Source organism: Botrimarina sp., from assembly GCF_040219535.1.
Taxonomy (GTDB): Bacteria; Planctomycetota; Planctomycetia; order Pirellulales; family Lacipirellulaceae; genus Botrimarina.
Window position 1 is genome coordinate 1 of sequence record NZ_JAVJSH010000017.1, and the last position, 51,109, is coordinate 51,109.

General features: G+C 68.5%; 43 protein-coding genes and 2 tRNA genes. 30 read left to right on the forward strand and 15 right to left on the reverse strand.

The features are described from left to right. The 5 genes from RIC11_RS09750 to RIC11_RS09770 all read left to right on the forward strand — a co-directional run. Positions 1 to 694 (forward strand): site-specific integrase (locus RIC11_RS09750; protein ID WP_350210721.1); only part of this gene is annotated, 694 nt, incomplete at its 5' end. Continuing rightward, entirely contained in the window at positions 691 to 1,170 is a 480-nt protein-coding gene (locus RIC11_RS09755) for a hypothetical protein (protein WP_350210723.1), read from the forward strand. The genes RIC11_RS09750 and RIC11_RS09755, both read left to right, overlap by 4 nt. A gap of 64 nt (positions 1,171 to 1,234) precedes the next feature. Beyond that, positions 1,235 to 1,639, forward strand: a complete 405-nt coding sequence (locus RIC11_RS09760) for a hypothetical protein (RefSeq protein WP_350210725.1) — start codon at positions 1,235 to 1,237, stop codon at positions 1,637 to 1,639. A 55-nt stretch (positions 1,640 to 1,694) separates the two neighbouring features. Continuing rightward, a complete protein-coding gene (locus RIC11_RS09765) occupies positions 1,695 to 2,768 on the forward strand; it encodes a tyrosine-type recombinase/integrase (protein WP_350210727.1) in 1,074 nt (357 codons plus the stop codon). A gap of 80 nt (positions 2,769 to 2,848) precedes the next feature. Continuing rightward, positions 2,849 to 2,934, forward strand: a tRNA-Leu gene (locus RIC11_RS09770). 107 nt (positions 2,935 to 3,041) lie between these two features. On the opposite strand, the gene RIC11_RS09775 is transcribed toward RIC11_RS09770, so the two are convergent. Continuing rightward, complete coding sequence (locus RIC11_RS09775) at positions 3,042 to 4,238, reverse strand: carbohydrate porin (protein ID WP_350210729.1); 1,197 nt, start codon at positions 4,236 to 4,238, stop codon at positions 3,042 to 3,044. Positions 4,239 to 4,651: 413 nt separating this feature from the next. Here RIC11_RS09775 and RIC11_RS09780 point away from each other — a divergent pair, with 413 nt between their 5' ends. The 5 genes from RIC11_RS09780 (at position 4,652) to RIC11_RS09800 (ending at position 10,910) form a co-directional block, all read left to right on the forward strand. After that, a complete protein-coding gene (locus RIC11_RS09780) occupies positions 4,652 to 5,566 on the forward strand; it encodes an SgcJ/EcaC family oxidoreductase (protein WP_350210730.1) in 915 nt (304 codons plus the stop codon). A gap of 1,079 nt (positions 5,567 to 6,645) precedes the next feature. Next, entirely contained in the window at positions 6,646 to 7,545 is a 900-nt protein-coding gene (locus RIC11_RS09785; protein WP_350210732.1) for a hypothetical protein, read from the forward strand. A 24-nt stretch (positions 7,546 to 7,569) separates the two neighbouring features. Further along, positions 7,570 to 8,181: an HdeD family acid-resistance protein gene (locus RIC11_RS09790; RefSeq protein WP_350210734.1), complete on the forward strand. Its 612-nt coding sequence runs from the start codon at positions 7,570 to 7,572 to the stop codon at positions 8,179 to 8,181. A gap of 54 nt (positions 8,182 to 8,235) precedes the next feature. Further along, on the forward strand, positions 8,236 to 9,834 hold the full coding sequence (locus RIC11_RS09795; protein ID WP_350210736.1) for an arylsulfatase: 1,599 nt from the start codon (positions 8,236 to 8,238) through the stop codon (positions 9,832 to 9,834). Between the two features lie 86 nt (positions 9,835 to 9,920). Further along, positions 9,921 to 10,910, forward strand: coding sequence for an HAD family hydrolase (locus RIC11_RS09800; protein ID WP_350210738.1), 990 nt, complete (start codon positions 9,921 to 9,923; stop codon positions 10,908 to 10,910). 102 nt (positions 10,911 to 11,012) lie between these two features. Here the strand turns inward: RIC11_RS09800 and RIC11_RS09805 are convergent, their stop codons facing one another. Together RIC11_RS09805 and RIC11_RS09810 are read right to left on the reverse strand one after the other, a co-directional pair. Continuing rightward, positions 11,013 to 11,999 carry a hypothetical protein gene (locus RIC11_RS09805; RefSeq protein WP_350210740.1) on the reverse strand — a complete coding sequence of 329 codons (987 nt, stop codon included), beginning with the start codon at positions 11,997 to 11,999 and terminating at the stop codon, positions 11,013 to 11,015. A 654-nt stretch (positions 12,000 to 12,653) separates the two neighbouring features. Further along, on the reverse strand, positions 12,654 to 13,769 hold the full coding sequence (locus RIC11_RS09810) for an alcohol dehydrogenase catalytic domain-containing protein (protein WP_350210741.1): 1,116 nt from the start codon (positions 13,767 to 13,769) through the stop codon (positions 12,654 to 12,656). Positions 13,770 to 13,938: 169 nt separating this feature from the next. Between RIC11_RS09810 and RIC11_RS09815 the strand changes: the two genes are divergently transcribed. After that, on the forward strand, positions 13,939 to 15,270 hold the full coding sequence (locus tag RIC11_RS09815; RefSeq protein WP_350210743.1) for a DUF5690 family protein: 1,332 nt from the start codon (positions 13,939 to 13,941) through the stop codon (positions 15,268 to 15,270). Between the two features lie 3 nt (positions 15,271 to 15,273). Here RIC11_RS09815 and RIC11_RS09820 read toward each other — a convergent pair whose 3' ends face one another. After that, on the reverse strand, positions 15,274 to 17,166 hold the full coding sequence (locus RIC11_RS09820) for a LamG-like jellyroll fold domain-containing protein (RefSeq protein ID WP_350210744.1): 1,893 nt from the start codon (positions 17,164 to 17,166) through the stop codon (positions 15,274 to 15,276). Between the two features lie 637 nt (positions 17,167 to 17,803). Between RIC11_RS09820 and RIC11_RS09825 the strand changes: the two genes are divergently transcribed. From RIC11_RS09825 to phnX, 10 genes are all read left to right on the forward strand, one after another. Further along, complete coding sequence (locus RIC11_RS09825; protein ID WP_350210746.1) at positions 17,804 to 18,751, forward strand: hypothetical protein; 948 nt, start codon at positions 17,804 to 17,806, stop codon at positions 18,749 to 18,751. A gap of 240 nt (positions 18,752 to 18,991) precedes the next feature. Beyond that, on the forward strand, positions 18,992 to 20,368 hold the full coding sequence (locus RIC11_RS09830) for a hypothetical protein (protein ID WP_350210748.1): 1,377 nt from the start codon (positions 18,992 to 18,994) through the stop codon (positions 20,366 to 20,368). 97 nt (positions 20,369 to 20,465) lie between these two features. Beyond that, positions 20,466 to 21,899, forward strand: coding sequence for a hypothetical protein (locus tag RIC11_RS09835; protein WP_350210750.1), 1,434 nt, complete (start codon positions 20,466 to 20,468; stop codon positions 21,897 to 21,899). Positions 21,900 to 22,016: 117 nt separating this feature from the next. Next, a complete protein-coding gene (locus RIC11_RS09840; RefSeq protein WP_350210752.1) occupies positions 22,017 to 23,372 on the forward strand; it encodes a LamG-like jellyroll fold domain-containing protein in 1,356 nt (451 codons plus the stop codon). Between the two features lie 113 nt (positions 23,373 to 23,485). Further along, entirely contained in the window at positions 23,486 to 24,505 is a 1,020-nt protein-coding gene (locus tag RIC11_RS09845; RefSeq protein ID WP_350210754.1) for a DUF1559 family PulG-like putative transporter, read from the forward strand. Between the two features lie 21 nt (positions 24,506 to 24,526). Further along, positions 24,527 to 25,921 carry a hypothetical protein gene (locus RIC11_RS09850; protein ID WP_350210756.1) on the forward strand — a complete coding sequence of 465 codons (1,395 nt, stop codon included), beginning with the start codon at positions 24,527 to 24,529 and terminating at the stop codon, positions 25,919 to 25,921. A 62-nt stretch (positions 25,922 to 25,983) separates the two neighbouring features. Further along, entirely contained in the window at positions 25,984 to 28,662 is a 2,679-nt protein-coding gene (locus RIC11_RS09855; protein WP_350210757.1) for a hypothetical protein, read from the forward strand. Between the two features lie 194 nt (positions 28,663 to 28,856). Further along, the gene (locus RIC11_RS09860) at positions 28,857 to 29,423 is read left to right on the forward strand and encodes a phosphonate degradation HD-domain oxygenase (RefSeq protein ID WP_350210759.1); all 567 of its coding nucleotides are present in this window, start codon (positions 28,857 to 28,859) and stop codon (positions 29,421 to 29,423) included. Next, positions 29,420 to 30,598 (forward strand): TIGR03364 family FAD-dependent oxidoreductase, encoded by a 1,179-nt coding sequence (locus RIC11_RS09865; RefSeq protein ID WP_350210761.1) that lies wholly within the window; start codon positions 29,420 to 29,422, stop codon positions 30,596 to 30,598. The genes RIC11_RS09860 and RIC11_RS09865 overlap by 4 nt, the downstream gene beginning before the upstream one ends. Further along, entirely contained in the window at positions 30,595 to 31,434 is an 840-nt protein-coding gene (phnX, locus tag RIC11_RS09870) for a phosphonoacetaldehyde hydrolase (RefSeq protein WP_350210762.1), read from the forward strand. The genes RIC11_RS09865 and phnX overlap by 4 nt, the downstream gene beginning before the upstream one ends. Positions 31,435 to 31,504: 70 nt before the next feature. Here phnX and RIC11_RS09875 read toward each other — a convergent pair whose 3' ends face one another. Further along, positions 31,505 to 32,806 carry an aspartate aminotransferase family protein gene (locus RIC11_RS09875; protein WP_350210764.1) on the reverse strand — a complete coding sequence of 434 codons (1,302 nt, stop codon included), beginning with the start codon at positions 32,804 to 32,806 and terminating at the stop codon, positions 31,505 to 31,507. Positions 32,807 to 33,030: 224 nt separating this feature from the next. On the opposite strand from RIC11_RS09875, the gene RIC11_RS09880 reads away from it, so the two are divergent. The 5 genes from RIC11_RS09880 (at position 33,031) to RIC11_RS09900 (ending at position 37,666) form a co-directional block, all read left to right on the forward strand. Further along, on the forward strand, positions 33,031 to 34,209 hold the full coding sequence (locus tag RIC11_RS09880; RefSeq protein WP_350210766.1) for an AraC family transcriptional regulator: 1,179 nt from the start codon (positions 33,031 to 33,033) through the stop codon (positions 34,207 to 34,209). A gap of 410 nt (positions 34,210 to 34,619) precedes the next feature. Continuing rightward, complete coding sequence (locus RIC11_RS09885) at positions 34,620 to 35,312, forward strand: hypothetical protein (protein WP_350210768.1); 693 nt, start codon at positions 34,620 to 34,622, stop codon at positions 35,310 to 35,312. 100 nt (positions 35,313 to 35,412) lie between these two features. Further along, positions 35,413 to 36,411, forward strand: coding sequence for a DUF1559 family PulG-like putative transporter (locus RIC11_RS09890; RefSeq protein WP_350210770.1), 999 nt, complete (start codon positions 35,413 to 35,415; stop codon positions 36,409 to 36,411). Then, positions 36,408 to 36,875, forward strand: coding sequence for a hypothetical protein (locus RIC11_RS09895; RefSeq protein WP_350210772.1), 468 nt, complete (start codon positions 36,408 to 36,410; stop codon positions 36,873 to 36,875). The genes RIC11_RS09890 and RIC11_RS09895 overlap by 4 nt, the downstream gene beginning before the upstream one ends. Positions 36,876 to 36,964: 89 nt before the next feature. After that, positions 36,965 to 37,666: a lamin tail domain-containing protein gene (locus tag RIC11_RS09900; protein ID WP_350210774.1), complete on the forward strand. Its 702-nt coding sequence runs from the start codon at positions 36,965 to 36,967 to the stop codon at positions 37,664 to 37,666. Between the two features lie 153 nt (positions 37,667 to 37,819). Here RIC11_RS09900 and RIC11_RS09905 read toward each other — a convergent pair. From RIC11_RS09905 to RIC11_RS09940, 8 genes are all read right to left on the reverse strand, one after another. Beyond that, positions 37,820 to 37,893, reverse strand: a tRNA-Val gene (locus tag RIC11_RS09905). A 145-nt stretch (positions 37,894 to 38,038) separates the two neighbouring features. Continuing rightward, positions 38,039 to 38,470 carry a twin-arginine translocase TatA/TatE family subunit gene (locus tag RIC11_RS09910; RefSeq protein WP_350210776.1) on the reverse strand — a complete coding sequence of 144 codons (432 nt, stop codon included), beginning with the start codon at positions 38,468 to 38,470 and terminating at the stop codon, positions 38,039 to 38,041. 84 nt (positions 38,471 to 38,554) lie between these two features. Continuing rightward, positions 38,555 to 38,719, reverse strand: a complete 165-nt coding sequence (locus RIC11_RS09915; RefSeq protein ID WP_350210778.1) for a Sec-independent protein translocase subunit TatA/TatB — start codon at positions 38,717 to 38,719, stop codon at positions 38,555 to 38,557. A gap of 110 nt (positions 38,720 to 38,829) precedes the next feature. After that, positions 38,830 to 40,653, reverse strand: coding sequence for a prenyltransferase/squalene oxidase repeat-containing protein (locus tag RIC11_RS09920; protein WP_350210780.1), 1,824 nt, complete (start codon positions 40,651 to 40,653; stop codon positions 38,830 to 38,832). 22 nt (positions 40,654 to 40,675) lie between these two features. Further along, complete coding sequence (locus RIC11_RS09925; protein ID WP_350210782.1) at positions 40,676 to 41,110, reverse strand: ExbD/TolR family protein; 435 nt, start codon at positions 41,108 to 41,110, stop codon at positions 40,676 to 40,678. Between the two features lie 75 nt (positions 41,111 to 41,185). Beyond that, entirely contained in the window at positions 41,186 to 41,863 is a 678-nt protein-coding gene (locus RIC11_RS09930) for a MotA/TolQ/ExbB proton channel family protein (RefSeq protein WP_350210784.1), read from the reverse strand. A gap of 270 nt (positions 41,864 to 42,133) precedes the next feature. Continuing rightward, on the reverse strand, positions 42,134 to 42,730 hold the full coding sequence (locus RIC11_RS09935) for a hypothetical protein (protein ID WP_350210785.1): 597 nt from the start codon (positions 42,728 to 42,730) through the stop codon (positions 42,134 to 42,136). Between the two features lie 375 nt (positions 42,731 to 43,105). After that, positions 43,106 to 43,906, reverse strand: coding sequence for a BON domain-containing protein (locus tag RIC11_RS09940; protein WP_350210786.1), 801 nt, complete (start codon positions 43,904 to 43,906; stop codon positions 43,106 to 43,108). An 857-nt stretch (positions 43,907 to 44,763) separates the two neighbouring features. Here RIC11_RS09940 and RIC11_RS09945 point away from each other — a divergent pair. Further along, positions 44,764 to 44,940 carry a hypothetical protein gene (locus RIC11_RS09945; RefSeq protein WP_350210788.1) on the forward strand — a complete coding sequence of 59 codons (177 nt, stop codon included), beginning with the start codon at positions 44,764 to 44,766 and terminating at the stop codon, positions 44,938 to 44,940. A gap of 171 nt (positions 44,941 to 45,111) precedes the next feature. Here RIC11_RS09945 and RIC11_RS09950 read toward each other — a convergent pair whose 3' ends face one another. Beyond that, a complete protein-coding gene (locus RIC11_RS09950) occupies positions 45,112 to 47,016 on the reverse strand; it encodes a thioredoxin-like domain-containing protein (protein WP_350210790.1) in 1,905 nt (634 codons plus the stop codon). Between the two features lie 168 nt (positions 47,017 to 47,184). On the opposite strand from RIC11_RS09950, the gene RIC11_RS09955 reads away from it, so the two are divergent. Together RIC11_RS09955 and RIC11_RS09960 are read left to right on the forward strand one after the other, a co-directional pair. Then, positions 47,185 to 47,466: a hypothetical protein gene (locus RIC11_RS09955; protein WP_350210792.1), complete on the forward strand. Its 282-nt coding sequence runs from the start codon at positions 47,185 to 47,187 to the stop codon at positions 47,464 to 47,466. After that, positions 47,463 to 47,783 carry a type II toxin-antitoxin system RelE/ParE family toxin gene (locus RIC11_RS09960; RefSeq protein ID WP_350210794.1) on the forward strand — a complete coding sequence of 107 codons (321 nt, stop codon included), beginning with the start codon at positions 47,463 to 47,465 and terminating at the stop codon, positions 47,781 to 47,783. Before RIC11_RS09955 ends, RIC11_RS09960 begins: the two co-directional genes overlap by 4 nt. A gap of 59 nt (positions 47,784 to 47,842) precedes the next feature. On the opposite strand, the gene RIC11_RS09965 is transcribed toward RIC11_RS09960, so the two are convergent. After that, complete coding sequence (locus RIC11_RS09965; RefSeq protein WP_350210795.1) at positions 47,843 to 48,673, reverse strand: enoyl-ACP reductase FabI; 831 nt, start codon at positions 48,671 to 48,673, stop codon at positions 47,843 to 47,845. A 321-nt stretch (positions 48,674 to 48,994) separates the two neighbouring features. Here RIC11_RS09965 and RIC11_RS09970 point away from each other — a divergent pair, with 321 nt between their 5' ends. Continuing rightward, complete coding sequence (locus RIC11_RS09970) at positions 48,995 to 50,257, forward strand: outer membrane protein assembly factor BamB family protein (RefSeq protein ID WP_350210797.1); 1,263 nt, start codon at positions 48,995 to 48,997, stop codon at positions 50,255 to 50,257. Positions 50,258 to 51,109: the final 852 nt, after the last annotated feature.

The window sequence follows — 51,109 nt, forward strand, 5'->3', positions numbered from 1 at the left end:
GCTCGCCCTCTGGCGGTGGTTCGCCCGGCGCGACGGCCGCACGATGCCCGACGTCGCTTTGCCGCCGAAAGCCCGGAAGACTCCCGAGGCGTGGGTTCCCGAGGAGGTCGAGCGGCTCGACAAGGCGGCCCGCGCGGCCGATTGGTGGATCGGTGGCGTCCCCGCGAACCTCTACTTCCCCGCGCTGATCGGCGTGGCGATCAACACCGGCGAGCGGCACGGCGCGATACACCACCTGGCGCGGGGCGAAATCCACCTCGAGAAGCGGCTCGTCTACTTCCGGGCCGAGCACCGCAAGGGGGGCGCGTGCGACGCCCGTAAGCCGATCTCCGCCGAGACGGCGCACGACCTGCGGCTGCTGCTCGAGGCGAGCCCCGCCGAGGTGTTCAACGTGGTGCAGCTGACGAGCACCTACCACCCGATGCGGCGCCTGCTACTCGAGGCGGGACTGAAGCCGACGCGGAACAACATGTTCCACGCGTTCCGCCGGTACCACGCCACGCAGGTGGCCATCGTCGGGGGCGACCCGACGTCGGCGCTGGGCCACAGCGACCCGAGCCTCGCCCGGAAGAGCTACGTCGATCCGACGCAGCTGCCGGCCATCACGCCGGGGGTGCGGCCCGTGGCGACGCCGACGCCGCAGCACCGCCGTCCTGGCTGGCTCTCTCGCATCACCGGGAGGGCCGCATCATGAAGCCGATCGACCTGACCGAAGCGGCCGAGCGCTACGTGGCCGAGCACGAGCTCTCCCCGCGGAGCCGCCGCTGCCTGTTGGCGATCCCGAAGCGGCTCAGCGAGCACCTGGGGATGCCGGCGACGACGGCCGACCTGGACCCCGTCACGGTGCGGATCTGGCTGCAGGAGCGAGCGGAGATCGTTGGGGAGCTCGCGGTGAGGACCGACGCCAAGCGGTGCGTCACGCTGTGGCGGTGGTGCGCCAGCCAGGGGTGGGCGGACCCGCCGTGGCTGAACTCAACGGAGCTCTGCCCAAAGGAGCTGCGGCGGTACCGACGCGAGGACGCGGAGAACCCCACTGCGCCGCCGAAGGGCATCCGACCGCCCCAGTTCGAAGGGCCGGCGGGCAATGGGGGAGGCGGCCGCTACCGTTTCCTCGGCAAGGCCCCACCGCGACCCGACCGCGGGCTGCTGGGGCGGATCATGAGAGGCTGATCGATTCTCGCCCGGTCGCTCCGCGTGGGGCGGCCGGGCTTTCCTTCCACACGAGGCCAGAGCGATGAAGCTGCAGCGGCTGTTGCTGTCGTTCGTGCCGCTGGCGATCGCCCTGTCGCTTTCGACGAAAGCCACAGCCAGCCTGTCGTCGTCACCGGGGTTGGTTTTTCTCGCCATTCCGTTTTGGCTCCTCTGGCTGATATCGCTAACTCGCGGATCGGGGCGGCAAGTCGTCGCTTCGACGGCAGCTGTTACCGCCGTTCAAATTTCCGGGTGGCTGATTCTCTCCGCGACGTCGCGGACGCCCGGCTCTGTGTCGCAGCTGGTAAGCGTTTTCGGCCTGTCATTGCTGGTCATCGGGCCGTACGTCGCAATGCAGGCTGCATGGGGCTTGTCACGGCCAAGGCCTGCTGATGGCAGATTGCCGAAAGGCAGCGAACCCGAGCCGCCGACACGGCACGACGACTGACACTCTGCCTGGCCGCGCGGCCGGGCTCTTCACTTCAACTGATAGGGGGTGAGCTATGCGAGCGTGGGTTTTTCAGGACGCCAAGCAGCTAGCCAAGCGCGGGGCGAAACACTGCCCGTGGTCGGTCGGCTGGTACGACGCCCGCGGGAAGAAGAAGCAAAAGACCATCGGCGCGAAGACCACGGCCAAGGCCTACGCGCGGAAGCTCGAGGGCGAGGCGGCCGCTGGGCTGCTGAAGAGTCACGACCGGATGCGGTGGGCGGACTTTGTCGAGCGGTTCACGCGGGACCACTTGGCGACGTTGGCGCCGCGCTCGCGGGAGGAATACAGCGCTTCGTTTGAGTCGTTTAACGAGCTGGTCAAGCCTCGGTACATCGACGAGGTCGATGAGGCTGCCGTCGCCGAGTACCGGTCAAAGCGGTTCGCCGAGGTCTCGAGCCCCGCGACGGTTAACAAGGACTTGCGACACCTTCGCTGCGCTCTAAACCGCGCCCGCAAGTGGAAACTGATTGCAGATCGTATCGATGTCGATATGCTCCGCGAGCCAGAGCGGGACCCGGCGTTTGTCGACGACGCCACGTTCAAGCTGCTGTACGACGCGTGCAGCCACATGACGCAGCCCGCTGGGCGCCACTACCCACCGGAAGATTGGTGGAAGGCGTTGCTGACGTTCGCCTACCTGACCGGCTGGCGGATCAGCGAGATCCTCGCGCTGCGTAGGGACGGCATCGACTGGGCCAACGGTGTCGCACACATCCCGGCAGAGGAAACCAAGGGGAAGCGTGACGCCCGGATCGACCTGCACCCGGCGGTCATCGACCACCTGAAGGGGATCGTCGGCTTCGACCCGCTCGTGTTCGATTGGCCGATGCACAAGCGGGCGCTGTGGGATCATTTCAGCGACCTGAAGAAGGCCGCCGGCGTGACGCTCCCTGGCGCCTTCCACCGGTTCCGGTTCGGCTTTGCCAATGCCAACGTGGACACGCTCCCCGCGGACGTGCTACAGCGGCTCATGCGGCACCGTGCGGCCGCGACGACGCGGCACTACGTCAACATGGCCGAGCGGATGCGGCGGCAGAAGGCGGCCGACCTGATCCACGTTCCGGCGTTCCTGAAGAAGGAAGCATGACCCGTGTGGCGGGTTTTTGGCGGGTTAGCCCCGCTGGCGGTCGCCACGATTCGACGTAAGCTGTTGCGGCAGAACGCCTTGGCCGAGTGGCGGAATTGGCAGACGCATCGGACTTAAAATCCGAAGGGAGGCAACTCCCGTGTGGGTTCGAGTCCCACCTCGGCTACTGGCTGGTCCCGATAGGCGCTGGACGAGCGGCAGCTTTGTTGGCGCCCTCGGCGATCGCGGAGCGTCGAGCTGCGGCTGGCGCGGGTCGGGCGGCCGCGGCATGGGCTACAGGCGCATGACGGCGCGAACGCCCAGCACGAGCGCCGTGTCGACGTTCTCCCGCCCGGGGACGAGCACCTGCAGGTCGGGCGTGACGTTGAGCCACGGGTTGGCCTGCCAGTTGTAATAGACCTCGACGCCGTGGCCGTCGGCGATCGGGCCGAGCGCGGCTTGGAGGATCGGGCCGATCTGGTCGCTCGAGCCGGCGACGAACCACCCGGCGCCGAACGTGTCCGCTCCGCGGCCACGCATCGGGTTGTTGCCCCCCAGGCCGAAGCTCAGGAACCATGCGAGCGGGTTCGCGTCGTCGTCGGCGACGCCCGCGCGCCCGAACACGCCCCAGCCCCGTGCAGGGGCTGACTCATCGATCGCAAGGTACTGGTCGAAGTTCCAATAAAGCGACCACGAGCCGTTTGTCTCGTTAATGGGAATGTCCGGAAACACGACGCGCGGGTCTTGCCCCAGCGAAACGTAGTCGCGGCTGTTCCAGGTCCCGGCGAAGAGTTGGTGGCCGGGCAGGCCGTAGAACTCGGTCGGGAGCCGTAACTCGGCCGACATCGCGACTCCCTCGGCGAACAGCTCGTCGAAGCCATCCGAGTCGGCCGTGTCGGTCGCGTTGAGCAGCGTGTAGGTAAACAACGGCTCTCCGTCGTCAGCCAACACGACAAATCCGGCGCCAAGCGTGGCATAGGGGATCGTTCGAAGCGCGATCGGGTTGGCGACGAACCCCACGTTCAGGAACTGCCTCTTGCCGCGTCCGTGCGCGAAGGCGTTCAGGTCTCCGTCGAGGGTGTCGAGCTTGCCGAAGAACACCCCGTGCCGCTCGGACAACATCTGCGTGAAAAGCACGTTCGTCAGATAGAGGTCCTCGCCTTCGGCGATCGGCAAGTCGGCGAGCACCGCGGCGGGCAGGAACGCGCCGGTGTCGCGGTTGATGTTCTCGCCGAAGCGGTGCTCGGCGCGGAGCTTGAGGAAGAGCCCCTCCTGCACTCCGAGCTTGCCGAGGTCCATGTTCGTGAGGTAGTCGCCGTGGCCGCCGTACTTGAAGGTCCGATTAAGACCGCCGCTGGCGACGCCCTGGTAAAAGTGGGCCACGTCGAGGTCGAAAGTGACGCCGTGGCGCGCGAGCCAGTCGCGGTTGCCGCACCAATCGCCGGAGAGCGTCTCGGCGGCGGGGCACGTGGCGGCTGTGGAAGCTGCCAAACACGCCAGAGCGATCGTCGCGGCACGCATTGTCCGGGGTCTCTCCCTGCAGAAACGGCGTCACCGTCTGTGATCGGCCGGTAAAGGCTGGGCCATCGGATTCGCACTGCTGGCTGGAGCCAGCGTGATAATCGGCAGAGTCGCCCACTGAGGCGCCAGCCGGCTGCGAAGCCGCTTCTTCCCAGACAGCCGGCAAAACACGTGTATTTTCCGAGATTTCGTTGACACCACCGCAGCGGAGTCCTAGGACTTTCTGTGGCCGCTCGGCGGAGCGGGGACGGGGTCTTGCCGGCCGAGCGATTGCGACTACGGTTTGCCCAGCAGAGGCCTCGCGACTTATCTCAGCCTCGCTTCTAGTCTGCCGGAAGAATCTTACGAACCGTCGCTCGCGGCGTCGCCGGAGGGGAATGGGGATGCGTGTCATCACAATCGCGCTTCTCAGCTGCATGCTGAACCAAACGGCCGCCGCCGAGCCGCCGAACGAGTTGAAAACAGCCGTCAGCGAGCGCTTCACGGGCTACCTGTCGGCCTTCAACACGGGCGACGCCCAGAGCGTCGTTTCGTTCTGGACGGACGACGCCGTGTCGATTGACGCCGAGTCCGGCCGCCGCACGTCCGGCAGGCAGGCGCTCGAGCAAGACTTCGAGGCGTTCTTCTCCGAAGCACCCGACGCGCGCCTCGTTGGTCAAATCGACGGGGTCCGCCCGCTGCGGCCCGACGTGGTGGTCGCCGACGGGACGGTCACGCTTTTCACGCCCGGCAGCGAACCGGTTCCTTCCGCGTTCACCGCGGTGCTGGTCAACGAGGGGGGCGAGTGGCTGATTGCTAGTTCGCAGGAGAGCGACCTTCCGAGCCCCCCCACGCCGCGCGACGCGCTGGAGGAGCTCGCCTGGCTCGTAGGCGAGTGGCGCGACGACACCGACGCGGCCGACGTGCAGACGACCGTGCGTTGGTCTCCCAACGAGTCGTTCCTCATCCGATCGTTCCGCGCCGACGACGGCGACGGCGCCCCGCTCGAGGGCACTCAGGTCATCGGCTGGGACGCCCTCGCGAAGCAGTTCCGCGCGTGGACCTTCAACTCGGACGGCTCGTTCGGCGAGGGGACGGCCTCACCCAACGGCGACGACTTGCTGTTGAGAACGTCGTACGTGAGCGCGGATGGTGTGACCTCGTCGGCAACGCAGGTGATCACGCGGCTGGATGACGACACGCTGCAAGTCGAGAAGATCGGCCAGACCGTCGATGGCGTGCCGCTCCCCAACAGCGGCCCGGTGCGGGTCGTGCGGATCGCCCCCGAGGCGACGGCCGACGCCGGAGGCCAGCCATGAGCCCGTTGGCCCGCTGGGCGATGAGCCTCGCGTTGGTGGCGGCGATGTCGACGGACGCCGACGCGATCGGTCAGCGCGGCGGCGGCGGTGGCGGTGGTCGCCACGGTGGCGCCGGCGCCCGGCCACAAATCAGCGCGCCGCGTCCTGCCCCGCGACCGAACATCAACCGCCCTGCCCCACGCCCCAACGTCGGACGACCCGCGCCGCGGCCGAACCCGGGCGCCGGGGCGGGCCGACCCAACGGCGGCCTGCACCCCAGCCGGCCCAGCACGGGGCGATTCCCGAGCAACCCGAATCTGGGCGCCCGCCCGGGCGTTGCTTCGCGGCCCAACCCCTCGAATCGGCCAAACGCTGGGGCTCGTCCCGGCAGGCCTGGGGGCGGCGGTGGCTTCGGCGGCCAGACGCCCAACTTCAGCCTGCCCACGGCCCCACAACGCCCGCCGAGCGACCGGCCCTCCGCCAATCGCCCCGGTTTGAGCGGCAACCGGCCCGGCGCAGGGGCCCGTCCCGGTCCGGGCGACATGTCGCGGCCCGACCTCACGAGCCGGCCCGGCGCTAGTCGGCCGGGCGTCGCCCGTCCGGGGGCTGACCGGCCAAATCTAAGCGGGCCGAGCGCGAACCGCCCCGGCGGCACGGCTCCGGACGCCGGGAGGCCGGGGGCCGGTCGGCCCGCGCAACGGCCTGGCCCAGCCAACCGGCCGGACGCGGGGCGGCCTTCGCCGGGGAACGTCGAGGACTTCCTTGGGCTCGACCGTCCGCTGCGTCCTGAGGGGGGTGGCCGCCCGTCGGTGCGTCCCGCCCCCCGCCCCGATCGCCCCGGCGGCGGCAGCCGACCGGGCCGACCCGGGGCGGGCAACCAACCAGACCGCCCCGTTACGTTGCCGGGAGAAGTCGATCGCCCTGGCCGCCCCGAGCGCCCCGGCCGCCCGGAACGCCCGAATCGACCGCAGCGTCCTGGCGATCTTCCCGGCGACAGGCCAGGCAGGCCGACTACGCGACCGGGAGGGAGCGGCCGCCCCGGCGACGGTGGGCGCCCGGACTTCGGCGACCGCTGGTCGAACAACAACGCGATCAACCGTTTGCCCGGTTGGGCGAGCGTCGGCCCGAACACGAACATCAACATCAACAACCGGTGGAACCAAGCGTTCACACGCCCCGGTTGGCAGAGGCCGACGCGCGACCGACGCGACTACTGGAACGGCTGGGCCGACGGCGTGCGCCACGGCTGGAACCACTACCACTACCACCACAACTGGTTCGACGACCGCTGGTGGTCCAACCACCGCCCCGGGCTAGGCGGCTGGCACTACTGCTATTGGAACCGCAACTACAGCTGGTCGTATTGGTGGACCGTGCCCGCTTGGGGGGCCGTCACCAACTGGTTCGATTGGTCGGTCCCTCAGTCGACCTGGTCGCAACCGGTCTACTACGACTACGGGACGGGCGGCAACGTGGTCTACGAGGACAACCGCGTTTACGTCGGCGGTCAGGAGATCGCAAGCGCCGAGGAGTTCGCAGCCAGCGCGATGGAGCTGGCGACCGTTGAGCCCCCCGACACGCAGCAGCAGGCGGCCGAGGCCGAGTGGATGCCGCTAGGCACGTTCGCCGTGTCGACCGACGAGAAAGACACGGAGCCAGCGATGACGGTCCAGCTGGCCGTCAACCGCGAAGGAGTGGTCTCTGGCACGCTGTACAACGCTCGGACCGACGAGTCCCAATCGATCCAGGGCGCCGTCGACCGCGAGACCCAGCGCGTGGCGATCCGCTTCGGCGGCAGCGACGAAATCGTCGCCGAGACGGGCCTCTACAACCTCACGCAGGACGAAGCGCCGGTGCTCGTCCACTTCGGCGCCGACACGACCGAGAACTACCTGCTCGTGCGGCTCGACGCGCCCCAAGAAGAAGGGACCGAGCAAGACGCCGGCGACGACGGCCCCAGGGCCGACGGCCCCGGGGCCGAAGGCCCCGACGACCAGTAAGCATCCTCTTCACGCGAGCCGAAAATGATCGAGCAAGCACCGCCGTCCGACGCGGCCGGGCTGACGGATTCCGACCGAGAAGCCCTGCGGAGCGTCGCCGGCCTGTGGTGGGTGCTCTTGCTCCGCGGCGTGCTGATGATCGCCCTCGGAGCCTACGCGTTGCTCATGCCGGGCGTCACGCTCAAGGCGTACGTCTGGGTGCTCGGCTTGTTCGTACTGCTCGACGGGCTGCTCGCGATCGTGGCCGGCGTCGCCGGCTGGGACCGGTCGCGCTGGTGGGCCGTTGCCCGGGGCGTGCTGGGCGTGGTTGTCGGTCTCTTCGTGATGGCCCACCCGGCTCTGGTCGGCGTGGTCGCGATCACGGTCATCGTCGTGCTGCTCGCGCTGCAGCTGATCATCAATGGCGTGCTCGAGATCGCCGCGGCGGTCCGGGAACGCAGCCGGATCCGGGGAGAGTGGTGGCTCGTCCTCGGCGGCGTGCTCTCGATCCTGCTCGGGGTTATCCTGTTGGCGTCGCCGCTGCTGGCCGGCGCGATGCTCGTCCGCGTGCTGGGCGTCTTCGCGATCATCGCCGGCGTGGCGTTGCTCGTCGCGGCGTTCCGCCTGCGGTCGTTCGGCAAGAGGGCGCGCCCCTGAGCCCTCTCCGAATCACTTTGGACCAATGCGTTCTGAATTCTACGAGGTTCACCCATGAAGCTGAACACGACAACGGTTCGCGGCGCCCTCTTGCTCGCCGTGACGAGCGTGGCCGCCGCCGCGGCGGCGGCCGACAAGCCGAACATCCTCGTCATCTGGGGCGACGATATCGGCACGTGGAACATCAGCCACAACAGCCGCGGCATGATGGGCTACCGCACGCCCAACATCGACCGCATCGCCAAGGAAGGGATCGCGTTCACCGACTACTACGGCCAGCAGAGCTGCACCGCCGGCCGCGCGGCCTTCATCGGCGGGACCGTGCCTGTCCGCACGGGGATGACCAAGGTCGGCCTGCCCGGCGCGAAAGAGGGTTGGCAGGAACAAGACATCACGATCGCCGCGGTGATGAAGGAGCTAGGTTACGCGACAGGGCAGTTCGGGAAGAACCACTTTGGCGACCGCGACGAGCACCTGCCGACGAACCATGGCTTCGACGAGTTCTTCGGCAACCTGTATCACCTCAACGCCGAGGAGGAGCCGGAGAACGAGGACTACCCGGGCGACTTGAAGCTCCCCAACGGCAAGACCTTCCTGGAACAATACGGGCCGCGGGGCGTGCTCAAGGCGAAGGCTACTAAAGATGGCGGGCAGGAGATCGAGAACACAGGCCCGCTCAACAAGAAGCGGATGGAGACCATCGACGACGAGACCGTCGCGGCAGCCAAAAAGTTCATCAAGGAGCAAAACGAGGCGGGCAAGCCGTTCTTCTGCTGGTGGAACGGCACGCGGATGCACTTCCGCACGCACGTGAAAGAGGAGCACCGGGGGATCTCTGGCCAGGATGAATACAGCGACGGCATGGTCGAGCACGACATGCACGTCGGCGAGCTGCTCGACCTCCTCGATGAGTTGGGGATCGCCGAGAACACGATCGTCTACTACTCGACCGACAACGGCCCCCATTACAACACGTGGCCCGACGCCGGCACCACGCCGTTCCGCAAAGAGAAGAACAGCAACTGGGAGGGCGCCTACCGCGTGCCCGCCTTCGCCCGGTGGCCGAAGAAGTGGCCTGCGGGCGCAACGGTAAATGGCATCGTCGCCCACGAGGACTGGATGCCGACCTTCGCGGCCGCGGCCGGCAAGGACGATCTCAAGGAAGACCTCCGCGACGGCTACAACGCGATCGGCCGAGAGTACCGACAGCACATCGACGGGTACGACATCACGGACTACCTAGCGAAAGCCGATGAGTACGAGGATGTCGACTCGAACATCAAGGCGTCGCCGCGTCGGGAATTCATCTACGTCAACGACGACGGACAGGTCGTGGCCATCCGGCTGGGCGACTGGAAGGCGGTGTTCCTAGAGAACCGCGCCGAGACGCTCCAGATTTGGCGCGAGCCCTTTGTCGAGCTGCGCCTGCCGCTGCTGTTCAACCTCCGCCGCGACCCGTTCGAGAAGGCTCAGCACAATTCGAACACCTACCAAGACTGGACCATCGACCGCGCCTTCGTCGTGGTGCCGATGCAACAGGTCGCCGCAAAATTCTTCCAGTCGCTGAAGGAGTACCCGCCGAGCCAATCGCCCGGCTCCTTCAACCTCGAAAAGGTGCAGGAGCAGATTGAGAACGCCGCCCGTGGGCGGTGAACCCCGGCTCGCCGGCACAACGCAGCGATCGTCATATTGCCTCGGCGGCGGCGCACCGAGGCGGTCTGCCCATTCTTGGCTCGCTCATGCTTAGCAAAGTTCTGTTGACAACCTTCTTGCTCGTGTGGGGCTGGCAGGCGCCGGCCGCCGCGGCCGAGGACCCCCTCCCCTCTTGGAACGACACGCCGGCCAAGCAGGCGATCGTAGACTTCGTTCAGCGCGTCACCGATCGATCGGGCGACCACTTCGTGCCGCCCGCCGAGCGGATCGCCACGTTCGACAACGACGGCACGCTGTGGGCCGAGCAGCCCGCGTACTTCCAGTTGCTCTTCGCGTTCGACCGGGTCCGGGCGATGGCCGGCGATCACCCCGAGTGGCGCCACGAGGAGCCTTTCAAGAGCGTCCTCGCCGGCGACTACCGGTCCGCGGCCGCGTCCGGCAAGGAGGGCCTGGTGAAGGTCCTGGCGGCGTCGCACACGGGCATGACGGCCGACGATTTCCGCTCCGCCGCGAAAGAGTGGCTGGCGACCTCGGAGCACCCGACGCTCGGCCGGCGATACGCGGATTGCCTGTACCAGCCGCAGCTCGAGCTGCTCGAATACCTGCGTGCGAACGGGTTCAAGACGTTCATCGTCTCCGGAGGCGGGATCGACTTTCTGCGCGCGTTTGCCGAGGAGGCTTACGGCATCCCTCCCGAACAGGTCGTCGGCACGAGCATCGACGCGACGTACGAGTTCCGCGACGGGGTCCCCGTGATCGTGAAGCAGCCGAGCGGGCTGTTCGTCGACGACAAAGCAGGCAAGCCGGTCGGCATCTACCAGCACATCGGCCGCCGGCCGATCCTTGCCGTGGGCAACTCCGACGGCGACTTCCAGATGCTCGAGTACACGACCACGCGCGAAGGTCCTAGCCTCGGCGTGTTGGTCCACCACACCGACGCCGAGCGTGAGTTCGCCTACGACCGGGACTCGCACGTGGGCAAGCTCGATCGCGGCCTCGACGAGGCGCCCCAGCGCGGCTGGGTGGTCGTCGACATGGCCAAGGACTGGTCGACCGTCTTCGGCGAGGCGCCCTAAGCCCCCCCCAGCCACCGCGAGACCTCGGTCGCCGCGTACGCAAAAAGGCGGCGCCGTTGAGGCCAACGGCGCCGCCCGACCGAGGAGAGCGTCGCCGCTAGATCAGCGGCGCTGCTTGTCGTTCTTGAAGCTCCGCAGCGCCTGGGCGAAGCGCTCGACTTCGCCGTTCCAGCTCGCGGTGACGGTGTCGCCGTCCTGCTGGACCTCGACGTTCTTGAGCATCTTCGTGATCGGCTCGGAGTTGATGAAGCTCACCCGCAGGGCGGCCGTGTAACCCTCGACCACCTGCTTCATCTGCTCGGCGACCTGCTCGTTGCGGGCGACGAGCTTCAGCTCGTCGAACAACTCGCCGTCGCGCTCGCCGAGCGCGTAGGTCGCTCGTTCGTGCTGCCTGAGCAACGGGAACATCCATCCCTCGTGCGGGATCTCGTCGAGCTGCACCGCGGCCGCGTAAGCCACGGCGGCCTCGGGCGGATCGGCGGTGAGCCGCGAGTCGGCGCCGTCGCTCGCGAGCGAGGGCGCGTGACCCTCGATCGTCTCGACGGCGTCCTTGACCCCGCGCTTCGACTTCGCGTAGACGATCGTGTTGTCGTCGAGCAGGACCCACGCGACGCGGTCCGAGCCGCTTTTCGACTCGCTGCTGCCGTACGACGACTGGTTGTCAGAGCCCTTCGAACTGTGCTTCATCTTGCCGGCCTTACACGTGTAGATCGTGTGGCCGCGCCACTCGGTTTCCTTGACGTCCTCTTGCGAATCGATCCGCGAGCGAACCTTGTCCGCGCTGTAGTCGGACGTGAGGACCATTGCGCAATCGCCCTCCGTGTAGCCGGTCCCGTAGATCGTGACGCTCTGGAGGTCCTCGCGCGGGTCGACGCCGTAGGTGTCTCGCATCCAGTTCCGGAACTTCTCGGCCCGCTCCGGCCACACGCCGCGTGCTTCTTTGAGGGCCTGGGTCTTGTCCAGGGCGGCGAGGTCGACGTGGGCGAGCCACTTCGCGTCGGCGGAGACCCGTTCGGGGTTGAGTGGTTTGGCCGATGCGACCGCCGACAAGGCGAGCGCCGCGGCGAGAGCCACTGTGGAACGTAACATCATTGGGGGATTCTCCTTCTGGGGTGAGGTGTCTGCACACGCGTCGACTCGTTGGTGGGCACGCCGCGTGGCGAGCGGTCCGCGACCGCGGCCACCACGACGAGCCGGCGCCGGCCTCCGCACCGAGCGGCGACCCGCTCGTTCGCCGTCTTGCGACACGCGTCGCGCGACGACGCGGCAGCCTGTTCTTCCAGAATCGCGGCAGCCGAGCGAACACGAGCCACCGCGCCCGGTTGTGGCGCGGTCAAGCTAGCGTCGCGCCGCCGTGGTGGGCATGGAGTCGGTGGAACCAACACCTACGACCGGCGACCACAACGACGACGGTGCAGCGAAACGTCCGGCAAAGGCCGTTCCGAAATCTCTTCACGCCGCAACAAACGCGGAGCCGACACGCGGAGCCCCCCGTAGCAGAGCTGCTTCGGGCGTTGGCGAAACGCGCCGGGCTCGCGATCCGGCCGCACGCGGTGGCTCGGCCGGGTCGCCGCGTCGGCGCCGATCGGACGCCGACGGGGAGCACGCCGCCGGCGCGTCGAACAAGCAACGCGCGGACGCCGATGCCCCAGGGTGTGTGTTGTCCTATCACCCTGCCTACCCAGCGTCCGGGGAACAGCGCCAGCAGTCGGGCGCCTGACAACGGTCAGGCGTCGCAAGTGATCAAGTGATCGCGACACGCAGCGACTGCCTCGTCAGGGCGGCTCCGAGGGCTTCGTTGACCCGGCCGAGGGCGAATCGCTCGCCCACGAGCGATCGCCAGGGGCGCCGGTCGATGGTGGCCTCCAGCAGCTCGAGCGCTTCGCCGAGATGCTCGGCGTGGTAGTTGTGCAGCCCCGTGATCGTGAGGCGGTTCTTTGTTATGAGCGATAAGTCGACCCGCGCTTCGGCGCCGGGAAAGACGCAACCGCATGTGACGAGCCTGCCCCCCACGCGCAACAACGCGAGCGAAGCGGCCGCCGCCTGCGGCGCGCCGGCGACCTCGATGACGGCGTCGACCCCCTCGCCCTCGGTCGCCGCAGAAACGGCCTCTCGCAGTGAATCGGCGACGGCGTCGGGCGGTCCGTTGGCGGTGACCGCTGCGGTCGCTCCGAAGCGCCGGATCGCTCCGAGCCGGCCTGCGCAACGGTCGGTTGCCAACACGGCCGAACAGCCCACCTGCGCGGCGTACGCGGCCGCATAAGCCCCGAGGGCGCCCGCGCCGATGATCAGCACACGGTCAGCCGCCCCCAGCCGCGCGGCTTGGCAGGCGGCGACCGCCGTCGCTCCGGCGCAGGCGGCGGGAGCGGCGACCTCGTCGGGCAAGGAGTCGGGGACGCGGTAAACCGTCATGCCGGCCTCGACGACCGCGTGGTCGGCCATTCCGCCGACCAGGTAGGGCGGGCGGTCGCAGCGCTCGTGGCCGAACTTGCGGAGCGAGCGGCACTTCATCGGCATCCCGCGGTCGCGGCAGTAGTCGCATTGGCCGCACGAGCCGTGGATCGTCCACACAACGCGATCGCCGATTGAGAGCGGCGCGCCGGCCCCGTCATGCGGACGGTCCGCGCCGGCGTCCACCACCACGCCGACCGCCTCGTGGCCGAGGATTGTCGGCAGCGCCGCGTCACGGCGGCCGGTCCAGGTGTGCAGGTCGGAACCACAGACGGTGCAGCAAGCGACCCTCACGAGGAGTTCCCCCGCGCGAAGCGGCGGGACCGGGAGCTCTTCCAGCTTTAACGGCTCGCCGGCGGCCCTCATCACGGCGGCGCGTGCGAATCGTGGCGCAAGGGGCGTGGGCATACGGCGCTACGAGAGTTGATTCGGGGCGGCTTGTCGCGGAGCGCACCAGCCTTGCCAGCGGCCTTCACAGAATCTTGACCCGCCTTCCGTACGCTTCGCGGGCCGATGCTCTCCACTCCCGCCGCGCCGACGCTAGGCCGGCGAAGGCTTTACCCGATGGATCCTTCCGATGCTGCTCGATCCCCGCGATTCTCTCGGCGACCGGGTCCGCGGGCGCCTGGCCGTAGCTGGGCCGACCGCTTTCTCGGCGTATTGCATCGGCGCGGCGTTCGCAACCTACTTCTGCATGTACGCGTTCCGCAAGCCGTTCACGGCCGCGGAGTACGACGACGGTGTGCTGTGGGGCGTGGGTTACAAATCGGTGTTTGTCGCCGCGCAGGTGGCGGGCTACACGCTGTCGAAGTTCATCGGCATCAAGGTCATCGCCGAGATGCCCCGCGGCCGGCGCGCCGTGTCGATCCTCGCATTGATCGGCGTGGCGGAGGCCTCGCTGGTCGGCTTCGCGCTCGTTCCACCGCCCTACAACTTCCCGTTCTTGTTCGTCAACGGGCTGCCGCTGGGCATGGTGTTCGGGCTGGTGTTGTCGTTCCTCGAGGGGCGAAGGCTCACCGAGGCCCTCGCCGCCGGGCTGTGCGCGAGCTTCATCGTGTCGTCGGGCGTGGTGAAGTCGGTCGGGCGGTGGCTCGTCGTCGATTGGGGGGTGGACGAGTACTGGATGCCCAGCCTGGCCGGTTTGCTGTTCGTGCCGCCGCTGGCTGCGGCGGTGGGGATGCTGAGCCTGATCCCGCCGCCCGGCGCGGACGACATCGCCCAGCGGCAAGAACGGGCCCCGATGACCCGGGCGCAGCGGTGGGCGTTCTTCCGCCGCCACGCGGTTGGCCTTACGGCGCTGATCGGCATCTTCGTGGCGCTCACCGTGCTACGCAGCCTGCGCGACGACTTCGCCGTTGAGATCTGGCAGGGCCTCGGCTACGGAGCGGCTCCTAGCGTGTTCGCGCGGTCGGAAACGCTGGTGATGGTGGGCGTGATCGTCATCAGCGGCGCGGCCGTGCTGGTCGGCGACAACCGCCGCGCGCTGGTGATCTCGCTCGGGCTCGTGGCGGCCGGCTTCGCGCTGGTGCTCGTGTCGCTCGCGGCACAGACACAGGGAGCGCTCGGGCCGTTCTGGTTCATGGTGCTCATCGGGATGGGCGCGTACGTGCCGTACGTGGCGTTCCACACCACGGTGTTCGAACGGCTGATCGCCCTGTCGGACCAGAGGGCGAACCTCGGCTACGTGATGTACCTGGCCGACTCGTCGGGCTATCTCGCGTACGTTGCGGTGATGTTCGCCAAGGGCCGGATCGCCGGCGAGGCCGGCTTCCTCACGCTCTTCACGACGCTCGCTTGGTGGATCGCGGTGGCGTGCCTCGCGCTGTCGGTGGTGCTGATCGCCTTCTACGCCCGCAAGTACCGCGACGCGCCCGCCCCGCTCGCTGGGTTGGCGGCGGAGCGGGCTTAGCGGTCACCGCGCCGTGTCGGCTGGGTCGTTGGCCGCCGCCGGCTTCCCCGCCCGCGCCGGCTTCTCGATCCGCACCGTGTCGAACAAGCGGTCGTCGAGGTCGTAGCTTCGCAGCTCGAGGGTGGGGCCGTTTACGTGCGCCATCACGTAGTGGTGGGCGCGGCGCACCTGGTTCTGGAAGAACGGCCGCGAGGGGGCGGGGGTCTCGAGGCCGCCCCCGCCACCGCCGACGATCATGTAGATCGGCCCGCCGGCCCCGACCGCCTTGCCGTCGCGCACCGGCCAAGTGCGCTCGTAAGAGTGGATGTGGCCATTCCAAACGATGTCGACTCGGTGCTTGTCGTAGAGCCTAGAGAGCTCACGCGCCCGCAGATCGCCCCGGGTACTTTTGTTTTGTTTCCAAAGATCGCCGTAGTCGTTTTCGTCCGACGAGTAGGGGGGGTGGTGGTGGCAGGCGAACTTCCACACCGCGTCGGACGCGCCGAGCGCATCGTCGAGCCACTCGTGCTGTTCCGAGCCGGGGCCCACGTTGCGGTTGGTGTCGATCATAAAGAAGTGGGCGTCGCCGTAGCGGAACTCGTAGTAGTACTCCGGATCGGGCAGCGACACGTACTCGTAGTAGTTGCTCGCGTTCTGTTCGTGGTTGCCGAGCACCGAGTAGAACGGCACGCGCGAGATCAAGGGCCGCATGCCCGGGAAGAAGTGCTGCGTCCAGTGGGCGTCGTTCACGCCGGTGTCGACGAGGTCCCCCGGGTGGAGCAAGAAGCTGGGCCGCTGCGCCCAAGCGAACTCCGAGAGCTTGCCCGACACCACCGGGTTGAACTGAGTGTCGCTGATCACCGCAAAGGCGAAGGGCGTGCCGGGGAGGGCGGCGGTCGAGAAGGTCGACACGCCGGACGCGACCGACTGGCCCGCGCCGTCGGTCGTTTCGACGCGATAAAAGTACTGCGCCTCCGGCTCGAGGCCCTCGATTCGGACCTCGTGGATCGCGGCCGGGTCGCCCTCGGCCTTGCGGTCGCACGCGTCGGTCTCGCCGTAGCGGACGACCGACGACCCCTCGACGCTCGTCTGCCACATGACGGTCATCCCCTCCCGCGTTCCGAACTGGAGGTAGGGCTCGACGATCATCGCTAGCGAGTCGGCCCGGGCGTCGCGTTGCAGGCTCACCAACTGCTTCTGGTGATCGAACTCGTGAGCGACCCAGGCCGGCTTCGCCGCAAGGCCGTACACGCTCACCTCGCGCAGGCGGCCGCGTAGAGGGTGGGCGGCCGGGTGGTCCGGGCGGTGACCAACCGCGACCCGCGGCTGCTCGACGAGCATGAGCGGGCCCGACGCCGCGTCGGTTTGACCATCGGGCTGGCCGTTTACGTAGAGCTGCATCACTTCACCGTCGTAGACGCCCGCCACGTGTGTCCACTTGCCCTTGGCGTAGGGCGTTCGGCCGGTGAGCGTGACGGGCGTTTTCGACCCTTCGGGACGCACGGTGAAGGTGAAGCGGTCGCTGTCGTAGCCGAGGACCCAGCGCGGATCGCCCGCCCCGCCGAACTCGCCGGCCACGCCGCCGTGCTGCTCGGCTTCGTCGATCAGCACCCAAGCGGCGACCGTCAGCGCCGCGCCCTGGGTGAGCGGCTCGCCCAACAGCGCCGACTCGATGTGGCTCGGACCCAGCAATTCCAGCGCGCCCCCGCGGCTGTCGCTGACCGGCTTCGCCTCACCTTCGATCGCTAGGTCGGGCCCGAGCCGCGCGACACACGCGCCGGCTTGGCAGGCGCGGCTGTTGAACACCCAGTGGGCGACCGGGTCGGGGCCTTGGTGGCAGTTACCTGCGGCGGCGAATAGCAGGCAGCACGTGGACGGGAGGGCGCGGGAGATCGAGCGCTTCATGGCTGAGGGCATGCGGTGCTCCTTTGGGGTGGGGCTACTCGAACGAAACGGAATCGCTACGGAGAAAGAAGCGACGCCCCCCTCTTCCACTTGCCGGATCTTGGCGGCCGGGAGCGAACGATGAGAGTTGTCGCGTCGCGTCGTGAAGGCTGTGTGAAGAACCGGCACACCAAATCGCGAAGGTGAAGAAACCCGCGTGGGTCGCCGGCATTGTGACCGGGTGCGCACGGATAACGACCAAGAGCGGCGACCGCGTCGATCCGGTTGAAGCAACGGGCGCCGCCATCCGAAATTCATGCGACGTGCCGCGGAAGTTGCCGACCCGCCGGCGGGCGGTCGTGCGATCGCCGAGCGGACGATCGGCTCTCCGTGCGATTGGGCTTTGCAGCGCGTTTTGATCGGTAGCGCACAACTCAAGCTATAGATCGCAAATCGCGGCGCCTCTTCGCGGCGCCTTCACAGAGCTGCTCTACGATCCCGCTCACATCCGACACGCGGCGGTTCGGTGTGCGTTGAGAGAGGCTTTCACAGCGCGGTAGCGCAAACCCGCTCAGCGTTGCAGCGAAGAACGAACGGCCGTCGCGTCGGGTGACCGTGGAGCATCCGCTTCTTCCTACGGCCCCGTTTTTCACCTTAGAGAGCCAAGAAAATGACGAAGCATCTGCTGGCCGGCTTCGCCGCGTGTCTCGCTGCCGCGGGCACGGCGAACGCCTTCACCCCGCGTGTGTCGGATGGCGTCGGCGTGACCGAGTTCGAGGAATGGACGTTCGTTACGCCCGAGTTCTGGGTCAAAGCCGACGACCAGGGCCGGAGCCAATTCACCCTCGGCAGCGGCGTGATCGCGGTGGCTGACCCCGACGAGTGGGACGACCTCGGCGGCCCAGGCGGCGCCGGCCCCAAGGCGCCGCGTCCGGGCAACCCCGACCAGACCTTCGACATCGGATTCAACTCGCAGCTGATGAGCCCTGCGGTGACCGTGCCGACCAGCGGCCCGGTCGCGATCCAGTTCGACTACAGCTGGCGCCCCGAGGACTCGCAGCAGGCCTACGTCCGCGCCGTGTACGGTGACGGATCGGACGCCGTGCTCCTCGACCTGAACACGGGCAACACCGCCGACACGGACATGCCCGACACGAACCCTGACATCAACGCGACCTTCCAGACGGTCCTGGCGGGGCTGCCCAGCGACTCGCTGGCGTTGGCGTTCGAGATGGTCGACGCTGGCAACGACTGGTGGTTCGCCATCGACAACATCCGGGTCTTCAACCCGCTGCCCGGCGGGGAGGTCTACCTGGAAGAGAACTTCGACGGGCTGCTCCCCGAGCTGACCGGCGTGCTCGACGACCCGGAAGGCGCACCCCTCCGCAACGTCGGCGAGCCCGACGAGCGACCGGGCCGCCTGTCCGACGGAACGCTGGGCTGGACCCAGGAGCCGCCGGCCGGGTGGGAGATCAACACCGATGACTTCGTCAGCACCGGCCCACTGGGCGGACCCCTGCAGGTCACCGGCGTGTTCGGCGTCACGCGTGTGCCCGAGCCGACCACGGTTGTTCTTGGCGCGATCGCGATGGGCTTGTTCGCCGCCCGCCGCCGCTGATCTCTGCCGACGGACGGGCCGAAGCCCTGCCGCCACGAACGGCGCCCGAGCCGGACCCGCCGCGAGGGGGACACCCCTCGCGGCGGACGCCGGGCGAGCGAGAGACAGAGCCTTCTCGAGACCCAGCCATCGTTCCTAGGGCCCCCCATGTTTAGCACCAAGAAAAGTGAGCGAGGCGCCGCAAAGCGTTGCGGGCTTCGGATCGGTGCGGCCGGCGTCGCACTCGCCGCGGCCGTCGCCGTGGGCGACTCGATCGGCGTCAATTTCGTCGGCGGCCGCCACACCACCGGGCCCGACGGCGCAACCGTCACCGGCGTCGCCGGCGTGGTCCCACAAGGGAACTGGAACAACGTCGCCCCCTACTCCGAGACGCTGAACACCTCGGGCGGAGGGGCCGACACCGACGGCAGCAAGACAGGATTAATGACGGCCGATGGCATCTTCTTGCCCGACGCGACGGTCTCGTGGGAATCGGACAACTCCTACGCGTCGCTCAATCCGGCGATCGACACAGAAGACGAGCGACTCATGGACGGCTACCTAGACATCTCCGGCGCCGACCGCGACCTCACCGTGTCGTTCACCGGCATCCCCTACAGCAGCTTCGACCTGCTCGTCTACGTGGGATCCGACGGCACGGACGGCCGCCTCGCCTACCTCGACATCAACACCCCCGACACCGCGCCCGGCCAGGAAGGCCCCTACGGCGACGGCGTGTATTTCATCGCCAACACCGGGCGTGGGCTGTTCACCGGCCAGGGTGACTACGTGCAGGCGACCGCTACAAACGAAGCGGGCGCCATCCCGTCGAACTACGCGCTGTTCCAATCCGTTCCAGCGAGTCCTGGCGGGGCTCTGTCGATCCGTGTTGAGGGCATCAATAGCAACGCCGGCATCCACGCGATCCAACTGGTCGAAGCGAGCGACCTGACGCTGCTCGTCGATCGGGTCACCGGCGAGGTGGCGATCCAAAACGTTGAGCCCGCTTCGCAGACGCCTTTCGACATTGATTTTTACGAGATCACCAGCCCGGCCGGCTCGTTGAACACAACCGGGTTCCGGGGCCTGGAGGCACGCGACTTCGAGGGCGGAGGACCGGCTGGCGCCGGCGACGGCTGGGAGGTCCTCGGCGATCTGTCGACCGGCGCGATCCGCGAAGGATTCCTGACCGGCAGCTCGGTGCTCGAGCCAACCGACGAGGTCCGACTCGGAGCGGCGTTCACGCCCGGCGCCGAGAACGACCTCGTGTTCCGCGTCCACAGCGCCGACACCGGCATCACCCGGGCCGGTCGCGTGGTGTATGTCGACAACGAGCTTCGGCCGGAGGAGCTCCTAGGCGACTACAACGGCGACGGCCGCGTCGACGCGGCCGACTACACCGTGTGGCGCGACACGCTCGGGTCCACGACCGACCTCCGCGCCAACGGCGACGACTCCGGCGCCAGTCAGGGCAGGATCGACGCGCAGGACTACCAGACCTGGCGGAGCAACTACGGCAGCGCGGGCGCTCCGGCCGCGGCGTCGGCGCCCGAGCCGACGGCGGTGTCCACAGCGCTTGCTTGTGCCGCGTTGACGTTCCTAGCGGCGCGTCGCTCGGGCCGGTCAATCGCCCGTTAGGTTCGCTGATTCGGTTCTCACTCACTCGTACTCGATCGGTCGCCGGCGGCGCCCGACTGCATGGCTCTCGCCGAACCCCTTCCCGACGGACTTTGCGATGCCCACCCGATTGTTGCACACCTTGGCCGTGGCCGTTTGGTTCAGCGCCCTTGCGACGGCCACCAACGGCCAAGTCGTGTTGTTTTCTGAGAACTTCGACGGCGTGCCGCTCGGCCCGGCTGTCGACGAGAACGTCGTTGTCACGGAGTTCTGGTCGAACTCGACAGCGTCGCTCCCCGGTTGGTCGATCGACAACTCGCAGCTCCCCGGCGGCGGCACGACCGAGTGGCGCGGCTGGTCGTTCACCGACCCGGACCTGTGGGCGACCACGGACCTGCAGAATCGCGGCCAGTTCCAGAAGGGCGAGAACGTGATCGCCGTGGCCGACCCCGACGAGTGGGACGACATCACGAACGACCCCGGTCTCTACAACACCTTCTTGAGGACCGCGGCGTTCGACGTTTCGGGAGCGACCGAGTCGACCCTCGCGCTGCAGTTCGATTCGAGTTGGCGGCCCGAGGGCCGCGACGAGGACCCGGACGGCCCCGGCCCGCTCCCACAGGGCGCCAACAACCAGACGGCCGTGATCCGGGTCGCGTATGACGGCGGCCCGTTCCAGACCGAGGTTCTCCGCTGGGACTCCGACTCTAGCAGCCCGTTCTTCAAGCCGGACGCGACCAACGAAACCCCCACCGTCGATATCCCGCTGCCGGCCGGCACGTCGTCGCTCGCCCTGGAGTTCGGCCTGATCGACGCGGGCAACGACTGGTGGTGGGCCATCGACAACCTCGGCGTGTTCGACGGCGACCCGACGCTCGCGATGGTCATCAACCGAGACACGGGCGTCGCCACGCTGGAGAACAACACGAACGCCGACGTCGCCATCCGCGGCTACACGATCGAGTCCGGCGCCGGCACGCTCGATCGCGCCGCGTTCACCCCGATCGCCGATTCGGATCCCAACTGGGTCGAGTTCCGCGGCGACGCGCCCGGCTCGGTTGTCGGTGAGGGCCACTTGACCGCTGGGCAGATCGACGACGGCGCTTCGATCGACCTCGGCCCCGTGTGGCGGAAGTACTTGCTGGAGAGCGACGACCTGGCCTTCAGCTACTTGGACGCCAACGGCGAGATCGTCGAGGGAGTGGTCCGCTTCACCGGCAACTCCGGCGAGCCCTTCCGCCGCGGCGACCTCAACTTCGATGGCGAGGTCGACGCGCTCGACTGGCCCGCCGTGCGCGACAACTTCGGCGGCGACCTCTCGGGCTTGAGCGTCTACGAGGCGTACCGGCTCGGCGACCTGACCGGCGACCGCGTCAACAACCTCGATGACTTCTTGATCTTCAAAGACATCTTCATCGCGGAACAAGGCGCCCCGGCGTACGCCAACTTGATCGCCGGCGTGCCGGAGCCCGGTTCACTTGCCGTGATGCTGACAGCCGCCGCCGTCGCCGGCTCGGCCAAGTGGCGCCCGCGCCGGTCGCCGGCCGCGTGAGAGCCACCCACCCGAGACGCCTACACAGCTCGCCAGTTGGCGATTAACCGCTCTCTCCCGCTAAGCGTCTGACCCTGTCAGGGCGCTGCGGCGGATCAAGTACCAAGAGGACACCCCATGCGACTCCTACTCGTTGTCGGCCTCACCGGCTACTTGCTCACGGCCGCGTCGGCTTTTGCGTCGACGGTCGATCGCTTGTACCAATTCGGCGACCTGCCGCTTGAGAACCCGACCGCGGGCGCGGACCTCGGTTCGGGCCTCGCCACAGCGGCCACGATCGACAGCGCCGGCATCTTCGTCGGCGGCAACCCGGACCTGAGCGAGCCGAACGTTCGTTCGTTCGCGAACCTGCAGAAATGGTCGAACGTGCCGAGCTACGTGCTCGTCAATGACCGCCCCGACTTGGCCCCCGGCGAGACCAGCTGGGCGGCTAGCTTCTCGCGGTCGTCGCGGGAGGCAATCTACGGGCCGAATCTGAACTTCCCGCAGCAGTCGTTCTCGTCGCAGCTGAGCCGCGACCCCAACGGCGCCGGGCCTTTCGACTATTCCGGCGTAACGGATCGCTACCTCCAGTTCTGGGTCAAGCCGAACAACTCCGCCAACACGCAGGTGCTCGTGATGGACACGTTCCAGCACGGCGTGCGGATCAACGATGGCAAATTCTCGCTCCGCTACGCGGGCGCGGACTTCGACTCGCCGGTCGCTGTCGAGGTCGGCCGGCCCGGCAAGCCGGAGTCCAACGGCTGGTACCACGTCATGCTCCTCACGCAGGACAACCTGTTCGAACGGGGCAACGCGGTGCTGTACGTCGACGGCGTGGCCGTGGCCGCGATCACCGGCGATTACCAGACCTCCGGATTGGTCGCCGACCCGGGCGTCGCGCCGGCCAACCGGCTGACGATCGACGAGTCGTTCCTCGGCATCGGCGCCGGGTTCGGCGGTTCGAAGTTCGGGCAGTTCATCCTGCCCGCCGTACGCGAGCCGAACTACTTCGACGGCGTGATCGATGAGCTCGAGATGGGCGTCATCGGGTTCAACCGCAACGACGAGTGGGGGGCGTTCGACTTCCTCACCGAGAACCAGTACGCCGCGGCGATCGCGCTGCCGGGCGTCGACCCGGCCGACGTCAACCTCGACGGCCTCGTCCAGGGCGACGGCACGGGCCCCGCAAGCGTCGACGATGTCACGGCGTTCGTCGAGAACTTCTTCTCGAGCAAGACGATCCCGGGCGTGATCGCCGGCGGCGACGCCGACTCCACCGTGCCGATCGTCGTCGGCGACATCGACACCCGCTCCCGCGGCGACCTCAACATCGACGGCGTGATCGACCTGGCGGACTGGTCGATCCTGAACGCCGCCAACCCGACGATGGCGGGCCTGGTGCTCCAGGCTATGGCGGTTCCCGAGCCGACCGCCGCCGTAGTGGTAGCCGTGCTCTGCGTCGGCGCCGTCGGATCGCGCCGCCGCAACTGATCCCGCTCTGCGGCCGTCGGCCGAGGACGAGCGAGTGAATCCGTTTAGCCAGGACAAGGTTGAGTCACATGGAGTGGATATCGCAGGGGAACCGGCGTCACCGAGGGGGCCGCGTGGGCTTCACGCTCGTCGAGTTGTTGGTCGTGATCGCGATCATCGGGATCCTGGTCGCGTTGTTGCTGCCCGCCGTCCAGGCCGCGCGCGAGGCGGCCCGTCGGTCGGAGTGCAAGAACAACCTCAAGCAGCTCGGCCTGTCGATGGCGAACTACGAGGGGGTCAAGCGGCAGTACCCGCCGGGCGGCGTCTACGAAGAGGGGAGCTTCTGGTCCTACCACCTGCTCCCTTACATCGAAGAGGCCACCATCCAGGACCTCATCACGATCGACGAGGGCAACGGGCAATGGGCCTACAACGGGGCCAGCTACGGCCCGGAGGACCTGCAGGGCCCGCCGTACCAAAACGTGAAGCTCGTCGAAACGAAGATCGACGTCTTCCGATGCCCGTCGGCCGCCTTGCTAGATCACCAGTTCGACAGCACGGCGGACCCCGGTTGGATCGTGCAGCGGCGTGTGCCGGCCTCGTACCTCGGCTGCGCCACCGGGCTGATCAAGTTCCAAGACTCGCCCTCGATCGGACGGAAGCTGTGGCTCGCCGACGGGGTCCTGTACCCGGTCGTGCACAACTCGAACGACCCGCTCGTAAAGGTCGCGAAGGTCACCGACGGGCTCTCTAAGACGCTGCTCATCGGAGAGGCCGTCCACGACACCGACGAGCAAGAGCGGGTCGGGCGGAAGCCGGAAAGCCCCGAGGGCGACCACAAGGACCACTGGTACATCGGCAGCGACGACCTCGACACCAACCGTGGCAGCGACACGTCCGAGGGACTCGGTTCGACCGGCGTCGCCATCAACCTGCACAAGAGCGACCCAGAAGCTTGCAAAGCGTCCGACGCGCCGCCCGGCTCCCCGCGATGCCACGCGTTGCAGCTGAGCTTCTCCAGCGAGCACCCCGGCGGCACGCAGGGCGTGTACTGCGACGGCTCGGTCCACTTCATCGACGAGAACATCGAGGCCGACGTCTGGCGTGACCTCGGCACCCGCGCCGGGCAGCTCCCGCAACAAGTCGGCTTCTGATCCAGGACCAAACAGACCACCGTGATCCACCACCACCGCTACACGCCGACCCTCACGCTGCTGTTGTCGCTCCTCGCGGCGCCGGCCGGGGCCGACTCGCTCGGCGTGAACTTCATCGGCGGCCAGCACACGACCGGGCCCGACGGCCCGACGGTGACGGGCGTCGCCGGCGTGGTCCCGCAGGCCAATTGGAAAAACGTCGCCGCCTACACCGACACGCTCAACGTGTCGAACGGCGCGCCACGCGCCGACGGCGCCTTCACCGGCATCACCAGCGCCGACGGCGTCGGCTTCCCCGACTTCGGGGTGGCCTGGGAGGCGGACAACACCTGGTTCTCCCGCAACCCCGCCGTCGACAACCAAGACGAGGCCCTCATGCAGGGCTACATCGACGTCTCGTCGAGCGACCCGGACGTCGCCGTGAGCGTGACGAACGTGCCGTTCGACGAGTACGACGTGATCGTCTACATCGGTTCGTCCGGCCGCTCGAGCGAGCGTCGCCTGGCGCGCGTCACGATCAACGGCGATCCCGAATCCGCCACCTACTTCATCCCCAACACCGGCAGCGGCGAGTTCTCGGGGCCAGACGACTACGCGCAAGCGACCGGCACGTCGCCGGCGAGCGCGATCCCTTCGAACTACGTGCTCTACGAGGGGCAGAGCGAGCGTGACTTCGAACTGCTGCTCGACCTCGACTTCAACGGGTCGCTGGGCAACATGGGGATCGCCGGGCTCCAAGTCATCGAGGCGATCAACCTCACGCTGGTCGTCGACCGAGCGACCGGCCTGGCCGAGATCCAGAACCAAACCGCCTTCGACCTGCCGTTCGACTTCTACCAGGTGCTCAGCGAATCGGGTCGCCTGTCGCCCGGCGGCGCGATCTCGCTGGAGTCGCAAGACCTCGAGGGCGGCGGCCCCCCCGGTGCGGGCGACGGCTGGGAGGTGCTGGGCCAACCCAGCGCCGCGGCCGTGAGCGAGGGCTTCCTCCAAGGGGACAGCGTCGTGATGAGCGGCGAGTCCGTCTCGCTGGGGCGGCTGTTCGAGCCCGGCGGCGCCGAGGACCTCCGCTTCCGTTACCACCAGAGCGACACCGGTCTGACCAAGAGCCGTCCGGCCGTGTTCTGCGACGGATGTATCTCGACCAAGAGCGTCGGCGACTACAACGGCGACGGCCGCGTCGACGCGGCCGACTACACCGTGTGGCGCGATACGCTCGGGTCCACGACCGACCTCCGCGCCGACGGCGACGACTCCGGCGCCAGCGCCGGCCGCATCGACCCGCGGGACTACGCGGTCTGGAGCACCGGGTTCGGTATCGATGTCGGCGGCTCGCCGATCGCGCTGCCCGAGCCCTCGGCAGCCACCGTGCTGGGCCTCTGTCTCGCGGTTTTCTGCCGCACGCCCAGGCCACGCTGAACGCGTCGCAGCCGCCGCCGCCGACCGACACCCGCGTCAGCCCACCGAAGGATGCCCACCGCATGACCCGTCTGCAGCTTGCCCTTGCCACTGCGCTCGCGTGCCTGCCCAGCGCCGCGCGCTCCCAGAACAAGATCGGCGTCAACTTCATCGGCGGGGTCGATTCGCCGGCGTCGAGCGTGACCGGCGTGGCGGGCGTGCCGGCCGTGGCCCAAGGCAACTGGAACAACGTGGCGCCGGACGACCCGACCGAGGTCGAGGACCTCCAGGACTTCATCGGCTCGGCGACAGGGCTGATCGACTCCACCGGCGCGCCCACGCCGCTCGGCGTATCGTGGATCGCTGAGGAGACCTACGCTGCCGGCAACGGCGCCATCGACAACGAGGACGAGCGCCTGATGGACGGCTTCATCGATGTCGACGACTCGGCGCCCACGTCGTTCATCACGCTGTCGGACATCCCCTACGCCGGCTACGACATCTACGTGTACGTGGGCACCGACGGGCTGAACCGCACGGCGAACGTCCAGCTCGGCGACGACGGCTCGTCGAGGATCTGGTTCAAGACTTCCACCGGCGGCGGCCAGTTCACCGGCCCCGACGACTACGTGCAGGCGACCGCCACGACCGAGGACGCCGCCTTCTCGTCGAACTACATCGTCTACGAGGGGCTGATCGCGTCCGAGCTCGAAGTGCGGATCACCCGGGGCAGTGGGAACTCTGGCATCCACGGGATCCAGATCATCGAACAGCCAGACGTGGCGTTCCTCACGCTGCGGATCGACACGGTCACCGGCATGGTCGAGCTGCGCAACGACTCCGCCGGCGCGGTCGACCTCGATGCGTACCAGATCTCCAGCCCGTCCGGATCGCTGGATGAGGCCGCGCTGGTGTCGCTCGAGCAACGAGACTTCGAGGGCGCGGGCCCGCCCGGCGCCGGCGACGGTTGGGAAGAACTCGGCGCGCCGGGCGCCTCGCTGATCGCCGAGGCCTACCTCGCCGGGAGCAGCGAGGCTTGGGTCGGCGAGTCGATCCTCTTGGGCAAGGCATTCCGCCCCGGCGCGAGCGAGGACGTCGTGTTCCGCTACCACGAGACCGACGGGTTCACCAAGGTCGGGCGCGTCGAATACTGCGAGGGGTGCGTCGCCTTCCTCGACGGCGACTACACTCTGGACGGCCGCGTCGACGCCGCGGACTACACCGTGTGGCGCGACACGCTCGGATCCACGACCGACCTCCGCGCCAACGGCGACAACTCCGGCCCCAGCGCCGGCGCCGTCGACTCGGCGGACTACGGAGTCTGGCGATCGAACTACGGGTCGGCGGCCGGCGAGCCGACCGCGGCCGTCCCCGAGCCGTCGGCCCTCGGCCTGCTCGCTTGCGCTGCGACCCTCGGGCTGGCGGCGAATCGTCGCCGCGCGATCGGGGCGACCCTCTTGCTGCTCGCGGTCGGCGCCCCGCACCAAGCAGCCGCGCAATCGATCGGCGTCAATTTCATCGGCGGCATCGGGAGCTCCGCGTCGTCGGTGACGGGCGTCGCCGGCGCGCCGGGCGTGGAGCAGGCGAACTGGAACAACGTCGCGCAGTTCGTGCCCGGCCAGGTCGATGGCGAGTACGACACGCTGGGCACGGCCGGCGGCTTGGTCACCAGCCTCGGCGAACCGACGTCGATGTCCGTGTCGTGGCTGGCCGACAACACCTGGGCGGCCGACAACCCGTCCATCGACAACGAGGACGAGCGCCTGCTCGACGGGTACGTCGACAACTCGACCGATCTGGTCCGCTCGTTCTTCACGCTGGAGGACATCCCCTTCGCGGGTTACGACCTCTACATCTATGTCGGCTCCGACGGCAACGGGCGGCGTTCCTATACGCAGCTCGGCGACGACGGCTCGTCGGCTGTGTGGTTCGAGACCAACACAGGCCAAGGCGCGTTCACCGGGCCCGGCGACTACGTTCGCGCGACGGCCGACTCCGTCGACTCGGCCATCCCGTCGAACTACGTCGTCTACGAGGGGCTGCTCTCACCCGACCTCCAGTTCTCTATCAACCGCGGGACAGGCAACGCCGGCGTGCACGGCTTTCAACTCGTCGAACGCGACGACATCCCCTTCCTTTCGCTGCTGGTCGATCGGGTAACCGGCTTCGTCCAGCTGAGGAACGACTCGTCGGCCGCTGTGGACTTCGACCTCTACCAGATCCGCAGCGAGGCCGGCGCACTGGTCGCCGCCAACTTCCAATCGCTGCAGGCGCAGGATTTCGATCTCGGGGGTCCATCGAACGACGGCTCGGGTTGGGAAACGCTCGGCACAGGCGCCGCCACCTACCTCGCCGAGGGATACCTGCAAGGGGACTCGACCATGGATGTGGGTGAGTCGATCAACCTCGGGCGCATCTTCGGCCTCGGCGGCCATGCCGACTTGGAGCTACGATTCCACGAAACCGATTCGGTCGTTAAACCGGGTCGCGTCGAGTACTGCGACGGGTGCATCGATTCCTTCGAACTCCGCGGCGACTTCAACGCCGACGGCAGAGTGGACGCCGCCGATTACACCGTGTGGCGCGACGACCCGTCCGCCCTCCCCGCCGACTCGTACGCCGTCTGGAGCAGCTCCTACGGCCAAGTCGCGCCGACTTTCGCTGCAGGCGCGAGCGTCCCCGAGCCTTCGGCCCTGCTGATGCGGGCCTCGGCTGTCGCCGTTTGTGCGGCTTCGCCGCTGCGGCGGACCCTCAGGGCGTGACCAACCGCGGTGAGCGGACGGCCGCCTGGGAATCGGCTGGTCGGTCGGACCCAACAACCAGGCCGTCAACACTTCTGCGCTCCACGACGCGTGCAAGACATCGGGCGGATGCCATATGCTGCGGTCGCCGCGTCGATGAGCCGCACGCGCAGAGTTGCGCCGGCCGAGCAACCGACCCCCAGCAACCTTCCACCATGGCCTCTGTCGCCAACGACCCGACGACAACCGACGATGTCCTCGAGCTCTTCCGCCGCGGGGGCGACTCGCTCTACGGCGGCGAGGGCGTCACGCAGCTCGAGCACGGCCTGCAAGCGGCCACGCTCGCCGAGCAGCAAGGCGCCCCCAGCGAGTTGATCGTCGCCGCGCTGCTGCACGACATCGGCCACCTGCTGCACGACCTGCCCGACGACGCACCGGACAACGGCATCGACGACGTCCACGAGCGCCTGGGCGCCGATTGGCTCCGCTCTCGCTTCCCCGACGGGGTCCTCGAGCCGGTGCGGCTGCACGTGCAGTCGAAGCGGTACCTGTGCGCGACCGAGCCGGGCTATTGGGACGCGCTGAGCGAACCCTCCAAGACGAGCCTCAACCTGCAAGGCGGGCCGATGGACGAGTCCGAGTGCGCGGCGTTCCGAACCGGCCCCCACTACGACGCCGCCGTGCGGCTCCGGCGTTGGGACGACGAGGCAAAGGTGGTCGGTTTGGCGACCCCGCCGTTAGAGCACTTCGTGCCCCACCTGCAAGCCGCGGCGCGTCGATGAAAACCTGCAACAGGGGCGCGCTCGCGGAACGTGTCGCCGTGGTCGGCGGCGGGATCGTCGGGGTCGCGCACGCGTGGCGCGAAGCCGCCGCCGGCGCCGAGGTCACGCTCTTCGAACGCAGCCGTCGTGCCGAGGGCGCGTCGGTCCGCAACTTCGGCATGGTTTGGCCGATCGGCCAGCCGGCCGAGCGTCGCGAAGCCGCGTTGCGCAGCCGCGCGTTGTGGGACGAGTTCGTCTGCGAGACGCGCGTGTGGAGTCGCCCCAGCGGCTCGCTCCACCTGGCCACCCGCGGCGACGAGCTCGCGGTGCTCGAAGAGTTCGCCGCCGCGGGGCCCGAGCTCGGCTACGACTGCCAGATGCTGTCGGCCGCCGCGTGTCGCCAGCGTTGCCCGGCGGCCAGCGAGCGGGTGCTGGGCGGGCTCTCAAGCCCGACTGAAATGGGCGTCGACCCGCGCGAGGCTATCGCCACCGCGCCGGCGTGGCTCGCCGAGCGGCACGGCGTGCGTATCGAGATGGGCGTGGCGGTCGTCGAGGTGGAGCCGCCGTCGCTCGTCACCGGCGATGGGCGCCGCTGGCAGTTCGACCGCGTCACGATCTGCAGCGGCGCCGACTACGCCACGCTCTACCCGGACCTCTTCGCCGAGCACGGCCTGTCGCGTTGCAAGCTGCAGATGATGCGCACCGCGCCGCAGGCGGGGGGCTGGCGTATCGGCCCGATGGTCGCCAGCGGGCTCACGCTGCGGCACTACGAGAACTTTGCGATCTGCCCCTCACTGGAGGCTCTGCGCCAACGAATCGGCGACGAGTCCCCGGAGCTCGACCGCCACGGCATCCACGTCATGGCCGCGCAGAACGGGCTGGGCGAGGTGGTGCTCGGCGACTCGCACGAGTACGGCGAGAGCGTCACGCCGTTCGACTCCGAAGAAATCACACGCCTGATGCTCAGGGAACTGAAGCGGCTGATCGACTTGCCGGATTGGGAGCTGGCCGCTCGTTGGCACGGCGTCTACGCGGTTCAGCCGCGGCCCGGCGTGCAGTTCACGTTCTCGCCGGTCGACGGCGTGACGGTCGCGGTGGCCACCGGCGGCTGCGGCATGACCATGTCGTTCGGCCTCGCCGACAAGATGGTCCACAGCCGCCGCGGAGCGCTCGCCGGCGCGGGAGGCCTGTCGTGATCGAGCTGCCGACCGATCGCAAACGATTCGCCCCCGAGAGGCTCCGCCTCGCCGTGCTCGACTGGGCCGGCACGACCGTCGACTTCGGCAGCCGCGCGCCGATCGCGGCGATCCTCTCCGCGTTCGAGTCGGCAGGCGTGCCGGTCACCGAGGAGGAGGCCCGCCGGCCCATGGGCCGCGCGAAGCGCGACCACTTGCAGGCGCTGCTCGAGCAGCCTCCGGTCGCCGCGCGTTGGGCGGGCGCCCGTGGCGCCCCGCCGACCGAAGCGGACCTCGACGCGATCTACTCCGACTTCCTCAGCCGGCAGGCGGAGTGCGTCGTGAGCCACTCGGGCGTGATCGATGGCTGCGTCGATTCGATCGCCGCGTGCCGCGAGCTGGGCCTGGCGATCGGCTCCAGCACCGGCTACACGCGGCCGCTGCTCGAGGCGGTCGCCCGCCGCGCCGCCGAGGAGGGTTACCGGCCCGACGCGATGCTCTCGGCCGACGACGTCGCCCCCGGCCGCCCCGCGCCGTGGCTGTGCACAGAGAACGCGCGGCGCCTGGACGTGTGGCCGATGGCCGCGGTCGTCAAAGCCGACGACACGCCCGCCGGTGTCGAGGCGGGCCGCCACGCCGGCGCGTGGTCGGTCGGCGTGGTGGCGAGCGGCAACGAGGTCGGCCTCAGCGCCCACGCCTTCGCCCGGCTCACCCCGGCGGAGCGCGAAGCGAAGCTCCACCCCGCGCGAGCCACTCTGACCGAGGCCGGGGCGCACTATCTGATCGACACGATCGGCGAGCTGCCGGAGGTCGTTCGGCGGATCAACGAACGCATGGCGAAGGGCGACTCGCCCTAGACGCACAGGCGCCTGCCCGAGGGAGGCGTCACCCGACGCCGATCACGCCACGGCCATCGACCCGCCGGGCTCACGCCAGCGCGGGCGCCATCACCTCGTCGAGCGCTCCGCCGAGCCGCTCCAGCAACTCATCGCACACGGACTCGTCGTGCGCAAGCGACAGGTAGAGCTTTGTGCCCATCGGGTTGAGGAACACGCCGCGGCGGAACAGCTCGAGCATCAGGCGGCGGGCGGCCGCCTTGTCGCTGTGCTGGCTGCTGCGGTAGTCGCGCGCGGGCGCGTCGGTGAAGGCGATCTGGGCGAGCGGCCCCTCGCCGAGCACGCACGCGTCGATCGACCGCTCGGCGAGCAGCTCGCGCATGCCGTCGCGCAGGTGGCTGCCCATCGCGTACAGTCGGTCGTACACGCCGTCCTCGCCGAGCACGTCGAGCGTGGCGAGCGCGGCGGTCGAAGAGAGCGGGTTGCCGCCAAGCGTCGACGCGGTCCAGACGTAAGTCGCTTTCCCGTGGCGGTGCTCGCTCGACAGCCGCATGACATCCTCGCGGCCGCCGAACACGCCGATCGGCAAGCCGCCGCCCAGTGCCTTGCCGTAGGCGACCAGGTCGGGCGTGACGCCGTACCGCTCTTGCGCGCCGCCGTACGCCAAGCGGAAGCCGGTCACGACCTCGTCGAACACGAGCAGCACGCCGTGTGCGCGGGTCTCCGTGCGGAGGCTCTCCAAGAAGCCCGGCGCGGGTGGCAGGCAGCGCTGCAACGGCTCGACGATCACGGCGGCCAGCTCATCGGCATAGGCGGCGATCAGCCCCGCCGCCGTTTCGGCGTCATTGAACGGCGCGACCAGCACCCGCCCGTCCTCGTGCGCGGTGAGACCGTCGCTCGAGGGCTCCGGCGCGGGGAACTCTAGCCGACGCGACGGGAACATGCTGGTGACCCCAACGTCGTGGGCGCCGTGGTACGCTCCCTCGAACCGCAGAACCCGCTGCTTGCCGGTGAACGCCCGCGCGAGCCGCAAGCAGTACATCGTCGCCTCGGTGCCCGACGCGCAGAAGCGGACCCGCTCGCACGCGGGGCTGATCTGGATCAGCCGCTCGGCCAACTCCAGCGACGCGTCCGTGACCGTCGCGAAGTTCGCGCCCCGGGCCAGCCGCCGCGCGACCGGCTCGGCGATGCGCGGGTCGGCGTGGCCCACCAGGACCGAGCCCCACCCCATCGAGAAGTCGAGCATCTCGCGCCCGTCGGCGGTACGGAGCCGGCACCCCTTGCCGCTCTCGACGACGGTCGTCAGGTCGTCGGGCAAGTCGAACTCGCCGTTGCCACCGGCCGGCAACGAGGCGTGCGCCCGCTCAGCCCACTCCGAGAACCCGCTCGCCATACCGCTTCACTCGTTCGGTCGAGAGTTGTCGCAGCCCGCCGCATGAGCCGCAGCGTAACGACCAGCCTAGAGAGTAGCGGCCCGCCCCCCCACCAGCGCTCACGCAATTCGCCGGCCGAATTGCGCAACGGCGCGTCCGCAGCTTGACGCGCGTCCGATTGGCTGGAAGATCGCGGGTCAACGGAGACACCCTCGCGTTAACAAAGCGTTAAGACGCCAGCCCGATGCCCAGCCCTCGCCGCGTCGCGTTGCTGATCGACACCGCCACGAGTTGGGGCGCTGGGCTGATCGAGGGGATCGCCGCTTACGCCAAGAGCCGCGAGCGGCACTGGCTCTTCTCGCTGGAGCCCCGCGGCAAGTACGACCGCATGCTCCTGCCGGACCACTGGCGCGGCGACGGCGTCGTCGCTCGGATCACCCACTCGGCCCTCGCCGAGCAGCTCGTCGACCGCCGCCTGCCCGCGGTGAACGTGTCGTGGTTCCGCTACGGCGAGAACCTCATCCCCCGCTGCACGTGCGACGAGGTCGCCGCCGCGGAAATGGCCGCCAAGTACTTCGTCGACCACGGCTACCGCCAGTTCGCCTACTGCGGCTCGACCCTCCGCCCCAGACACTACGACCGGTTGGGCGAAGCCTTCGCCGCCGCGCTCGCCCGGATCGGCCAGCCCTGCCAGCGGTTCGCGCCCGACCCGCAGCGCTTCGCCGAGCTCGACTCCGAGCAGCAGCTGCAAGAGCTCTCGGGGTGGCTGTCGGCGTTGCCCAAGCCGACGGCGTTGCTGGCGTTCGACGACATCCAAGGGAGACAGGTCACCGAGGCCTGCGCGCAAGCGGGCCTCGCCGTGCCGGACCACATCGCCGTGCTCGGCGGCGAGCACGACGAGCTCAGCTCGCGTATCTCGTCGCCGCCGCTGTCGGGCGTGGACCAGGCGCCGCACGAGGTCGGCTTCCGCGCGGCGGAGATGCTCGACCGGTTGATGGCGGGCGAGGAGCTGCGGGAGTCCCACGTGCTGCTCCCGCCCCGCCGGATCATCACCCGCCAGTCGACCGACCAGGTCGCGGTGCCCGACGAGATGCTCTCGGCGGCGATCCGCTACATCCGCGAGCACCACGCCGGGGAGCTGCGGATCAGCGACCTGCTGCGCGAGGTGCCGATGAGCCGCCGCGCGCTGGAGATCGGCTTCAAGCGTTACCTGGGCCGCACGCCGCGCGAGGAGATCCGCCGCGTGCGGGTGGAGCACGCGCTGGCGCTCTTGTGCGACACCGACCTGCCGATCACGAAGGTCGCGTCGGTCTGCGGCTTCGACCGCCCCGAGCTGCTCACCCGCGCGTTCCGCCGCGAGCTGTCGGCGACCCCCTCCGCGTTCCGCCGCCGCGTGAGCCAATCCAAGGCCGAAGGCAACTGACGACCCCGAGGCCAGCCGAGCGACGGGCGCAGCGCGGAGCGGTTGAAGAACGCGCGGGTCAGGCCGTAGTTATCAACCCAAGTGTCGTAGTCATCGGCGCCGACGCCGCCCGGGGTCAGGTCGTTCTGCAGCTCGCCCCCGTCACGCCAATTGGTATAGTCGGCGGCGTTGACCGTGCCGTCGTTGTTGAAGTCGCCGGGGCGGATGTTGTTCTCGTAGTAGACGTTCGTCCCTGGAGCCGGCGCGGGGTTCAGCCCGCCGGGCACAGGGATCTCGCCGATCAGGATCTCTTCCTGGTCGCGGAGCAACAGCAGGCCGTTCGAGCCGAGCGTCAAACCCGACAGGTCGAAGACGCCGTCGACGTTGCCGCTCGCGCCGGCGACATCGAGAACGGCTCGATCACGTACGCGTTGGTCCGCGACTTCAGCGCCACGCTCGACACGGACCTCGATCTCGAGGACGACGGCACGCTGAGCATCACGCCCTGGAGCGAGGTGCTCGATGCGGTCGGCTTCAACGAGGGCGCCGGAACCGACCCGGAGAACCCGCTCGTCAACAACTCGTACGCCGAAGCAATGGGCGGGATCGATTTCAACGGCACGGCGGACGGCATCGAGCCCCTCCCCGGCTTCGCCGACGAGCCCGACGGCTACGTGCTGCTGAAGGACGGCGCCGGCGGCTTCATCCGGGCCGCTTTCGATCCGGACGAGTCGAACGAGAGCGGGCCGGAGCTCTTCTTCGATAGCGGCGGCACGCTCCAACTGATCGACACTTCGCCGCTCGGCCCGTGGGGCGTCGACAGCGCGCTGACGCGTCCCGAGATGATCGCGTTCGACAGCGAAGGAAACCTGGTCTACGTCGACGCAGAGACGACCCTCATAACGGGCGACTTGGTCGGCGCGCCGGGCCTCCAGGTGCTCGGCGCAGACGGCCTGCCGATCTCGCTCTACCTCATCTCGCCGGGCAACGAAAACGTCTCGGCCGCGCTGGGCGAGCTCGCTGTCCCCCCGGCGTCGGAAGGGGCTTTGAGCGTTCCCGAGCCAACGGCCGCCGCACTGCTACTAGCTGCCGTCGCGGCGGGCTTCCGCCCGCGACGCGGCTGATCGCCTGATTCGTCGAATTAGGAGGGGTGGGCGCCGTTGCGTGGGGTGGCGGCGCTTGCCCCTTCCTGGTCACACAGCACGATAAGAAGGACCTGCAATAGTGTTGAAAGCTAGAACGCCCCGCCGCGACAGCGGCGCATCGCGTTCGTCGGCGGGCTTCACCTTGGTGGAGCTGCTGGTGGTGATCGCGATCATCGGGATCTTGGTGGCCCTCTTGCTGCCAGCCGTGCAAGCCGCCCGCGAAGCGGCTCGGCTCTCGCAGTGCAAGAACAACCTCGCCCAGATCGGCAAGGGGCTGATGAACTACGAGTCGACCAACGGCCACTTCCCGGCCGGTTGGGACGACCGCGGCCTCGCGTGGTCGGGCGCTCTGCTCCCGTTCATCGAGGAGCAGGCGCTGTACGACCTGCTGGGTGAGTCTCAGACCACGACGTTCGTGCCAGGCCTCGGCATGGTCGAGAAGACCGCGTTCGTCTGGACCAGCGGCGACAACGAGACGGTGTGCTCTACCAACATCGCCGCGTATCGGTGCCCAAACTCGGAGCAACAGCCCCGTGACAACGACGGGATCTCCGCTCGATCGCCGACCGAGTACGGGGCTTGTGTCTCGTCGCTCGTTACCTGCGACAACACAGCCGGCGGCTGCGTTATTCCCGGCACGGTCGGTATCTCTCAGCAGCTCACCGACCACAACGGGATTTTTTACCAAGAGAGCGACACTCGCTTCGCCGAGATCGTCGACGGGTCGTCGAAGACGATCGCGGTGGGTGAGCGAAAGACCGACTTCGACACGGTGCTCGACGGCAACTCGATGGACTTCTGGCACACCGGCTCGCCACAGGTGTCGGGCGGGAACGAGTGGACGGAGTTCGTCGCGTCCACCCAGGTCCCCCTGAACTACTGGGCCGACGCGACCGCCAACGGGCGCCACGTGGAGCTGGCGTTTGGCAGCTGGCACACCGTGCGTGGCGCCCAGTTCGCCTACGCGGACGGGTCGGTCCACCTGTTGAGCGACGACATCGACGACGGCGTCTACGTCGCGCTCGGGAGCCGCAACGGCGAGACCGACCGTGAAGTGATGAGGCTCAGACAACCATGAACTTGCGCGACACCAGTCCGTCCGACCTGCGCCGCACTCCTCCGCGAGCCCTTCGCTTCGTTGCGTGGTTCGCGGCCATGGCGATCGGCTGTGGCCAGGGCCAGCGTGGGCCCGACTACAGCGTCCTGAACCTGGCCAAGGTCGACGGCGTCGTCACGCTCGACGGCGACCCGCTGGCGGGCGCTCGAGTCGAATTCGTCGAGGCCGACAAACGGCCACCACGGGTTTGCTTCGGCGAGACCGACGCGGGCGGGCGGTACGAGGTCTTCCGTGACCGCAACGTGCCGGGCTGCCTGCCCGGGGAGATGGTCGTCAAGATCACGACCGGCGCGAGGCAAGAAGGAGAGGACGCCCCCGCGGCCGACGCCACCATTCCCGCCCGCTACAACCGCCAGTCCGAATTGAAACGGACCGTCGCTGCCGACGGGTCCCACACGTTTGATTTCGAACTCAATTCGAAGTGACTCCGCCTCGCCCGCGTCGTAGCGGGCGGAGCTGGACTTCGGCTCCCTGCCCGATACCCCCCATTTTCTTTCAACTGGATCTGCGACTCATGAAGACGCCCCTGGCCGCTGCTCTCGCCGCCGTCGTTGCTTCGCCAGCCTGTGGCGAGGTCATCATCTCTGAGATTTTCTACAACCTGAACGGGAGCGAGAACGGCGTCGTCGAGTGGGTGGAGATCACCAACACAGGTTCCTCAGAAGTCGACTTGAGCGGCTGGATTTACGGCGACGACCAGGACGGCGCCTATTCCGACCCGTTTTCCGCCGGCACGGCGCTCGCGGCCGGCGCCTCGGCCGTGATCACCGGCCAGGACCCTTCGACCTTCCAGTCGATCTGGGGGCCCGACATCCAAGTAATCAACTTCCTCGTCGAGGGCGCGAACACCGGCATCAGTCTCGCCAACGGCGCCAGCGCGACCAACGAGACCCCCGCCATCTTCGACGCTAGCAACACGCTCGTCGACGCGGCCAACTACGAGAACGGCACGGGCGGTTGGCCCTCCGGCAACGGCCAGAGCATCTACCTGCTTCCGAACCGATTTACGCCGAGCGCGAACGACGTCGGCGCCAACTGGGGAACGTCGACCGCCGGTCTCGACGGCGCGTACGCCGCGCTAATCGTCAACCCGGACATCGACAACGCCAGCACGATGGACGTCGCGTCGCCCGGCTTCGCGGCGATCGTCCCCGAGCCGACGACTGTCCTGCTGGCCGCCGTCGCATTGGCCGGCGCGGCCGCACGGCGTGTCTGAGCGAAACGACTTGCGCAACCGGTCGTCGCCCGAAAGGCCGGCGGCCGGTTGCACGTTTTGCTCTCTACTGCGATACCCACAAAGCTACCCATAGATTGGGCTGCGGGCCGATCGGTCTCTCAGCAATCGACGTAAGTCTTTGCCACCAAAGAGTGGGCGATACTGGACTCGAACCAGTGACCTCTACGGTGTGAACGTAGCGCTCTAGCCAACTGAGCTAATCGCCCGCCGAACGCGGTTGGAGCAGAATACCGGACAGGTTCGTCGGCCGCTAGTTCGCCCCCATTGGGGCCGGACCCTGGGGCGGGACCATCGGGGCTGCGACGCGACTGGGGCACAGGCGCGGGGGCGGGGCTGCGACGCGACAGGGGTTCAGGCCTCCGAAGCGGCCGGCTTGGGGGCCTCGACCCGGGCGGCTGCCGCGCCGTCGGCCGGGTCTTCCTCGGAGGGGGCCTCGTCCGCCAGCGAGGCGTCGTCCGCCAGCTCGCCGCGACGCTCGCCCTCTTCGGGCGGTTGATCGACGTAGGTGTCGTAGTTGCCTTCGGGCGCGGAGTCGTCGTGGAGGTTGCGGGCCGCCTGAGTCAGTCGCGACTGCGCGGTTGCGCCGACGTTCGACTGCGTGCCGGCGGTGCGCTCCGCGTCGCGCATCGCGTCATTGAACTCGGACTGCAGGTCGCTCAAGCCGCGGCGGAACTCGGTCAGGCTCTTGCCTAACGACCGAGCTACGTTGGGTAAGCGGCTGCCGAACAGCAGGACCGCGACGATGCCGCAGATCAGCAGCTGGATGGGACTCAGGCCGAACATCCGCGGGGTAAACCTCCGTTTCTAGCCGATTCGATCACTGCAGCCCCGCAGCACGATCCGCGCCGGGCTATCGCTCGCTCCGACTCACTTGGGTGGGTCGTCGCTGTGGTCCTCGACCTCTTTGACGCCCTTCTTGAATTCCGTGATGCTCTGGCCGAACGCCCTGGCGATCGACGGCAGGCGCGTGCCAAAGAGCAGCAGCGCGACCACAAGGACCACGAGCAGCTGGATGCCGTTGATACCGAACATGGGTTTCGGACGCGATCGGCCCGAGTAAGTTGTTGAGAGCGGGGCAGTTACGGCTGCCACAGATAGTTTACGCCGGGCCGCGACAGCGTCAAACCGGGCAAACGCGCGGATTAGCGGCGAATCGCACTTTCCCGGGCCGCCAGCCAAGGGTCGCGGCCGATCGTGTCGGGGTCGTAGCGGTAGTAGACCTCCAGACACATCGTGGCGAGGGCGGTCGAGTAGACCCTGCCGCCGTAAGCGCCCCACAGCGTGTCGGGGTCCCAGCTCCCGGCGTTCGCGCCGCTGGCCACCTGACGGGAGAGCACGGCTCGCTGCATCGCCTGGTTCCAGGTCGACCAGGCGTCGGCGGCGGCGCCGCCGGCCGTGCTGTGGTGGTGCAGCGCGAGCGTGGCGTAGTACCAGTAGTACAGGTTCGCCACACGGCGCCCGCTGCCGGTCGAGCGATCCGGCAGTTCCCCTAGCAACGCTTGGGCCGCCTCGGCGTCGGCGGGGCCGCGCGAGTCGGCCATGCCCAGGATCTGCCGCACGTACATCGCCTCGGCGGTCATCGTGCTGCTGGGCCGCTCGCGGGGCTGGTAGCACGCCAGCCCCCCATGGCGGCCCGCGCGAACCGACGCGACGAACCGCTCGCAGCCGCTCCACACACTCGGCCGCACAACGACGCCCGCCAACTCCGCGCTGCGGAGGGCCATCACGGCCCACCCCATCTGGCTGGTGTCGCCGCGGTCGCCGGGGCGGTAACGCCAGCCGCCGGTCGTGGGGTGCTGGGCGCGTGTCAGGTGCTCGACGGCCGCCTCGACGGCCGCGCGCAGCCGCTCATCGCCGGTCACGGCCATCGCTTCGGCGAGGGCGAAGGTGGCCATCGAGTGGCAGTAGGTCCGCGCGAACGGCTTCGCGTCGCCGGCCAGGTCGCCGTCGGGCGCTTGGGTGTCGAGCAGGAATTGCAGTCCGCGGGTCACCGCGTCCCGGTGCGGGCCCGCCAGGTGGGTGTGCCCTGCCCCGCCTATCGCTAACAGAGCAAGGCCGGTGAGGCCGGTCTCGGCGCGCCCGCCGGCGCCGCCGCGGTTCTCGCCAAGCACGAGGGTCTCTCGCCCCGCGCCCCACCGGGCCGCGTCCCACGCGCCGTCGGGACGCTGCGCGCGGACGAGCCAGTCGACGGCCGACGCGACCGCGTCGAGCGTCGCGTCGTCGCCGCCATCGTTCGCACTGAGGCGGCGTTGTTGCCGCTCGCCGCGCGTGGCGTAGGCCGCCGGGAGGGGTGAGGGGTGAGCCGTGTGAGATGCGGGACGGGGGATCGGCGACGGGCGACGCGGGATTGGGGTGGGCGAAACCGGCCACGGCGCTATGGCGGCTTCCTGAGCCGAGGGCATAAGCCCTCGGAGCGAGTCGGCAATCGACTCGTCACCCAGATCCGCGGTGGGCGACGCTTCGGGAAGCTGGAAAGCCTCTGCGACCGCCGCCGCGGCGTCCGCTGCTTTCGGCGCCTCTGGCGCGGCGGTCGGCGGCTCGGCGGCCTGCTGCCGGGCGGCGGCTTGTTCGGCCATTGGCTCGATGCTGCTGTCGGCTCCGTGCGGCCTGCTGGCCGCGACGACCGGTTCGCTGGTTGCCTCCGGGAGCTTCGGGTCGGGCGGCGGCGGCTCCTCGGGCGCCGGCTGGGACTCGGCCGGCGGTGACACGTCGGGCGCCGACTCGGCGGCCGCGGGCGAACGCATCACGATCCGCACGCTGACAGGCGGGGCGTCGTCGTCGCCGGCGCGGGGCGGTCCGCCGGTGCGAACGCAGGCCAAGCCTGCAAACAGCAGCAGGTGAGCGGCGACCGACAACGCGCCGTACCGGTGCAGCGGCCGGCGCCGCCCCCACGGCGTGAAAGCCAGCGCGATGAACACGCCCGACGACACCAGCGCGAGCGCGACGAAGATCGCGGAAAGGCTCATCGCTCGGCGCGGCCTCTCCCGGTTAGCGGCGTACGGCCGGTGCGGCGTCGACGGACACCCCCACTTCGGCGACCCGGGCCTCGCGGCACGCGGCCAGCGCGGCGGCGATGTGCTGAAAGTCGCAGCGGGCGTCGCCGTGGATGAGGACCTCGGGGCCGTCGGCGCCGGACGCGGCCCGGCGCGCCGCGTCGAGGCGGCTCGAGAGCTCCTCGAGCGTGCAAGCTTGGCCGTCGAGCGTCAACGCGCCGTCGGCCATGACCGACACAACCCGCGGCTCGTTGGCCGCGGCGACCGTCGTGCCCCCTTCGGAGACCTCCGGCAACTGCATCTCGACGGCGCGCTCCACCTCGGCGAACTGCGTGGCGGTCATGAAGAAAATGACCAGCAGGAACACGACGTCGATCATCGGCGTCAGGTTCAGCGGTGGCGCGTCGTCGGTGGTGCGTTTCAGAGGCAAGGGCGGCGCTCGTTGTGAGGCGCTCGGCGCTGGTTCTTGCTCGGGCGACTGGCGCCTGGCGACTAGCGCCTCGATTCACGCTGCGCGTTTGGCTTTGCGCGGCCGGCTCGAACCACGCTCCTCGATCGCTTCGGCGGATATCAGGTTCACCAGCTCTTGGCCGTGGCGGTCGATCTGGCCAACGAGCGTGTCGACGCGGCCCGTTAGGTGCAGGTAGGCGATCATCGCCGGGATCGCCACGCCGAGCCCCGCGGCGGTCGACATCAGGGCCTTGCCGATCCCCTCGGCGAGCAGCTCGGGCTTGCCCATCGCGGCGTCGCCGGCGATCGCGTCGAAGGCCTCGCGCATGCCCCAGACCGTGCCCAGCAGGCCCAGCAGCGGGCAGATGTTGCCCACGCCGCTGATCACACGCAGGTACCGCCGCAGCTCAGCGGCGGCCCGCTCGCCCTCGTCGAGCACCGCTTGCTCCACCTCGACCGCCGAGCGCCCCCACCGACGCAGCCCGGCCTCGAACACGCGGGCGATGTGGCTGCTGTTCTCCTCGCACAGCTCCAGCGCGTCGGCCCGATCGACCGCGCCTTCCTCGATCTGCTTCAGCACGCAGTGGATGAAGCGCTTCGGCACGACCCGGCGCCGCCGCAACGCAACGGTGCGTTCGATCACGCAAAGCAGCATCACCACCGAGGCGATGCCGATCGGCACGATCAGCCAACCGGCCGACAGCAACGTTTCCAGCAAACTAGGCGATTGCATCGGAGTCTGCTTAGGGGGCAGGCGTCAGCAGGCTGTTGATTTATCAGCGGCCTGCGTCGCCCCCCACGAGGGCGGCGTCAAAACGTCGGCCAAGAGCCGACGTCTTGCGAGCCGCGAGGAGCTTGCTCCAAGCTTGGCGAGGTTGAAAAATGCCAGGAAGGCGTTCTTCAACAGGCTGTTGGGTGGCAGGAGTACCCGCCGCTATCGTCGATGCGTTATCGGAATTCTTCCCTGCCGCCTGGCGCCTCTCACCCGCGACCCCCGGCCGCGCTACGGCATCGTGGGGCCTTGATCGACGTCGCCGACCATGTGCAGGTGGTTGTGGTCGATGTAGACGACTTCGCGGGCGTCCTGGTCCTTGAGCGTGTGCGGGAACGGCCAACCGATCCGCCGCACGTCCTCGTAGTAGATCGTGCACTTGTAGTGGGCGTGGTGCTGCTGGGCGGGGCCGATCAGCGGGTAGACACGCACCGGGTCGACGTAGTCGGCGATCTTTTCCTTGACGATCCGCACGTCGTTGCGGGTGCGGCCGTACAGCAGCGGCACGCCGCCCTCGACGGGGCGAGCCTTCTCAAGCGCCCGCATCACCTCGTCGTCGCTAGGCGGGTCGAGCGCGACCGGCGGTCCGCCGGAGTCGTCGATCGGGCCGAGGATGGGCACGCGGTCGTAGCGCTCGTGGTTCCAGAACTTGTCCTCTTCCTTCTTCTGAAGGTAAGGGGTCACCGGGATCGGCAAGGCGAAGATGCCGAGGCTCGGTCCGGCGCTCGTGAAGCCCCAGAAGCACCCGGTGGACGTCGTCGTGATCGCCGCGGCCATCAGGGCGGCGGTGACGAGCTGAGGCCGGAGCTTCGTGCTGTGCCGTGCCATCGAATGAGACCCTCGTCTGCTTGCAATTCGCTGGGGCGCGATCCGTCGCCGCCCGCTGCGGTGTGGTTCGATAGTCTCTTTATCGTGTGAAGCTGGGCGGGACTTGCGGGTTATTACGAAAATACTGGCTTTGAGCCAACGCGGATCGCTAGCGTTGATCAACCCCACAGGTTTAGCCACCGGGCGCCAGCGGTCGGCAAAAGCCGACGGATCATCGCCCGGCAGAGAGAGCTCGAACCGCGCTTCGAGAGCCCGCCGGCTTGCGCCGACGGCTGGTGCGCAGCGGCACTGCATGCGGGGCTCCGTTGAGCAAACGAAAAAGCCCCCGGAGAGGTTCTCCGGGGGCTTCGTGTTTCTTGTCGGCGCCGGCCTGACTCACTCGCAATGCGAGAAGTCGAGGAACCACCAGCCGTCGTCCCATTCGAGCGTCACCTTGCGCCACCCGAGCGGCACCTGCGGGTACGGATAGAAGGGCCCGATGTACGGCCACGCGGCGGGCGAGTACTGCGTCGGGTAGGTGACCGCGGCGTAGTTCGGATGGGCGGCGTAGCTCGGCCAGGCGTAGCCGGGCATCGAGGCGTTGTCGTAGGACACGCCACCGGCGCCCGCGGTGCTGTAACCCTGCGGCGTGCCGGCCGCCCCGCCGTAGCATCCGTACTGGGCCGGCTGCACGCCGCTTGCGCCAGCGGCCGGGCCCATCGGCCGGGGCATGCCGCGCGAGGCGACCCTTTCCGGCGCGGGCATGGCCTTGGGCATCGCGGTGGGCATCGGCGGCAGCGGGGCCGGAGCGGACGCGGCCGTTTCCGGCTTCTCGAGCATCGTCAGCAGCAGGTCGCCCTTCTCACCGCCGGCGGCTTGCTTGACCGCCGAGGGCTCCTTCACCGCCGAGGGCTGGGCGGGCGTGATCTCGAGCTTGTTGACCACGTGGTTCACGCCGGCCACCTGGCCCGCGAGCTGCTCGGCCTTGGCCGACTGCTCTTCGCTGGTCACCGTGCCCACCAGCCAAGCGACGCCGTCCTCGTACTTCACGCCTACCCGGTAATTCTTGAGCTGGCCGCTTTCGCGCAGCGTTTGGGCCACGCTGCCGGCCATCTTTTCCGCCGTGGGCGAGGCCGCCCCAGCCGATGCCGGCCAGAGCAGGGCCGCCGCCGCGGCCGCGACGATCCAATGACGCATCTTTCTCCCCCTTCGTGATTCGTTGTTTCGGCTCGCGCCGGCGTCACCGCGGCCGTGACGGCCTCGGGAAACGGTTGGCGGCTGGGCCCGGCCTAACCCGTCGCACGATGGCCCCCCGGCCTCCGCACGAATAACCCAAGCGGCTGTTACAACCGCTCCGGTTGGTCTATTCGGCAGTCGCGCGGTCCGGTGGGGAGTCTTTTTTCGGTTTTGACGCCCGCCACGCTCGGCGAGCCGCGACCGCTCTGCGGTGATGGCGCGCGGATTGCCTCGATGGCCTGCGCAAGCTCCTGCCCCTCCCCGCCGCCACGGCCTCCGAGGTCGCGCACAGGGGTCGACCGGAGCGCGTCGGCGTCGGCGACGACGTCGGGCTAACCGCTGAACTACCGGCGAGCCGCCGCTCGCGGCCGCTCAGACTCAAGCGGCCGCGGGCCGGAGGACCAGCCAGAAACGATCCGCCTGGGCTTCACCATTCTGGTGAAACGCCTCCCTGTTTCCGTGAAGCGCCGCTAAGTCGTCTGATCGCATTGGCTTACGGCGCTTCGCCGGGGGGCCGGGACGCTCCAGGGGCCATTGGCGGGCGCCGTAAGCCCTGATCTCAGCCGGGCTTAGATCGTCGTCACTGCGATGAGGGGACTGGTCCCAGCGTCAAGCGCGGCGTCGTCGAGGCCGGCGCGGAAAATCCCCCCGTTTTTCGCGGCAAAAGAGGGGCGCCGGCGTCGTCCGCTCTTCAGTTCCGACCGCGCGGCACGACCGTTGCTTACTCCCCTCTGGCGAGCAGCGAACGACGCTGCCCTCATCCCCACCAGGCCCCTGTGGAGCCGCTACTGTCAGCGACAAGCGACCAAGGAAGCACCATGCCCAACTACGCCAATCACCTGTTCCGCTACGACCACTACGAGAACCGGCGCGACGAGGAGCCGACCGACGACAAGAACCAGCGCCGCATCCAACGCACGTCGCGTCGCCGCAGCCGCAAGCGGACCGCCTGCCTGACCATCAACGCCCGCCGCGCACGCCGCTGGGCTTGGTGACGAGGCGAGTTTAAGCATCGAGTCTTCCGTGAGGCGCTCCGAGGGCTTATGCCCTCGGCTCCGGAAGAGCAAAGCAAGGGTCGATGAACGGTGAAGGTTAGCGGATCAGACTCCCACGTCCCACGTCCCACGTCCCTCGTCCCTCGTCCCTCTTCCCTCGTCCCTCTTCCCTCACCGAATCACCCGCTGCAGCTCCGAATCGAGCTCGCCCGCGTGCAGGTTGCGATTCACTACGCGGCCCTGGCTGTCGACCAGCATCATCAGGGGAAGGTTGATCACGCCCATCTCGGTGGCGAGTTGGCCGTCGAGACCCTTCTCGTCGTGCAGGTGCTCCCAAGGGGTGCGGGCGCGTGACGCGAGCGACTTGGCCGCGTCGGTGTTGCTGTCGAGGTTCACGCCGAGCACCTCGAACTTGCCGCGGTACTTCTTCCGCAACGCGTCGAGCGTGGCGAAGTCGGTCTCGGGGTTGCTCCAGCTCGTCCAGTAGTGGACCAGCGTGTAGCGGCCGCGGAAGGGGGCGGCGGTCAGGCTGACGCGTTTGCCCGACAGCGTGTCGCCCGAGAGCGCGAGCGGCTTGCCGATCGAACCCAGCCGCCGCAACGCGCCGGCCGCCTTTTTGCCGGCGACCGTCTGCGGGAACTCGCTGGCGGCTTGGCGGTACCACTTCTCGGCCACCTTCGGCTCGCCGGCGAACTCGCCCGCCATGCTGCCGAGCTGCAGCAGGGCCTCGGCCGTGTCGGGGCTGGTCGGGAACGCCCCGACGAACTGCTCAAGATTCTTGATCCACTGGTCCTGGACCTTCGCGTAGTCCGCCTTCGGGTCGCGGAGCGCGTAGCCTTGCTCGGCGCCGATCCGCTGGTAGCGGAAGTGCGCCTGCAGGTCCTTCCCGATCCGCTGGACACCGGGCGAGCGCTCGAGGGCGGCCAGCTTGGCGATGCCGGCGCGGTAACCGTCGGCCTGGACCGCGGCGGTCAGCAGCCCGGCGAGTTGCTTGTACCACTGGGTTGCTTCTTCTTCGTTCGTGGCGCTGCCCGCGAGCTGCTCGAGGAGCTCGACGCGACGGTCCGTCAGCTTGTCGCGCTGGTTGGCGGGGGCGTTCATCGCTTCGCGGTCGAGCTTGTCTAGCTCGCTCATCCAAGCCTGTACCTTCTCGCTCGGCGCGCCGAGCGCGGCCGCGTTCTCGCTCATCGTGGGCACGCTGAACACGTTGGCCAGCTCGGGCCCGGCGCCGCCGGCGCGGGGCGCCTCGACCAGGCGCCAGCCGTCGCCGACCTGCACGAGCGAGCCGAGCAGCAGCTGCTCCGGCTGCCCGCCCGCGTCGACAAGAGCCGACGCGTTCTCGTACACGACCACGTCCTTGGTCGAACCGTCGACGCCCGCCGGGATCACCCCCGGTCGCGGCGCGCCGAAGTCGACGAAGCGGCTCTTGGCGTCGAACGACTTTTGTTCGGCAACGAGCTTGCGAAACTCGCTTGCGGCTTGCTTGCGCTGTTCCTCGAAGCGTTCGGCGAGCGTCTTGCCGAGGCCCAGCGAGCGGGCCTCCTCGGCGGAGAGCAGCAGCCGCTCGAAACGGCCCTGGTCCTTCGTTTGCACGGCGAGGAAGGCCTCTTCGGCGACTTCCTGGGGCGAGATCCGCCGCCACGAGTCGATCTTTGTGTCTTCGTTCGCGTCGACGCCCCACCGCGACCCGCCGGTGTGGAACCACTGGTACTGGTCGGCGCGGCTGTCGTAGTCGGAGTCGACGTCGCGGTAGACCTCCAGGCCGCCCGCGTAGTAGCACCACGTGTCGACCACGTTGTCGGCGTTCGCGTCGGCGAACCGCCGCAAGATCCGCCCCGCCCCGTCGCGGACGACCCACGAGGTGCTCTTGCCCTCGCGCTCGGCCTTGATGGAGCACTGCTTGGCGTCGCCGGCCGTCGGCTTGTCGTACTCCACGCCCTTCTGGATCGGCGTGAGCGACAGGGCCTGCTCGACGGTCGGCGCCGCGCCGGCCGATTGGGCGGCGGCCGGCGTGCTAGCGGCGAGCGAGAGCGACAGAATCAGCGCGCACAGGCGCAGCGGCAAGCGAGAGAGCATCCTCGATCCATCCGTGGCCGGGAGGTGTCAATGTCCGGCGCGAGTATCGCGATCCAGCCGCGCGGTGGCTAGAGCGATTCGGCCGCAGATTGAGCTGCCGCGGAGCGCGCCAGCGGGCGAACGGGCAAGCTTTGACACGCCGTCGACAAGGAGCCCATAATCAGGAGCATGGAAATCAATCTTGCCGAAGCCGAAACCCGTAGCCTGTCCGAGCGAGCGGCTGCTTTCGGTTTCGCTGAAGCCAGCGAATTCGCGACGGCTCTACTGAAAAACATCGCAGCGCTAAGCGACGAGGCGGTGGTCTTCGCCCCGATGTCAGAAGAGCAACGGCGTCTGAGCGAGTCGATCCTTCGACGCGGCGAGGACGACTTGGCAGCCGGGCGTGTGCGCGAAATGCGCCAAGGTCTGCTAGACCTCGGCTCTGAACGCGGCTTCGAGCTCAGCGAATGAGGTACAAGGTCGTTTTGACCGACGCGGCGCTGAGCGATGCCGGCAAGTATCTCGACTTCTTGATTGAGAGCGCGCACACGACGGGCCCAGCCGAACGATGGTGGCGGAAGGCGATTGCGGCGGTCCAATCCCTCGAATCGATGCCCCACCGGTGCCCTAAGCCACCCGAAAACGAGCTGCGCGAGTACACCGTTCGGGCGCTGATTGTCGCACCGTGCCTATTTCTGTACCGGGTCGACGATAGCAGACGAACTGTCGAGGTCTTCGGGTTCCGCCACGGCAGGCAGATGCCGAGCGAACACCGCTTGCCTGAGTAGCGTCTGAACCGACTAGCTTAGCAGTGGACCCGCCGACTTCGGACCCTCAGCCGGTCCCTTCACCCCCGCGCGGCCTTGATCTTCTCCAGCATCCGCCCCGGCGAGCCCATCGCGTTGTAGCCACCGTCGAGGTGGAGGATCTCGCCGGTCACGCCGCTCGACATGTCGCTCAGCAGGTACACGCCCGACTTGCCAACCTCCTCGTGCGTGATGTTGCGGCCCAGGGGGGCCATCGCCTCGTAGAGGCCGAGCATCTCGTCGACGCCGGCGCCGCGGCCGCTGATCGTCTGCAGCGGGCCGGCCGACAGCGCGTTGACCCGCACGCCGCGCGGCCCCAGGTCGTACGCCAGGTACTTCACGGTGGCGTCGAGCGCGGCCTTGCACACGCCCATCACGTTGTAGCCGGGCACGCACTTCTCGCCGCCGTAGTAGGTTAGCGTGAGGATGCTGGCGCCGGGCTTCAGGAGGTCCTTGGTCGCGCTGGCCAGGGCCATCAGGCTGTGCACGCTGATCGCCATCGCGGTCTTGAAGCCCTCGCGGCTCGTGTCGACCGTGTCCTTTTTCAGGTCCTCCGGCGGAGCGAACGCGATCGAGTGCAGCAGGAAGTCGAGCTCGCCGAGTTCCTCCTTGCAGCGGCCGGCGACCGCGTCGACGTGCCCGTCGAGCGTCACGTCCATCGGCTCGAGGAACTTCGCGCCCGAGTGGCCGTCGATCAGCTTGCGCACGCGGCCCTCGTTCTTCTTGCGCTCGTCGTCCGGCTTGTCGGGCATGTGGGTGAAGCCGCACACGCCCCCCTCGCTGAGGACCCGCTCGGCGATCGCCCACGCGATCGACTGCTTGTTGAACACGCCCGTGATCAGGCCCTTCTTCCCCTCGAACAGGCCCGGCATGGCGGCCCCCTGCGGAACGACGAATCAAACGAGATACGAGCCCGCGATCCTACCAACGCCCACCCGCGGCGGGAACGGGCGGGAGGCCGATCCGGGGCTGCGCGACGCGCCGGTGCGTGCGTGGTCGGCGGTGGGGGCGATCGCCGCCGCCGTGATTGTCTCTCGGCACGCGATGCGATAGTGTGCAGGAGCAGCCCCCCCGCGGCGGCGTTGCCCCGGCGGTCCCGATGCGCCGCGTCCGATGCGACGCCGCCGCAGCGCGCTCCGGATCGCGCAGCCCAGCAACATCGCGCAGCCCAGCAACCTCGACGAGCCCCGCCGATGTTCGCTTCCCGCTATCGGTTCCCTCTCCTGCTCGCCATCGCTTCGGCCTCCGTCGCTGCGGCCGACAACTGGCCGCACTGGCGCGGCGCCGACGGCGCCGGCGTGGCCCGCGACGCGAACCCGCCGGTCGAGTGGTCCGAAACGAAGAACGTCAAGTGGAAGGTCGCTATCGATGGGCTCGGCTCCGGGTCGCCCGTCGTGTGGGAAGACCGCGTGTTCGTCGTCACCAGCGCCGCCCCCGACGGCGCCCCGAGCCGCGACAGGGAGCCGCTAGATTTCATCGTGATGTGCCTGGACCGCGCCAACGGCGAGCTCCTGTGGCGCCGCACCGCCACGACCGCCACGCCGGCCGACTCGACGCACAGCACGAACACCTACGCGTCGGCCTCGCCGACGACCGACGGCCAGCACGTGTACGCGCACTTCGGTTCGCAAGGGACCTACTGCTACACGATGGACGGCGACCCCGTCTGGGGCCGCGACCTCGGCGACATGCAGACCCGCAACGGCTTCGGCGAGGGCAGCTCGCCCACGCTGGCCGGCGACAAGCTGCTCGTGCCGTGGGACCACGAAGGCCCGTCCTACCTATACGCGCTCGACAAGCGAACCGGCGAGACCCTCTGGCGGGCCGAGCGCGACGAGCCGACCTGCTGGGCCACGCCGCTTGTCGTCGACACGCCCTCGGGACGGCAGGTCGTCATGAACGGCGAGAACTTCGCCCGCGCGTACGACCTGGAAACCGGCGAAGAGCTCTGGCGGTGCGGCGGTCAGACGCAGCGGCCGGCGGCCTCCGCGGTCGCGATGGGCGACCGCGTGTTCGTGGCGAGCGGCTTCCGTGGCTCGTTCTTGGGGGCGTTCAAGCTCGACGGGAGCGGCGACATCGGCGGCACCTCCAAAGTGCTGTGGACTCGAACGCGCGACACGCCAGACATCGCCTCGCCGCTGCTCTCCGGGGACCGGCTCTACTTCTACAAAGCCAAGACGGGCGTGCTCACGTGCGTCGACGCGAAAACCGGCGAGCCGCACTACACCACCCGAACGGGCCTACAAACGACGTACGCCTCGCCGGTCGCCGCCGGCGGGTACGTCTACCTGAGCGATCGCAGCGGCACGACCATCGTGATCCGCGACTCGGACGAGTACGAGGAGGTCGCCGAAAACAACCTCGGCGAAACGATCGACGCCACCCCGGCCCCCGTCGACAACCAGCTCTTCATCCGCGGCGAGCGGCGCCTGTTCTGCATCGAAGAGGGCGCGTGAAGCCCTCGCATCGGCTCCGCCACGGCGACAACCGGCGCACGGCCAAACGTCGCGCCACCCCAAGCAAAAAACCCCGAGAAAACCGCTGTTTCCCGGGGTTTGGCGATGTGCTCAGTGCTCCCTCTTGGACTCGAACCAAGAACCTACTGATTAAGAGGCACTCATCTCTCGCGAGCCCAAAGCTTCGGAAAACCCCTGGACTTACCGCATCGTAGCCTCGAAATCCACGCGTGCAAAGCGATTTCTTTTTACGCACTGGGCCGCGGTCTTTCGCGGTACTTTCGGCCACGCCGCTGACCAAACCGGTAGAAAAACGGTAGGCGGACCGGGCTTCTTTCGAGCTGGTTTCGTGCTCTCTGAGCCGCGCTACGCGGGCCGCGACGTAGCTAGCTTGCCGGCGTCTGAGCCAACACAGAGTCGGCCATGCTTTGACCTACTGTGCACACGCCACCGCGGTGGGCTCCCACGTTTCTCGCCCCCGATTCGCGCGCCGCGTGCCGCGTCAGCAGTGAACCGCAATTTGGACTCTTGGGCCGGTCCTTGGCCTAGTGTTAGAAGTCTATCTGCTGGCAATCCCTCAAACTGGCATCGAATCCAACGCGACCTCTCCACTCTCCACGGCAACGCCATCGAAGGCTGACCTGTCAAGCGACGGCAACAGCTGTTGCGTGGGCCTACGGTCCGGCGTACCGCTTTCTCGCCTCCGGCGTCGGAGATATCGTCAAGAGTTGTGTACGGCGGTTGAATCAGGCGGCGGCTTCTTGGAGCGGGAGGCCGTCTTGGAAGGGGGTCCCTCGGAGCACGTCCGGTAGGAGTTCGGAGCCGTTGAGCGCCCGCCATCGCTTGGCGGCC

Coding starts and splice junctions, on each gene's coding strand:
- RIC11_RS09755 (WP_350210723.1), top strand. CDS start 691: ATGAAGCCGATCGACCTGACCGAAGCGGCCGAGCGCTACGTGGCCGAG.
- RIC11_RS09760 (WP_350210725.1), top strand. CDS start 1,235: ATGAAGCTGCAGCGGCTGTTGCTGTCGTTCGTGCCGCTGGCGATCGCC.
- RIC11_RS09765 (WP_350210727.1), top strand. CDS start 1,695: ATGCGAGCGTGGGTTTTTCAGGACGCCAAGCAGCTAGCCAAGCGCGGG.
- RIC11_RS09780 (WP_350210730.1), top strand. CDS start 4,652: ATGCGTGTCATCACAATCGCGCTTCTCAGCTGCATGCTGAACCAAACG.
- RIC11_RS09790 (WP_350210734.1), top strand. CDS start 7,570: ATGATCGAGCAAGCACCGCCGTCCGACGCGGCCGGGCTGACGGATTCC.
- RIC11_RS09795 (WP_350210736.1), top strand. CDS start 8,236: ATGAAGCTGAACACGACAACGGTTCGCGGCGCCCTCTTGCTCGCCGTG.
- RIC11_RS09800 (WP_350210738.1), top strand. CDS start 9,921: ATGCTTAGCAAAGTTCTGTTGACAACCTTCTTGCTCGTGTGGGGCTGG.
- RIC11_RS09805 (WP_350210740.1), bottom strand. CDS start 11,999: ATGTTACGTTCCACAGTGGCTCTCGCCGCGGCGCTCGCCTTGTCGGCG.
- RIC11_RS09810 (WP_350210741.1), bottom strand. CDS start 13,769: ATGCCCACGCCCCTTGCGCCACGATTCGCACGCGCCGCCGTGATGAGG.
- RIC11_RS09815 (WP_350210743.1), top strand. CDS start 13,939: ATGCTGCTCGATCCCCGCGATTCTCTCGGCGACCGGGTCCGCGGGCGC.
- RIC11_RS09820 (WP_350210744.1), bottom strand. CDS start 17,166: ATGCCCTCAGCCATGAAGCGCTCGATCTCCCGCGCCCTCCCGTCCACG.
- RIC11_RS09825 (WP_350210746.1), top strand. CDS start 17,804: ATGACGAAGCATCTGCTGGCCGGCTTCGCCGCGTGTCTCGCTGCCGCG.
- RIC11_RS09835 (WP_350210750.1), top strand. CDS start 20,466: ATGCCCACCCGATTGTTGCACACCTTGGCCGTGGCCGTTTGGTTCAGC.
- RIC11_RS09840 (WP_350210752.1), top strand. CDS start 22,017: ATGCGACTCCTACTCGTTGTCGGCCTCACCGGCTACTTGCTCACGGCC.
- RIC11_RS09855 (WP_350210757.1), top strand. CDS start 25,984: ATGACCCGTCTGCAGCTTGCCCTTGCCACTGCGCTCGCGTGCCTGCCC.
- RIC11_RS09860 (WP_350210759.1), top strand. CDS start 28,857: ATGGCCTCTGTCGCCAACGACCCGACGACAACCGACGATGTCCTCGAG.
- RIC11_RS09865 (WP_350210761.1), top strand. CDS start 29,420: ATGAAAACCTGCAACAGGGGCGCGCTCGCGGAACGTGTCGCCGTGGTC.
- RIC11_RS09875 (WP_350210764.1), bottom strand. CDS start 32,806: ATGGCGAGCGGGTTCTCGGAGTGGGCTGAGCGGGCGCACGCCTCGTTG.
- RIC11_RS09880 (WP_350210766.1), top strand. CDS start 33,031: ATGCCCAGCCCTCGCCGCGTCGCGTTGCTGATCGACACCGCCACGAGT.
- RIC11_RS09895 (WP_350210772.1), top strand. CDS start 36,408: ATGAACTTGCGCGACACCAGTCCGTCCGACCTGCGCCGCACTCCTCCG.
- RIC11_RS09900 (WP_350210774.1), top strand. CDS start 36,965: ATGAAGACGCCCCTGGCCGCTGCTCTCGCCGCCGTCGTTGCTTCGCCA.
- RIC11_RS09910 (WP_350210776.1), bottom strand. CDS start 38,470: ATGTTCGGCCTGAGTCCCATCCAGCTGCTGATCTGCGGCATCGTCGCG.
- RIC11_RS09915 (WP_350210778.1), bottom strand. CDS start 38,719: ATGTTCGGTATCAACGGCATCCAGCTGCTCGTGGTCCTTGTGGTCGCG.
- RIC11_RS09920 (WP_350210780.1), bottom strand. CDS start 40,653: ATGAGCCTTTCCGCGATCTTCGTCGCGCTCGCGCTGGTGTCGTCGGGC.
- RIC11_RS09930 (WP_350210784.1), bottom strand. CDS start 41,863: ATGCAATCGCCTAGTTTGCTGGAAACGTTGCTGTCGGCCGGTTGGCTG.
- RIC11_RS09935 (WP_350210785.1), bottom strand. CDS start 42,730: ATGGCACGGCACAGCACGAAGCTCCGGCCTCAGCTCGTCACCGCCGCC.
- RIC11_RS09940 (WP_350210786.1), bottom strand. CDS start 43,906: ATGCGTCATTGGATCGTCGCGGCCGCGGCGGCGGCCCTGCTCTGGCCG.
- RIC11_RS09945 (WP_350210788.1), top strand. CDS start 44,764: ATGCCCAACTACGCCAATCACCTGTTCCGCTACGACCACTACGAGAAC.
- RIC11_RS09950 (WP_350210790.1), bottom strand. CDS start 47,016: ATGCTCTCTCGCTTGCCGCTGCGCCTGTGCGCGCTGATTCTGTCGCTC.
- RIC11_RS09955 (WP_350210792.1), top strand. CDS start 47,185: ATGGAAATCAATCTTGCCGAAGCCGAAACCCGTAGCCTGTCCGAGCGA.
- RIC11_RS09960 (WP_350210794.1), top strand. CDS start 47,463: ATGAGGTACAAGGTCGTTTTGACCGACGCGGCGCTGAGCGATGCCGGC.
- RIC11_RS09965 (WP_350210795.1), bottom strand. CDS start 48,673: ATGCCGGGCCTGTTCGAGGGGAAGAAGGGCCTGATCACGGGCGTGTTC.
- RIC11_RS09970 (WP_350210797.1), top strand. CDS start 48,995: ATGTTCGCTTCCCGCTATCGGTTCCCTCTCCTGCTCGCCATCGCTTCG.